General features: G+C 67.0%; 49 protein-coding genes, 1 tRNA gene and 1 pseudogene (1 of these 51 running past the window's edge). 20 read left to right on the top strand and 31 right to left on the bottom strand.

Annotation, left to right across the window (positions count from 1 at the left end; translation table 11 throughout):
• Window positions 1-118 precede the first annotated feature (118 nt).
• Window positions 119-967 carry a hypothetical protein gene (locus tag ACJH6H_RS18215; RefSeq protein ID WP_318986750.1) on the top strand — a complete coding sequence of 283 codons (849 nt, stop codon included), beginning with the start codon at window positions 119-121 and terminating at the stop codon, window positions 965-967.
• Between the two features lie 253 nt (window positions 968-1,220).
• Here the strand turns inward: ACJH6H_RS18215 and ACJH6H_RS18210 are convergent.
• From ACJH6H_RS18210 to ACJH6H_RS18200, 3 genes and pseudogenes are all read right to left on the bottom strand, one after another.
• Window positions 1,221-2,403, bottom strand: a pseudogene (locus tag ACJH6H_RS18210) (IS481 family transposase).
• A gap of 123 nt (window positions 2,404-2,526) precedes the next feature.
• Window positions 2,527-2,599 (bottom strand) — tRNA-Arg (locus tag ACJH6H_RS18205).
• An 85-nt stretch (window positions 2,600-2,684) separates the two neighbouring features.
• Window positions 2,685-3,386 (bottom strand): DUF4396 domain-containing protein, encoded by a 702-nt coding sequence (locus ACJH6H_RS18200; protein ID WP_318987133.1) that lies wholly within the window; start codon window positions 3,384-3,386, stop codon window positions 2,685-2,687.
• 192 nt (window positions 3,387-3,578) lie between these two features.
• On the opposite strand from ACJH6H_RS18200, the gene ACJH6H_RS18195 reads away from it, so the two are divergent.
• Window positions 3,579-4,010, top strand: coding sequence for a nitroreductase family deazaflavin-dependent oxidoreductase (locus ACJH6H_RS18195; RefSeq protein WP_318987134.1), 432 nt, complete (start codon window positions 3,579-3,581; stop codon window positions 4,008-4,010).
• A 174-nt stretch (window positions 4,011-4,184) separates the two neighbouring features.
• Window positions 4,185-4,958: a hypothetical protein gene (locus ACJH6H_RS18190; RefSeq protein WP_406775494.1), complete on the top strand. Its 774-nt coding sequence runs from the start codon at window positions 4,185-4,187 to the stop codon at window positions 4,956-4,958.
• Between the two features lie 28 nt (window positions 4,959-4,986).
• Here the strand turns inward: ACJH6H_RS18190 and ACJH6H_RS18185 are convergent, their stop codons facing one another.
• Complete coding sequence (locus ACJH6H_RS18185; RefSeq protein WP_406775493.1) at window positions 4,987-5,283, bottom strand: hypothetical protein; 297 nt, start codon at window positions 5,281-5,283, stop codon at window positions 4,987-4,989.
• A complete protein-coding gene (locus ACJH6H_RS18180) occupies window positions 5,283-5,666 on the bottom strand; it encodes a heme-binding protein (protein ID WP_212813083.1) in 384 nt (127 codons plus the stop codon). The genes ACJH6H_RS18185 and ACJH6H_RS18180 overlap by 1 nt, the downstream gene beginning before the upstream one ends.
• A gap of 334 nt (window positions 5,667-6,000) precedes the next feature.
• Here ACJH6H_RS18180 and ACJH6H_RS18175 point away from each other — a divergent pair, with 334 nt between their 5' ends.
• Genes ACJH6H_RS18175 through ACJH6H_RS18165 form a run of 3 tightly spaced genes read left to right on the top strand, consistent with a single transcriptional unit; the run spans window position 6,001 to window position 8,234 of the window.
• Window positions 6,001-6,786: a DUF4239 domain-containing protein gene (locus ACJH6H_RS18175; protein WP_020098964.1), complete on the top strand. Its 786-nt coding sequence runs from the start codon at window positions 6,001-6,003 to the stop codon at window positions 6,784-6,786.
• A gap of 48 nt (window positions 6,787-6,834) precedes the next feature.
• Window positions 6,835-7,236 (top strand): metalloregulator ArsR/SmtB family transcription factor, encoded by a 402-nt coding sequence (locus ACJH6H_RS18170; protein ID WP_020098965.1) that lies wholly within the window; start codon window positions 6,835-6,837, stop codon window positions 7,234-7,236.
• A complete protein-coding gene (locus tag ACJH6H_RS18165; protein ID WP_406775492.1) occupies window positions 7,233-8,234 on the top strand; it encodes a cation diffusion facilitator family transporter in 1,002 nt (333 codons plus the stop codon). The genes ACJH6H_RS18170 and ACJH6H_RS18165 overlap by 4 nt, the downstream gene beginning before the upstream one ends.
• Here the strand turns inward: ACJH6H_RS18165 and ACJH6H_RS18160 are convergent.
• Window positions 8,231-8,665, bottom strand: a complete 435-nt coding sequence (locus tag ACJH6H_RS18160) for an ester cyclase (protein ID WP_406775491.1) — start codon at window positions 8,663-8,665, stop codon at window positions 8,231-8,233. The two genes, ACJH6H_RS18165 and ACJH6H_RS18160, sit on opposite strands and share 4 nt — an antisense overlap.
• 48 nt (window positions 8,666-8,713) lie before the next feature.
• Window positions 8,714-9,076, bottom strand: a complete 363-nt coding sequence (locus tag ACJH6H_RS18155; protein WP_029104663.1) for a metalloregulator ArsR/SmtB family transcription factor — start codon at window positions 9,074-9,076, stop codon at window positions 8,714-8,716.
• An 83-nt stretch (window positions 9,077-9,159) separates the two neighbouring features.
• Here ACJH6H_RS18155 and ACJH6H_RS18150 point away from each other — a divergent pair, with 83 nt between their 5' ends.
• Window positions 9,160-11,091, top strand: a complete 1,932-nt coding sequence (locus ACJH6H_RS18150; RefSeq protein ID WP_406775490.1) for a heavy metal translocating P-type ATPase — start codon at window positions 9,160-9,162, stop codon at window positions 11,089-11,091.
• Here the strand turns inward: ACJH6H_RS18150 and rd are convergent.
• Together rd and ACJH6H_RS18140 are read right to left on the bottom strand one after the other, a co-directional pair.
• The gene (rd, locus tag ACJH6H_RS18145; RefSeq protein ID WP_406775489.1) at window positions 11,079-11,261 is read right to left on the bottom strand and encodes a rubredoxin; all 183 of its coding nucleotides are present in this window, start codon (window positions 11,259-11,261) and stop codon (window positions 11,079-11,081) included. The two genes, ACJH6H_RS18150 and rd, sit on opposite strands and share 13 nt — an antisense overlap.
• A 28-nt stretch (window positions 11,262-11,289) precedes the next feature.
• On the bottom strand, window positions 11,290-12,372 hold the full coding sequence (locus ACJH6H_RS18140; RefSeq protein WP_406775488.1) for a fatty acid desaturase: 1,083 nt from the start codon (window positions 12,370-12,372) through the stop codon (window positions 11,290-11,292).
• 83 nt (window positions 12,373-12,455) lie between these two features.
• On the opposite strand from ACJH6H_RS18140, the gene ACJH6H_RS18135 reads away from it, so the two are divergent.
• Window positions 12,456-13,172, top strand: a complete 717-nt coding sequence (locus tag ACJH6H_RS18135) for a TetR family transcriptional regulator (RefSeq protein WP_212813057.1) — start codon at window positions 12,456-12,458, stop codon at window positions 13,170-13,172.
• A 43-nt stretch (window positions 13,173-13,215) separates the two neighbouring features.
• On the top strand, window positions 13,216-14,427 hold the full coding sequence (locus ACJH6H_RS18130; protein ID WP_212813055.1) for an acyl-CoA dehydrogenase family protein: 1,212 nt from the start codon (window positions 13,216-13,218) through the stop codon (window positions 14,425-14,427).
• 49 nt (window positions 14,428-14,476) lie between these two features.
• On the opposite strand, the gene ACJH6H_RS18125 is transcribed toward ACJH6H_RS18130, so the two are convergent.
• The 4 genes from ACJH6H_RS18125 to ACJH6H_RS18110 all read right to left on the bottom strand — a co-directional run bounded on the left by ACJH6H_RS18125 (window position 14,477) and on the right by ACJH6H_RS18110 (window position 16,513).
• Window positions 14,477-15,097 carry a hypothetical protein gene (locus tag ACJH6H_RS18125; RefSeq protein ID WP_212813053.1) on the bottom strand — a complete coding sequence of 207 codons (621 nt, stop codon included), beginning with the start codon at window positions 15,095-15,097 and terminating at the stop codon, window positions 14,477-14,479.
• Window positions 15,098-15,205: 108 nt separating this feature from the next.
• The gene (locus ACJH6H_RS18120; protein WP_212813051.1) at window positions 15,206-15,388 is read right to left on the bottom strand and encodes a hypothetical protein; all 183 of its coding nucleotides are present in this window, start codon (window positions 15,386-15,388) and stop codon (window positions 15,206-15,208) included.
• Between the two features lie 253 nt (window positions 15,389-15,641).
• A complete protein-coding gene (locus tag ACJH6H_RS18115; RefSeq protein WP_212813049.1) occupies window positions 15,642-15,845 on the bottom strand; it encodes a hypothetical protein in 204 nt (67 codons plus the stop codon).
• A 380-nt stretch (window positions 15,846-16,225) separates the two neighbouring features.
• Window positions 16,226-16,513 carry a hypothetical protein gene (locus ACJH6H_RS18110; protein ID WP_406775487.1) on the bottom strand — a complete coding sequence of 96 codons (288 nt, stop codon included), beginning with the start codon at window positions 16,511-16,513 and terminating at the stop codon, window positions 16,226-16,228.
• A 259-nt stretch (window positions 16,514-16,772) separates the two neighbouring features.
• On the opposite strand from ACJH6H_RS18110, the gene ACJH6H_RS18105 reads away from it, so the two are divergent.
• Window positions 16,773-17,111 (top strand): MerR family transcriptional regulator, encoded by a 339-nt coding sequence (locus ACJH6H_RS18105; RefSeq protein WP_406775486.1) that lies wholly within the window; start codon window positions 16,773-16,775, stop codon window positions 17,109-17,111.
• An 11-nt stretch (window positions 17,112-17,122) separates the two neighbouring features.
• Here ACJH6H_RS18105 and ACJH6H_RS18100 read toward each other — a convergent pair whose 3' ends face one another.
• The 5 genes from ACJH6H_RS18100 to ACJH6H_RS18080 form a co-directional block, all read right to left on the bottom strand.
• Entirely contained in the window at window positions 17,123-18,706 is a 1,584-nt protein-coding gene (locus ACJH6H_RS18100) for an FAD-dependent oxidoreductase (RefSeq protein ID WP_406775485.1), read from the bottom strand.
• A gap of 2 nt (window positions 18,707-18,708) precedes the next feature.
• Window positions 18,709-19,092 carry a heme-binding protein gene (locus tag ACJH6H_RS18095; protein ID WP_212813041.1) on the bottom strand — a complete coding sequence of 128 codons (384 nt, stop codon included), beginning with the start codon at window positions 19,090-19,092 and terminating at the stop codon, window positions 18,709-18,711.
• 348 nt (window positions 19,093-19,440) lie between these two features.
• Complete coding sequence (locus ACJH6H_RS18090; RefSeq protein WP_346416116.1) at window positions 19,441-21,585, bottom strand: MDR family MFS transporter; 2,145 nt, start codon at window positions 21,583-21,585, stop codon at window positions 19,441-19,443.
• Between the two features lie 22 nt (window positions 21,586-21,607).
• Window positions 21,608-22,165 (bottom strand): type 1 glutamine amidotransferase domain-containing protein, encoded by a 558-nt coding sequence (locus ACJH6H_RS18085; protein ID WP_406775484.1) that lies wholly within the window; start codon window positions 22,163-22,165, stop codon window positions 21,608-21,610.
• Window positions 22,166-22,187: 22 nt separating this feature from the next.
• Window positions 22,188-22,838, bottom strand: coding sequence for a TetR/AcrR family transcriptional regulator (locus ACJH6H_RS18080; RefSeq protein ID WP_267324732.1), 651 nt, complete (start codon window positions 22,836-22,838; stop codon window positions 22,188-22,190).
• Window positions 22,839-22,981: 143 nt separating this feature from the next.
• Between ACJH6H_RS18080 and ACJH6H_RS18075 the strand changes: the two genes are divergently transcribed.
• Entirely contained in the window at window positions 22,982-24,709 is a 1,728-nt protein-coding gene (locus ACJH6H_RS18075) for an alpha/beta hydrolase (protein ID WP_406775483.1), read from the top strand.
• On the opposite strand, the gene ACJH6H_RS18070 is transcribed toward ACJH6H_RS18075, so the two are convergent.
• Complete coding sequence (locus tag ACJH6H_RS18070; RefSeq protein ID WP_406775482.1) at window positions 24,651-25,472, bottom strand: LLM class F420-dependent oxidoreductase; 822 nt, start codon at window positions 25,470-25,472, stop codon at window positions 24,651-24,653. The two genes, ACJH6H_RS18075 and ACJH6H_RS18070, sit on opposite strands and share 59 nt — an antisense overlap.
• Window positions 25,473-25,536: 64 nt before the next feature.
• On the opposite strand from ACJH6H_RS18070, the gene ACJH6H_RS18065 reads away from it, so the two are divergent.
• Genes ACJH6H_RS18065 through ACJH6H_RS18055 form a run of 3 tightly spaced genes read left to right on the top strand, consistent with a single transcriptional unit; the run spans window position 25,537 to window position 29,120 of the window.
• Window positions 25,537-27,051, top strand: coding sequence for an MFS transporter (locus ACJH6H_RS18065; protein ID WP_406775497.1), 1,515 nt, complete (start codon window positions 25,537-25,539; stop codon window positions 27,049-27,051).
• A 46-nt stretch (window positions 27,052-27,097) separates the two neighbouring features.
• Entirely contained in the window at window positions 27,098-27,907 is an 810-nt protein-coding gene (locus ACJH6H_RS18060) for a GNAT family N-acyltransferase (RefSeq protein WP_318987157.1), read from the top strand.
• A gap of 10 nt (window positions 27,908-27,917) precedes the next feature.
• Complete coding sequence (locus ACJH6H_RS18055) at window positions 27,918-29,120, top strand: lysine N(6)-hydroxylase/L-ornithine N(5)-oxygenase family protein (protein WP_406775496.1); 1,203 nt, start codon at window positions 27,918-27,920, stop codon at window positions 29,118-29,120.
• Here the strand turns inward: ACJH6H_RS18055 and ACJH6H_RS18050 are convergent.
• Together ACJH6H_RS18050 and ACJH6H_RS18045 are read right to left on the bottom strand one after the other, a co-directional pair.
• A complete protein-coding gene (locus ACJH6H_RS18050; RefSeq protein WP_318987158.1) occupies window positions 29,110-30,345 on the bottom strand; it encodes an Nramp family divalent metal transporter in 1,236 nt (411 codons plus the stop codon). The genes ACJH6H_RS18055 and ACJH6H_RS18050 overlap by 11 nt on opposite strands.
• Window positions 30,346-30,418: 73 nt before the next feature.
• A complete protein-coding gene (locus tag ACJH6H_RS18045) occupies window positions 30,419-32,959 on the bottom strand; it encodes an AAA family ATPase (RefSeq protein ID WP_406775481.1) in 2,541 nt (846 codons plus the stop codon).
• Window positions 32,960-33,033: 74 nt separating this feature from the next.
• Between ACJH6H_RS18045 and ACJH6H_RS18040 the strand changes: the two genes are divergently transcribed.
• Complete coding sequence (locus tag ACJH6H_RS18040; protein ID WP_406775480.1) at window positions 33,034-33,921, top strand: LysR family transcriptional regulator; 888 nt, start codon at window positions 33,034-33,036, stop codon at window positions 33,919-33,921.
• 68 nt (window positions 33,922-33,989) lie between these two features.
• Here ACJH6H_RS18040 and ACJH6H_RS18035 read toward each other — a convergent pair whose 3' ends face one another.
• The 4 genes from ACJH6H_RS18035 to ACJH6H_RS18020 all read right to left on the bottom strand — a co-directional run bounded on the left by ACJH6H_RS18035 (window position 33,990) and on the right by ACJH6H_RS18020 (window position 38,755).
• Window positions 33,990-35,657 (bottom strand): hypothetical protein, encoded by a 1,668-nt coding sequence (locus ACJH6H_RS18035; RefSeq protein WP_406775479.1) that lies wholly within the window; start codon window positions 35,655-35,657, stop codon window positions 33,990-33,992.
• A gap of 125 nt (window positions 35,658-35,782) precedes the next feature.
• Window positions 35,783-36,859, bottom strand: coding sequence for a diacylglycerol kinase (locus ACJH6H_RS18030; protein WP_406775478.1), 1,077 nt, complete (start codon window positions 36,857-36,859; stop codon window positions 35,783-35,785).
• An 11-nt stretch (window positions 36,860-36,870) separates the two neighbouring features.
• Window positions 36,871-37,662 carry an SDR family oxidoreductase gene (locus ACJH6H_RS18025; RefSeq protein WP_318987178.1) on the bottom strand — a complete coding sequence of 264 codons (792 nt, stop codon included), beginning with the start codon at window positions 37,660-37,662 and terminating at the stop codon, window positions 36,871-36,873.
• 244 nt (window positions 37,663-37,906) lie between these two features.
• Window positions 37,907-38,755, bottom strand: coding sequence for a Ku protein (locus ACJH6H_RS18020; RefSeq protein ID WP_318987163.1), 849 nt, complete (start codon window positions 38,753-38,755; stop codon window positions 37,907-37,909).
• A gap of 46 nt (window positions 38,756-38,801) precedes the next feature.
• Between ACJH6H_RS18020 and ligD the strand changes: the two genes are divergently transcribed.
• Complete coding sequence (gene ligD, locus ACJH6H_RS18015) at window positions 38,802-41,042, top strand: non-homologous end-joining DNA ligase (RefSeq protein WP_346416122.1); 2,241 nt, start codon at window positions 38,802-38,804, stop codon at window positions 41,040-41,042.
• A gap of 45 nt (window positions 41,043-41,087) precedes the next feature.
• Here ligD and rnhA read toward each other — a convergent pair whose 3' ends face one another.
• Genes rnhA through ACJH6H_RS18000 form a run of 3 tightly spaced genes read right to left on the bottom strand, consistent with a single transcriptional unit; the run spans window position 41,088 to window position 42,768 of the window.
• Complete coding sequence (rnhA, locus tag ACJH6H_RS18010) at window positions 41,088-41,564, bottom strand: ribonuclease HI (protein ID WP_212813016.1); 477 nt, start codon at window positions 41,562-41,564, stop codon at window positions 41,088-41,090.
• Window positions 41,561-42,193, bottom strand: coding sequence for a glyoxalase (locus ACJH6H_RS18005; protein ID WP_346416123.1), 633 nt, complete (start codon window positions 42,191-42,193; stop codon window positions 41,561-41,563). Before ACJH6H_RS18005 ends, rnhA begins: the two co-directional genes overlap by 4 nt.
• Window positions 42,190-42,768, bottom strand: coding sequence for a TetR/AcrR family transcriptional regulator (locus ACJH6H_RS18000; RefSeq protein ID WP_020099003.1), 579 nt, complete (start codon window positions 42,766-42,768; stop codon window positions 42,190-42,192). The genes ACJH6H_RS18005 and ACJH6H_RS18000 overlap by 4 nt, the downstream gene beginning before the upstream one ends.
• 93 nt (window positions 42,769-42,861) lie before the next feature.
• Between ACJH6H_RS18000 and ACJH6H_RS17995 the strand changes: the two genes are divergently transcribed.
• Together ACJH6H_RS17995 and ACJH6H_RS17990 are read left to right on the top strand one after the other, a co-directional pair.
• Window positions 42,862-44,022 carry an acyl-CoA dehydrogenase family protein gene (locus ACJH6H_RS17995; RefSeq protein WP_346416124.1) on the top strand — a complete coding sequence of 387 codons (1,161 nt, stop codon included), beginning with the start codon at window positions 42,862-42,864 and terminating at the stop codon, window positions 44,020-44,022.
• Window positions 44,023-44,122: 100 nt separating this feature from the next.
• Window positions 44,123-44,482 (top strand): DUF5709 domain-containing protein, encoded by a 360-nt coding sequence (locus ACJH6H_RS17990; RefSeq protein WP_318987167.1) that lies wholly within the window; start codon window positions 44,123-44,125, stop codon window positions 44,480-44,482.
• 6 nt (window positions 44,483-44,488) lie between these two features.
• Here the strand turns inward: ACJH6H_RS17990 and ACJH6H_RS17985 are convergent, their stop codons facing one another.
• Both ACJH6H_RS17985 and ACJH6H_RS17980 read right to left on the bottom strand, forming a co-directional pair.
• Window positions 44,489-45,364 (bottom strand): LLM class flavin-dependent oxidoreductase, encoded by an 876-nt coding sequence (locus tag ACJH6H_RS17985; RefSeq protein ID WP_060999358.1) that lies wholly within the window; start codon window positions 45,362-45,364, stop codon window positions 44,489-44,491.
• A 59-nt stretch (window positions 45,365-45,423) separates the two neighbouring features.
• On the bottom strand, window positions 45,424-46,620 hold the full coding sequence (locus tag ACJH6H_RS17980; protein WP_406775477.1) for a diiron oxygenase: 1,197 nt from the start codon (window positions 46,618-46,620) through the stop codon (window positions 45,424-45,426).
• Between the two features lie 115 nt (window positions 46,621-46,735).
• Between ACJH6H_RS17980 and cobF the strand changes: the two genes are divergently transcribed.
• A complete protein-coding gene (cobF, locus tag ACJH6H_RS17975) occupies window positions 46,736-47,482 on the top strand; it encodes a precorrin-6A synthase (deacetylating) (RefSeq protein WP_406775476.1) in 747 nt (248 codons plus the stop codon).
• Window positions 47,479-47,874 carry a phage holin family protein gene (locus ACJH6H_RS17970; RefSeq protein WP_318987171.1) on the top strand — a complete coding sequence of 132 codons (396 nt, stop codon included), beginning with the start codon at window positions 47,479-47,481 and terminating at the stop codon, window positions 47,872-47,874. The genes cobF and ACJH6H_RS17970 overlap by 4 nt, the downstream gene beginning before the upstream one ends.
• A 51-nt stretch (window positions 47,875-47,925) precedes the next feature.
• Here the strand turns inward: ACJH6H_RS17970 and ACJH6H_RS17965 are convergent, their stop codons facing one another.
• Window positions 47,926-48,217, bottom strand: partial view of an FUSC family protein gene (locus ACJH6H_RS17965; protein ID WP_406775475.1) — the end only. It continues 1,493 nt past the right edge of the window; the window shows 292 of its 1,785 coding nt (coding positions 1,494-1,785); its start codon lies off the right edge, out of view; the stop codon is at window positions 47,926-47,928.

Below are 48,217 nucleotides of genomic sequence, written 5' to 3'. Positions count from 1 at the left end.
TCACCCACTACATCGCCCGATCCCTACTCGAAACCGGCGGATTCAGACCCCAACTACACCGTCAATCATGAAGAGCCTGATTAAGAATGCGGGCGGCTAGATGAGAATATGACCGTTTGTGACAGGCTTTCAATGGTTCCAGGCTGTCGGGATTGTGGTTGCGCTCGTCTCCTTTCTGGCCAGCTTTCCGACCACGATTCAAGCTTGGAATGAAGCGCGCATGCACGTAGAGCGAATCGACCAGAACGGTAAGGTGGTTGCCCAAACAGATGAAGAGGGTGTACAACGAGTTCTGTTAGATGACAACAACTTACACGCGCTCAGGCTGGCGGCTCTCCGCGTATTTCCCACGCCAAAATGGACCCGTCGGGTCGGCACTTTAGCAACGCTGCTGTACCTCGTAGCCGTCGCTGAGTTGGTGGTGCTGCCAATTGTCGGACTCGGATGGAAATCGGTAGCCTATGCACTCGCCACATACTTCACCGCGCTAGTTCTCGCATCTACCGTGACAAGCAGAATATGGCGCTACCATGCGAATCGGAACGCGTTTGCGCTCCTTGGTGCGCCCGCCAACTTTCGAGAAGCCACACGATCGCGAGCTCCGTACCGCAATTCGGTCTTTCACATCTACTACGTCTACTACCGGCGATCTATGACGATTATCCGACGCGCAGCTTCTAACTCGAATGACGAGGATGCGGAATCCCCGTTGCCTGAGGGGCGAACGGCGGCGATACGAGCGATGCGACCAGAGCTGACGGAGATGTGGGACGGCATCATCACTGCGCAGGAACGCTACTACCGCAAGAAGCATTGGCGGGGGTGGAAGGTCCGTCAACGGGCGAGACGCGTCAGAAAAATCCGCAATCGCCGAGAACGGGATGTGCGTCGCCGACAGCGCACCGAACTGATCGGCCAAATAAGGGGCGAGCGGCAGGATCGACGCAATAGTGGGCGTAATAGCTAGGGCGCTTTGCCACGCAGCGCGCTTCGGTATTCCCGGTGGGAACCGCGAGCAGCCAACGGCAGAGTGGCCTACGGTGTACCGCCGAGGATAACCACACAGCGCCAGTGCATTAGGGGACCGCGCCGCGCGGCGACCGATGAGGGTGGCGACGCACGTCCCATTAGTCGGGGCGGGAGCGCGTTCGCAGGCTGTCGGACTTCGGTTGATGGGTGACCGATCTGTTTCGGTTGATCCTTGACACTCGTGTTGGTGGTCAGGCCTGTTCGCGGGTGCGGCAGGCCTTCTTGTTTCGTACCGCCCCGGTGCTGTTGCGGGCTGCGGTTTTGACCAATTGCTCGCCGACCCAGAACCTCAGCAGGTCCCCGTCGACATGAACGTCGCAGCGTTGCCCGGCCCAGTGCCTGCCGATACTGACCTGCTGCCACGACACGCACACCACCCCGTTGGTGGTGACCCGCCGCGAGACCCAATCTGAGCCCTGGCGCTGGTGCTCGCGCGCAGCTGTGGAGGTCGACGGTGCCGCCGCCGGCGCTGATGCGGTGAACCGCTGAGCTGGGGTGTCCATCTTCAGGGACTGGTGCGGCCGGGCGGTGTTGTACTCGATCACCCACTCATCGAGCGCCTGCTGCGCCGCCTTCAAATTGGGGAAAGGTGCTGCGGTAGAAAGGAACTCCGCGCGCAGACTCCGGTGAAACCGCTCGATCTTGCCTGTAGTGGTCGGCGAGCGCGGCTGGGTCAACAAGTGCTCGATGCCGTGCTCGCGGCAGATCGCATCAAAGAGCACCTCCACCGGTGGATGGTTGAACCGGCCGGTGAACACCTTGCCGTTGTCGGTCAGGATCTGTTCTGGTGAGCCGTAGGTCGCCAACGCACCGCGCAGTCCATCGCACACCGCGCGGGTGCGCTCGCGAGTCATCAGCCGGGCGCACACGCACATCCGGGAGTGGTCGTCGATCCCGGTCAAGGCCTTGGCGCTGGTCCCGTCAGCCAGCGGGAACCCACCGACGACATCCATCTGCCACAACTCCATCGGCGCGCCCCGCTCCCAGCGTTTCCACTTGCGGGCCCGCCGGTCGCGCAACCGCGGATCGATCAACCCCGACCGCACCAACGCCCGGTACACCGCCGACTCCGAGGGCACCGGTGACACATTGCGTTTGGTCAGCTCGAACACCAACCGCCGCGGCCCCCAATACGGACGTGAGCGCCGCAACTCCAGCACCGCCGCTTCGACCTCGGCTGACATCTGATGCGGACACGACACCGGCCGGTGTGACCGATCAACCAACCCGTCCAAACCCTCGGCCTCATACCGGGCCAACCAGGCATGCACCGTCTGACGCGACACCCCCGCCTTCTCGGCCGCCTGCGTCACCGACAACCCATCACTGATCACTGCCAGCACCGTCTGATGCTTGCTGCTCAGCCACGCTCAACTCCCGCGTTCAGGGAGTGTCAAGGATCAACCGAAGCAGGTGTAAAGCATCAGCCGAAACACTGTCAGGCATCACCCGACAGAGAAATGTCAGCCATCAGCCGACGTAATACACCGGAAAAAGTGCCCCCGGCAGGATTCGAACCTGCGACACCGGCTTTAGGAGAGCCGTGCTCTATCCCCTGAGCTACGGGGGCGGCACCTACCGAGATAGGGACCCATAGGGACGACTCATGCTAAACGCCGCGCGCCGTATCGGTGGCATCGGGATTCTGATGTCGGTCACGGTGCCGCGTGCGCGGCCGGCGATGTTTGACTGTGCGGCGCGGTGTCGGGGGAGCCGAGCTGGTCTGCGACGGCGACGACCAAGCCGCCGAGCATGAACGCGGTGATCGCCGCGGTCAGCGTCGGCGTACTCAGCGTGGGGATGAAGCGCCGAATTCCGGTGACGTCGGAGCCGGCGCTTCCGTGGTACTTGTGCGTCAGTGCGTGGCCTTTGCCTTTTTGCAGCAGGTATCGGTTTACCGGGTAGGCGGCGAAGAAGGCGACGGTCAGCGCGATCATCATCCCGATCCAGAAGACCGGGTTGACCAGGCCGGCGTTCATCGCGCCCGGGATCACCGCCATGACCAGGTTGTCGACGATCTCCATCGTCGCGATCGACAGCGTGTCTGCAGCCAGGACCACGCTCAGCGCCGTGCCGATCGCCAGCCCGGCTTTCAACAGCGGCAGTGTCGACAGGGTGTAGCCGAAGGCGAATGCCAGCGCGATGGCCAGTCCGATGGTCGCCAGGTTCGTCAACCCCAGAGCCGTGCCGATGATCAGGCCGACGATCTCCCCGATGGCGCAGCCGGTGAGGCAATGCAGGGTCGCGCTGACTGCCATGGCGTTGATGTCGCCGCCGTGGTGCGCATGATCCAGGTGGGAGCCGTGGTCGTGTCCGCCGTGGTGGTCGGCGGGATGGTGGTGGGAATCGCTGGCCATCGTTGTCGTTCCTCATCGTCGAAATCGAGCGGTATGGGAGTCGACTCCATGATACCCCCTGGGGGTACATGTCGCTGGGCGGCGGGGTGATGGCCGCGGCCACGATCCGTTGACGCAACCGACCGGCCGCGTGAGGCGGCCCACATATCAATCTAATTGACATAGGCGGTCGTGCGGCAGCAGGATGGGCACATGAGCACTTCCGGGGATGAGACCGATTTCCACAACGACGTCATCAGGCAGATTCGCGAAAACGGCGTGGTCGACGGCTGGTTCGCCCAGTTCGACATGCTGATCCTGCATACCGTCGGCGCCAAGTCCGGCCAACCGCGGCAGAACCCGATGGCCTACCAGAAGTCGGACGGCGACGAGATCTACGTCTTCGCCTCCAACAACGGCAAGGACACGAGCTCGGCCTGGTACCACAATGCGCTGGCCCATCCCGAGCAGGTCGCGGTCGAGATCGGGCCCGACAAGTACAGGGTTCGGGTGCGCGAGCTGCAGGGCGCCGAACGCGACGGCGTCTACGCGACGCAGGCCGGCCGTTTCGAGAATTTCGCCGAATATCAGCGCAAAACCACGCGGAAGATTCCGGTTCTCGGACTCACGCGCATCGAGCAGTAACGCAACGCGCCCTCGGTGCGCGGTTACTGGGCTTGAAGTGCAGTAATTCGGCAATATTTACGTGATTGCTGAATTGCTCTCTTGACTCGCGAATTGCATGGTCATTGCAGGGCAAATGTCAAATCGCAGCAATCGTGGTAACGACGTTCTCTGGTTGTCTACACTTCCGTCCAAATGTGTGAATTTGACATGAACGCGTGCGATCCCGTCGATGTGGCGCACCAGTTGGACGCGACCGGCGTCGCTCGGGTAGCAAACGCGGTGCAATGGGATTGGGTGCTTGAATCCCGGGCGGAAATCGACCGCTGGTTGGCCGAGTACGGCGAGAAAGACCATTTCGTCCTATCGCCGCAGGACGGGCACCTGGAATCGATTCACGCGTTCATGGCCAGCGATTCGGTTCGCGCATTTCTCGACAATGTCGTCCGCCAGCGGTTCCCGGACCGCGCCCATGAAATGGACGGTACGGCGGTGCGCATCGTTGCCGGGCCACACGCCGACGGCGATGCCTGGTGGTTCCACTACGACGCCAGCGTCGTGACGATGGTGGTCCCGTTGTTCATCCCCGAAGCAGAGCCGGGCCGGTCCGGAGAGTTGGTGGGCTACTTCAACAAGCGGCCGTTCCGCCGTTCGGTCATGGTCAACATCTTCGAGAAGATCGTCCATCAGAGCGCGACGTTCCGGCAGCGGATCCTGGACAGTCTCGGCCGCAGCCACGGCCCGACCGTCGTCGACATGAATGTCGGTGACGTGTACCTGTTTTGGGGCTATCGGAGTCTGCATGCCAACATGCCGATCGCTTCCGGCCAGCGGCGCGTGACACTGCTCATTCACTACGGCCAGCCGCACGCGCCCAGCGGCGCGCTGGCCGCGGCCAAGCGCCTGCACTGGGCCTTGCGTGGCCGTACCGACGCCGCGGACCAGCCGGCAGCCGCAGGGGCGTACTGACCGGCATGGTCCGGGGCGGATGCCGCGCTCAGCGGCAGGTGTTGGCGCTGACCCAGCGGCCGTTCCAGCCGACGCAACCCTGAACCGGTGGGGGCGGCGGTGGCGGCGGCATGTCCTCGGGCAGTGGCGCGTAGTCGGCCGGCGGCGGCGCGTACGGCGCAACAGCGCCGAAGTCGGTGCAGCCGCTGACCGTGATGCGCCGTCCGGCACCGAAGCAGACGTCGGCATTGGCGGTGCCCGCGGGGACGATCGCGATCAATCCGGGTACGGCAGCCGCGGCCAATGCGGCGGCGATCAGCCGGCGGCGGGAGCGTGGCGCGGACATCATTCGCCCAGCAGCGGCCGGTCGGGCTGCGCCAGGCCGCAGCGCTCACGGAAATCGGTCATGGGCTGACGGATCGCGCGAAGTTCGTTGTGCGCCTGCGGGTTTGCGTCGAAGAAGGTGCGCACCTCGTTGGCGACCTCATCGCGCGGCTTGCCCTGCAGGCTGCCGTAGAAGTCGTTGACGTCCGGGTGCGTGAACAGGTAGGCGGAGGCGGCAGCAGCGACACCCGAAGCCACCCCGGCCAGATCCGCGGGAGTGCAGTTGGGGGCCGTCGGAGCGGCGATCGCCTGACCCGACATCGGCAGGGCGACGGCCATGACGGCCATGGCGGCTCCTGCGGCAGCTACGACCGCCCGCTGGGCGACCGATTTGGTGAAGACCATTGCCGTATTCCTTTCCACAGTCCCGGCTTCCGGGTCGATCGACCACCGGACACAGCCGGACTGTAGCAGGCGGATTGACCCCGCCGACATTTTCTGCGAGGGCGCAAATCCCGGGCTCGTTCTTGCTCTTCTTCTCCGGCTTGTCGTGGACGATCCCTGTCTGACGGCTGTCACCTCGACGGCTGACTGGTCGCGGTGTCGGAGTCCGTCGGCGCTACCGCCGCAGGTTGCCGAAGCGCCGGACAACTGGGTCGTGTTGTGCGGTTTCGTGCTCTAGGCAGTTTGCGGAGATTGCTTGGCAAGCCCTCGGCGAGCTTGGCATGCTTGGTCCACTATGGGTGATCTCGGGGTGTTCGGCGCGTGGCTCATGCTGGCGTTGGTCGTCGGCGGGGCGGTCTGCGTGGCGGTCGGCTGTGTGTTCGTGACGCGACGCATCATCGCCCGGGATGCGCGCCCGGAACAGAACTCGTTCCTGTCCCCGTTCCTCACCGTCGTCGGCCTGGTCTACGGGGCGCTCCTGGGGTTCACGGTCGTCGTCGGGTGGCAGCAGTTCCTCAGTGCGGAGACGAATGTCGCCAACGAAGCATCGACGCTGACGACGCTGTATCGCCAGACCGTCGCCATGCCGCAACCCGAGCAGGCGCAGGTTCGCGAGCAGCTGCGCAAGTACGCCGCCGCGGTGCAGGGCCCCGCCTGGGGCATGGACGAATTCGCCGACATCAGCAACAACGGCCGCGCCGCGCTCAGCGAGCTGTATCGCGTTGTGGGAACGCATGGTTCGGGGCCGAGCGCGAGTCCGATCGATTCGCAGTTCCTGAGCGAGCTGACGGTGCTGGCCTCCGACCGCAGCGAGCGCATCCTCAATTCCCACCAGCGCATCCCGGCACTGTTGTGGTGCGCCCTGATCTTCGGTGGGGCGGTGTTGATCCTGCTGACGTGCTTCATGCGGCTGGAGAACGCCCGTGCGCACGCGGTACTCGTCGGCGCCGTCGCCATCCTGTTGTCACTGCTGCTGTACGTCATCTACACCCTCGACCATCCGTTCGGCCCCATAGGCGTTACCCCGCAGCCGTTTTCGCATGCGGTCAAGGTGTTCGACCTGGTCGACCGCGGCAGCTGAGCGTCGCTCCGCGGGCCGATCGGCGGCCCGATGGTCTATTATCTGCGTATGAATGCAGATAACCAGGTGCCGGCGCCGCTCGCCGACGACCAGGTGCGTCTGGTGGCCGAAGTGTTCCGGATGCTCGCCGACCCGACCCGCGTCCAACTGCTGTGGGCGTTGAGCGCATGCGAGCTGTCGGTCAATGAACTGGCCGAGCGCGTCGGCAAGCCCGCGCCGTCGGTGTCACAGCATTTGGCGAAGCTGCGGATGGCGCGATTGGTCCAGACGCGACGGGCCGGTACGACGATCTTCTACAGCCTCGAGAACGAGCACGTGCGGCAGTTGGTGGTCGACGCCGTGCACAACGCCGAACACGCGGGTCCCGGGGTGCCGGCACATCATCGTCAGGACCCCGGTGTGCGGAGGCTCGACGCCGACACAGCTGTGCGCAAGGGCGGCCGACGATGAGCGCGCACCACCACCATCACCACGGCCACGACCATGCGCACGACCACGACCACGGCCACTCCCACGGCGGCTGGGGCGCTGTCCGCGGGCTGTTCGCTCCCCACTCCCATGACGCGGCGGACAGCCTGGACAGCGCGCTCGAGTCGAGCGCCGCCGGCATCCGGGCGGTCAAGATCAGTCTGCTGGTGCTGGCCCTCACCACAGTCGTGCAGATCGCCATCGTGGCGGTGTCCGGGTCGGTGGCCCTGGCTGCCGACACGATTCACAACTTCTCCGATGCCCTGACCGCGGTGCCGTTGTGGATCGCATTTGCGTTGGGTGCCAAGGCCGCAACCCGCCGCTATACCTATGGCTTCGGCCGAGTCGAGGACCTGGCGGGATTGTTCGTGGTCGGCATGATCACGCTGTCGGCGGTCATTGCCGGCTATGAGGCGATACGGCGGTTGATCCATCCGCAGGTCATCGACCACGTGGGGTGGGTTGCGCTGGCCGGACTGGTCGGATTTCTCGGCAATGAGACGGTGGCGGTCTACCGCATCCGGGTGGGGCGGCAGATCGGGTCGGCAGCATTGGTCGCGGACGGCATCCACGCGCGCACCGACGGCTTCACGTCACTTGCCGTGGTGCTCGGCGCCGGTGGAGTGGCCCTCGGATACCCGCTCGCGGACCCGATCGTCGGGTTGATCATCACGGTGGCGATCCTTGCCGTGCTGCGCACCGCGGTGCGAGACGTGTTCCGCCGCTTGCTCGATGGCGTCGACCCGGCGCTCGTCGACACCGCCGAGCAGTCGCTGGCGGCCGAACCGGGGGTGCGGTCGGTGCACAGCGTGCGCATGCGGTGGATGGGTCACCGCCTGCATGCCGACGTCGAACTCGACCTCGATCCCGAGCTGAGCCTGGCGCAGGCCCACCAGATCGCCCACGACGCCGAGCATCATCTGGTGCACGCCGTGCCCAAGCTGACGACGGCGCTGATCCACGCATACCCCGCGCGTTAGACCCTGCCGACGGCGCCCAGCTGCTGCAGCTGGGACAGGGTATCGACGACGCCCCAGACTTCGGCGATCTTGCCCTCGGCGAACCGGATGATGAAGATCTCTTCGTACACAACGGTTTTGCCGGTCGGCGCCAGTCCGCGGTACTCGCCGAGGTGCGTCCCGGTCACTGTCTGACGTGAGGCGAGCTTGTCGTGGTCGACCACCATGTCTTCGACCACGACGTGGATGTCAGGGAAGGCGCGCAGGAGCAGGGTCCAGATGCGTTTCATGGTGTCCGGCCCGGAACCGGCCGCGAGCGGGGAGTGGACCACGGCGTCGGGGAGGAGGACGTCGTCGATCGTGCTCACGATGTCGTCGATGTCTCCGCTGTTGCAACTGCAGTGGAATCGCTCGAAGGTCGCGACATTGGTGCTCGTGGGTGTCGTGGACATGGACCCTCCTTGCGATGTGGCGCAACGGTTCGCGAGCCCACCCGGCCCTCAGCCCGCGTTGCCTGTGCGGTCTGCCAGCCCCAGTCTCAGGTGCTCGCTGTGATAGACGGCTTCGTCGAGCAGTTGCGCGACGTGGTTGTCGTACAGGGTGTAGACGATGCTGCGGCCGCTCCGGGTTCCGGTCACCAGCCCGAGATTGCGCAGCAGCCGGAGTTGGTGGGAGACGAGGGATTGTTCGAGTCCGATGGCGTCGGCGAGGTCGGTGACGGAGCGAGCGCCCTGGCGTAGCTCGGTGAGGATCATCAACCGGCTCGGCGTCGCGAGCGCCTGCAGCGTCGTGGCGACCTGGGCTGCAGCGTCAGCGTCGAGCCGCCCGGTTGGGCGATCACGTCCCTCGACACCATGTCCCACCGTTGTAGTGTACTAGGGCACACACATGAAGACGTATTCATTTGTTCTGATAACGTTGGCTGCATGTGTTCGCGAGGTGCGTCATGGCGACGGTGACTCAGGCTGCTCGGCCGGCGAGCGTCGGTGCGGCGGTGGCGCCGTCACGCCGCGGGTGGTTCGACCTGTCCGAGATGCGCTGGGCGGCAGCAGCTTTGGTGTTGTTCCTGGCCGGTTTGGTGCTGCAGTTGGCCGGTGGGCCGACGTGGACGTGGTGGGCTCTGTACCTGGCCTGCTACGTCACCGGCGGTTGGGAACCGGCACTGGCGGGGTTGCAGGCGCTGCGCGAGAAGACCCTCGACGTGGATCTGCTGATGGTCGTCGCCGCGATCGGTGCGGCGTCGATCGGCCAGGTCACCGACGGCGCCCTGTTGATCGTCATCTTCGCGACCTCCGGTGCACTGGAGGCGCTGGCCACCGCACGGACCGCGGACTCGGTGCGCGGCCTCCTGGATCTGGCGCCCGACACCGCGACCCGGTTGTCCGACGACGGCGAGCACGTCGTGCCGGCCACTGAGCTGGCGGTCGGCGACGTGGTGCTCGTGCGCCCGGGGGAGCGCATCTCCGCGGACGCCACGGTGCTCGACGGCGCCAGCGAGGTCGATCAGGCGACCATCACCGGTGAACCGCTGCCCGTCGACAAGGCCGTCGGCGACGAGGTCTTCGCCGGCACGCTGAACGGCACCGGGGCACTGCGGATTCGGGTCGACCGACGGGCCGCCGACTCGGTCGTGGCGCGCATCGCGGCGCTCGTGGAAGAGGCGTCCCAGACCAAGGCCCGCACGCAGCTGTTCATCGAGAAAGTCGAGCAGCGCTACTCGATCGGGATGGTTGTCGTCACCCTCGCGGTGTTCGTGATCCCGCTGCTCGCGGGCGACTCCGTGCGGGAGGCGCTACTGCGGGCGATGACGTTCATGATCGTCGCGTCCCCGTGCGCGGTGGTGCTGGCCACGATGCCGCCATTGTTGGCGGCGATCGCCAATGCCGGGCGCCACGGCGTGCTCGTCAAGTCGGCGGTGGTCATGGAACAGCTCGGCGCCGCCACCCGCGTGGCGTTCGACAAGACCGGAACGTTGACCAGGGGGACGCCGGAACTTGCGGAGATTCGGCTACTGACAGCTGATTTCACACAAAACCAGGTGCTGACGCTGGCCGCGGCCGCCGAACATCCCAGCGAGCACCCGCTGGGCGCGGCGATCGTCCGTGCGGCGAAGGCGCGTCGACTGGTCCTGCCGCGCGTTGCCGATTTCGCCGCCGAACCGGGCCGCGGCGTGCGGGCCACTGTGAACGGACACCCGATCACCGTGTCCTCACCGTCGATGGAAAGTGACGAGGCGGTGGCTCAGATGGAGCAGCGCGGTTGCACCGCGGTCGTCGTGGCGGTCGACGGTCGTGCGGTCGCAGTGTTCGGCATGACCGACGAACTTCGCCCCGACGCCCACGGCGCGGTCGCCGCCGTCGCCGCCCTGACGGGCCAGGCCCCGGTCCTGCTCACCGGTGACAATGCCGCGGCGGCAAGGCAACTGGCCGGTCAGGTGGGCATCGCCGAGGTGCGCGCCGGCCTGCTGCCGCACGACAAGGTGGCGGCCGTCCGGGACTTGCAGGCCGACGGCCACCGGCTCGTCATGGTCGGCGACGGCATCAACGACGCGCCCGCGCTGGCGGCGGCGCACCTGGGCGTTGCGATGGGCGGCGCTGGATCGGATCTCACCCTGCAGACCGCGGATGCCGTCGTCATCGGCGATGACCTGCGCACCATCCCTGCGGTGATGGCACTGTCGCGGCGCGCCCGCCGCGTGGTGATGGCCAACCTGGCGATTGCGGCGACTTTCATTGCCGTGCTGGTGGTCTGGGACCTCGTCGGCACCTTGCCCCTCCCGCTGGGGGTGGCGGGTCACGAAGGCTCGACGATCATCGTCGGGCTCAACGGACTACGGCTGCTCCGGCGCGGTGCCTGGCGCGCGGCTCAGTCCTCGTAGGGGACGAACTCGTCCTTGCTGACGCCGCACACGGGGCACACCCAGTTGTCGGGAATGTCCTCGAACGCGGTGCCGGGGGCGATCCCGCTGTCGGGGTCGCCGTCGGCGGGGTCGTAGATCATGCCGCAGCGCACGCAGATCCACAGCTGGGCGGTTTGGCTCTCGGTCATGGTGTGTCCGTTCGGAGAAGTGGTGTGGTCAGGGCTCGACGTGCGCCGGGGCGAGGCTGAAGCGGTTGGCCCGCCCGAAGGTGCCGAAGTCGTTGAAGCGGACACCGTTGTCGCGCAGCACTTTCTGGCAATCATGCTTGATCGCCTCGCGGAGGTAGAACGGGTCACGCACCAGGAAGTGGTGGATGGCATGGGTCTCGCCGAAGTTGAAGCACAGGGCGTGGAAGGGCTTGAGCCACTTGGCCGTCCACACCTGGGTCTGCTGCATCACGTTGTGCTCCTCGACATCGCCGTAGTAGTGCATGTTGGAACTGACGAAGTGCAGGCAGAACGTGCGCACCGCGTTCGGTGCCAGCAGCGTGACGGCAACGAAGTCAAGCACCGTCACCCAGCTGCCGGAAATGCTGCTGCCGGTGACGAGTTCGTAGACGTGCACGCCGATGAACAGGTGCCACAGCGTGTAGTGGATGGTGCCGAGCGGGAAGTACAGCGCGAGCGTCTTGGCGGCGAGCTGACGCGCTTCTTCGGGGGAGCGGGCCTCGTGCTTGATGTAGGCGGTGACGATGGCGCGCTGTCGGAGTGGCTTGGTGTAGATGCCGAGCATCGAGTCGAGCAGGCTGAGCAGCCGGTGGCTGCCCCAGCGTTCGCCGTTGGTGATGCCGCGCTCCTCGAGGTCGGAATCGGTGCCCGAGACCTCGTGGTGGTGCAGGTGCAGCGTCCGCCGGATCCAGGGGTTGATGGTGCTGGGCCGGAAGAACCACACCCCGAACATCATCGCGTTGTGCACCGGGCGGTTCTGCCGGAAGTACATCGAGTGGATGAGGTCGTGTTCCAGTTCGTGCAGCAATGACAGCCAGAACGCGGTGATCAGGATGGTTGCGTACCAGGGCAGGATGCCGGCCGCGTACAGCGCGGCGTCGACGAGAACGCCGGCGATGGACGCCAGGAATATCGCCATCCCGACGCCGTCCTGGTGTGCGGCGAGGAACGGATGGCGTTCCCGCCAGCCGTTGCCGATGCGGATGAGCTCGCCCCGGATCGCGGCGATCCGGTCGCGGTCCTCCTCGGCCAGGTTGCGCTCGCCGGGTAGGCGGGTTGCGATACGTGCCATGATTTCTCCATTCAAGTTAGAGAACGAATGTTCCGTAAGGTATGTTTGTCGATATGGCGAGGTCAATAGCTATAGTTGGTTTCGTGACAGGCAACACAGAGAACAAACGCTCTCTATCTGTCGAGGCGGACTCCGGCAATGGTCGGGATCGGCATGGGCGCCGGACGCAGCAGGAGCGCCGCGAGCACACCCGCCGCGCGTTGATGACGGCGGCGCTGGAACTGACCGGCAGCGGATCGAGCTTCGACGCGCTGAGCCTGCGGCAGCTCGCCAGTAAGGCGGGTGTCGCGCCGTCGGCGTTCTACCGCTACTTCCAGTCGCTCGACGACCTCGGTCTCGCCGTGATTCACGAGACCTTTCGGACGCTGCGCGAGATCATGGGCGAGATGGCCACTCTCGACATCGATTCGTCCGGCGGCGCCATCCACGTCGGGGTGCAGGCGCTTCGTGGCGTGGTCTCGCGGGACCATGCACACCTGGCGTTCCTGGCGCGCCAACGTGCGGCCGGTCATTCGGTGCTCCGGCGCGAGATTCGGTCGGAAATCCGTTTGTACGCCAGCCAATTGGCCACTTACATGGCCCGGTTCGAACCCATCCGGTCGTGGAGCGTCGGGGATGTCGAGATGCTGTCGAGCATGTTGATGGCCACCATCCTCGCCGGCATCGATTCGATGCTCGAGGTCATCGCGCGCGGGCTCGACGAAGAGACGACGGCGCGTGACCTGGATGCGGCGGCCACCATGCTCGAGCGCCAGATCCGGTATCTGAACGTCGGTGCCACCGCGTGGCGGAGCAACTGATCACTCGCGGCACCGAAACACTTTGACCACCAACAGGAGTGACATGACATTCTCACTACAACTCAGCGACGACGTCATCGAGGTGCGCGACTGGGTGCACCAGTTCGCCGCCGAAGTCGTCCGCCCTGCCGCCGCGGAATGGGATGAGCGGGAGCAGACGCCGTGGCCGATCATCCAGGAAGCGGCGAAGATCGGGCTGTACTCACCCGAACTGTTCGGCACGCAGGCCGCCGAACCGAGCGGCCTCGGCATGCTCACCGTGTTCGAGGAGCTGTTCTGGGGTGACGCCGGCATCGCGCTGTCCATCATGGGTACCGGTCTGGCCGCGGCGGCCTTGGCGGGCAACGGAACTCCCGAACAGATCGGGCAGTGGCTGCCGCAGATGTTCGGCTCGGCCGCGGACCCGAAGGTCGCGGCGTTCTGCTCATCCGAGCCCGACGCGGGCTCCGACGTCGGGTCCATCCGGACCCGGGCCCGCTACGACGAGGCCACCCGGGAATGGGTGCTCAATGGCACCAAGACGTGGGCCACCAACGGCGGCATCGCCAACGTGCACGTCGTGGTCGCGTCCGTCTACCCGGAGCTCGGGTCGCGCGGCCAGGCCAGCTTCGTGATCGGGCCGGACACCAAGGGGCTGTCGCAGGGGCAGAAGTTCAAGAAGCACGGCATCCGGGCGTCGCACACCGCCGAGGTGGTGCTCGACAACGTGCGGCTGCCTGAGGACGCGATCCTCGGCGGCCGGGAGAAGTTCGAGGCCCGGGTGGCGCGGGTGAAGTCGGGCGTGTCCGCGGGTGGCCAGGCCGCGATGAAGACGTTCGAGCGAACCCGCCCGACGGTCGGGGCGATGGCGGTCGGGGTGGCCCGGGCGGCGTACGAGTACGCCCTCGAATATGCCTGCCAGCGTGAGCAATTCGGTAAGAAGATCGGCGAATTCCAGGCCATTGCCTTCAAACTGGCGGACATGAAGGCCCGCATCGACGCCGCCCGGCTGCTGGTGTGGCGGGCCGGCTGGATGGCGCGCAACAATGTGCCGTTCGAGAACGCCGAGGGTTCGATGGCCAAGCTGGTGGCCAGCGAGACCGCCGTGTACGTGACCGACGAGGCGATTCAGATTCTCGGCGGCAACGGGTACACCCGCGACTATCCGGTCGAGCGGATGCACCGAGATGCCAAGATTTTCACGATCTTCGAGGGCACCAGTGAGATTCAGCGGTTGGTCATCTCACGGGCGGTGACGGGCCTGACGATCCGCTGAATCAAGACTCATCGATGCGGCCGGTACGCCGAGACCACCATCAGGGCAATCAGACGAGTTCCGGCACTCTCAGGTGAGCGATCGCCAGCTCGAACTCACAGATGTCGACCAGACTGCCGCCCAACTGGGCGAGCTTTTCGGTGCGCAGCGCACTGGCCTGTTCGCGGTTGTTGTCCAGCGCCGCGGCGCTGTCGAACGTCACGGACGAAACGGCGCGTCCGGACGGCTTGTCGAGCAGGAGGCTGGCACTGCAGAACCCCTCGAGTTTCTCCAACGGCGGCAGGACCAGCGTCCGGTAGAAGTCGGTGAGGAGGTCCGCCTGATGAGGCTCGACGGAGAACCAGGCAACGCGAAGGCAGGCACTCTCCGGTGAGCGGTGGTGGCGGTGCAGCGCCGCCACCTCCCACTCACTGATCTCCTTCCGGGTCCCGTTCAGCAGCTCCGCCGCACGTTCACCGAGGGGTCGGGCGGCGTGCGCCGTCAGGTGCATCACTGCCTCCGACTCCCAGGAGCTGGTGGCGATGCACCGGCCCAGGCGCCGGTCCACCAGCAGCGACATCCCCGCGGCCCCCAGCTCCTCCAAGGCCGGGAGCACGGTGTCGCGCATGTACGCAATACCGGCGTCGATCGACGCCGGCTCGGCCTGAAACGTGGTTGAGCGTGCGTACACCAGGCGCTCCTCGGTTGCGGCAGCGCCCCGTGGCGCTGCTGGTTCTCCCCACAGCGTCCCTTGTCGACCCCGGTGGTGTATGGACTTTGCCGGAATCCACAGGTTGCGTTAAGGAGCGACAACTGCGGCGCCGAACCAATGGCAAAGCAGCAGTGTGACTTCCACGTCTATGTGGTCTTCTTCGATCGGTCTGCCGAGCCGCGCGATGGCGAGCTGGCTGCGGTACTTCACCGAGTTGACGTGCAGGTGCAGCTCGCGGGCGCTGGAATTGAACCTCGGGTTGGTGCGCACGTACGCGCCGGGAGGGTCGGGGCACCGCTCATCGCTGTCGGGGTGAGGTGGGCGTGGCCATGGGCCTGGCAAACTCGCGCGAGGCCGCGTTCTCGGCGCGGTGGTTGGCCGAGGCGGTGTGCCCGGTGCTGCCGTGGGGTGGGCGGGGCGATGCGATTGGCGGAGTCCTGCGACGCCTGCCGGCTCCCGCGTCCCAGCGGCGCGCTATCTGGGAATGCGGGCGCGACCCGCGACTGACTGAATCGTCAATTTGTTACTGGCCGGTGGCGTAGGCCAGGGTGCGCGCACGTGCGGGCGCGGCGACGTGCGGCAATGCCACCGAGTGGACAGCGGCCGCGGCCGCGGTGCGGCGGGCGTTGAACCAGCGGATGCCGGCGGCGCCGACGACCAGCAGCAGCGGCCACAGGCCGATGGCGAAGAGGACGATGGCGTCGAAGATGAAAGCGGGCTCGAACATGGCTGTGCTCCTGGGTTGGTGAAATATGTTTGTTCCGTTGATATTTGGTGTTTTCTCAACGGGGAAGCTGATACCAGAACGGTACGGCGCGGGCATGCGGCGACCCAGGTACCGCCGAGACAATCTTTTGGCGATCTGGCCCGAATCGTTGTCCCTGAGGAACAAAGGGGCAGCAATTTTCCGCGGGTGACCCCATTCCGGCTCGCTGCGCCATCAAGGTCCTGGGCGCCGACTCGGACGATATGACCTCGAGAACTTCGAGCGTGAGCAGCGGGCCATGGGCCCGGGTATCAGGTCATCTCAACATCGTGCCGGTGCTGCACAGCGGCTGACGTTCACAGGGCGCTGAAACTGCGCACCACCACGCGGGTTGAGCGCTGTCACTGCAGACCAGCAACGGAGTCCTGGTGGTCAGGTGGTCCGGCCTTCCGGTCTATGCCGAGAACTGTCTGAACGACAGCATCGATACTGGGGATCTCCTCGAACCCGTCGGTCGCGGGATGTGTGGTGTCGCTCAGCGCCGTCGCGATGACGTCCCAGGTGTGGCCGGCGGCATGTGCCGCTTGGACAGCATCGCGCAGTTCACTCTGGGCCGCACGCAGCGCCTGATGAGCCGCGCTGATGCGCTCGATGTACGCGAGGTGCATTTCCTGCTTCTCTGCTGACATCTCTTCTGCTCCAAGCGTCCCTGAGGTGATCACCGATTCGGGCGCCGAAGCTGAGTTTGTGTGCCAAATCCAGCCCAGATCTGGCACACAAGCTCATGCTCGTCAGCTCAACCGGGAAGGCCGGGCCCTCCGGCAGTCACCTCACTGTCCTTTCCTTTACCACTTGTGCGATTCAGGGTAGCTTATCTATGGCAACTGACATAGATTTCTATATAGCACTGGTACATGATTCAATGCAAGTGGTGGAACAGGGAATCTCATGAACGATGCAGATCGCCGGCCGGTGCCGCCGAGCGCAGGACCCGCGGCCGCGGGCCCGGCATCCGATCATGCGGTGTACGGGATCACGGTCGCGGCGGAACTGTCCGGTGCGCCAACGCAATCACTGCGGCTGTGGGAGCGTCACGGGCTCCTCACTCCGGCGCGCACCGACGGCGGCACCCGCCGCTACAGCGCCGACGACGTGGCCCGGATCGGACGGATCGTCGACCTGGTCGCCTCGGGCGTCAACATCGCGGGAATCAGCAGGATCCTCGAATTGGAGGACGCCAACAGCGCGCTGCGCAGCGCCGCCGATCGGCGCAACCGCTCCAAGTGACGGGCGGCTGATCAGCTCGGTTGTCGTGCCCGGGTTTTCGCCGCGAGACCTCGGGTGGCGGGCCCCTCCAGGAGCCGCCCGTCCGGTGCGAACCGCGAGCCGTGCAGCGGACACTCCCAGGCCCGGTCGGCGTCGTTCCACCGCACCACGCCGCCCAGGTGCGGACAGATCGCCGACACGGTGTGTTGTTTCCCGTCGACCAGGCTGTCGGCGCGTAGCTGCCACGGGAGCCCGCTGACCACCCCGCCGCCTTCGCAGAGGCCATCCGGCGACGTGACGATCGGCGTGATCCAGCCTTTGGCCAGATTGAGTCCGACCTCGAGATTCGCGCGCAGGGCGGCGGTCATCCCGCGCAGCTCGTGCGGACTCCAACTGTCGAACGCGCGAGCCCACTCGATGTGGCCGCCGAGCATCTGCGCGGCCAGGACCAGCGCCGCCGCGACGCCGTTGGTCAGCCCCCACTTGTCGAAACCCGTTGCCACCCGGATCTTTTCGTAGCCCGGGAGTAGTGGTCCGACGTACGTCAACTCGTCGATGGGCGAATAGTCCTGGGCCGACCAGAAGTGCGTCGGGTGGGCACCCGGGTAGTGCAGTTCCGCCCACTTGGCGAGCTCGGCCACGTCGTGGGCGGGCGCGTGGGCGCGGCCCACCGGATGGCCGGCGCCACCGACGATGAGCTTCTCACCGCTCGCGGATGGCGCGTAACGCACCGACCGGGTGGGCGAATCGACCGAGATGAACATGCCGCCCGTCGCCTCGCGCGTGATGTCGAATGCCAAGCAATAGGAGCGTTTCGCCGTCAGCCGCGCGAAGAAGCCGCCGCGGTCCAGGATCGGCGTTCCGGTCGCCAGGATGCACCGGTGCGCCGTGACCGACATGTCGGAACCGTCGGCGGTGTCGACCGTCGGATGTGTGGCCTGCAATGCCACGCGCACCAAGCCGTCGTCGGCCACCGACAGCGCGCGGACACCCTGTAGCAGCGTGCCGCCGTGGCTCTCGAGTTCCACCGCCAGACTGTTCAGCAGGGGCATCGGGTCGAGCTGCGCCTGTTCGGGTAGCCGCACGCCGCCATGGAAGGGGAACGGCACATCGGCGGAGTCGACCCACTGCGCTTGCGTCAATCCCGCTTCCTGGCAGGCGCTGAACGTGTCGCGCGCGGTGGCGACGCCGGAGAACGTCTGGGCGTAGGCGTGGTCGGCTTCGGCCTGCCACGGGATCGCGTGGTTCTCGCAATGCCGCACCAGCCAGTCACGCCCCTCGGCGTTGCCGCGGACATAGTCGCGCAGCACATCCGCGTTGTGCTTGGCGGCGATGCGCGCCAGCTTGCTGCCCTGCAAGACGCTCAATTTGCCGGTGGTGTTGCCGGTCGTGCCGGCACCCACATGCCGTGCCTCGACAACCGTGACGTTCTTACCCGCCCGGGCCAGGAGCACGGCAGTGGTCAGCCCGGTGATGCCGGCGCCGATCACGACCACGTCGGCGGGAGACGCCATGTCGGTCGACTCCGGCGCCGGCGACGAGGACGGCGACATCTCACGGTCGGCCAACCACAACGAGGTCAGGTGGCAACCTTCGGGAGGTCCGGTCACCGCCATGCTTAGCCGGCCATGAATTCGGCGTAGGCGGAGGCCATTTCGGGTGACAGCACCGTCACGTTGCACCGCTGCTGAGTGTCACCGATCGGCGCCAGAATTCCGCGCAGGTCCTGGTACTGCTGGGGGTGGGCCGTGAAGTAGGCCCGGAGATTGGCCGACGCCACCGGCCGCGGCTGCGAATACGACGCCACCACAACCTGATTGGCATCCGGATGCGCTGTCAGGTAGTTGCTCGCCGCGCCGGTGGCCGAACTGACGGTGTTCGCAACAGATTCCGGGCTGCAGTCGGTTTCTGCGACGGCCGTCGCGGGGGTGACCAGGCTCAGACACACCGGTACGGCGGCCAGTACCGGGATCAGGCCCGCGAGTCGAGTTGAAAGCGTCATGACATGTCCTCCTCGGTGTTTCGTTGCCGACTGGAACGCAGATCGGCCGTTACGGCTGGACGGCATCCGCCAGGCGTCGGTCGTCATATACCCGCGGTGGCGAATCTGAACCCATCGGCTTTTGCTGTCTCTCATCCACAGTGCGTGTTTCAAAGCGGCCGAGCGGGTATTCAGCCACCGTCAGTTGGATCCGATCGCGACGCCCCGCCGGAGTGGCTCAGACATCGCCGTCGCTCTCTCCGGTCCACAGATCCGGGCGCCCGGTCGCTCCGTACTGGCACCGCCGGGACGGTTCAGCCGCAAACAGGACCGTCCCGGCCACCATGTGTGGGGACGACGCCGGTCCGGTCAGCCGCGCGGCAGCGTCGCGTGGGGGCGGAACGGCCGGGTCGGGGGTTCGTCGGGCCGCGCCGCGCGCATGCGGGTCGTGGGTTGCTCGGCGATAAACTGTTGGGGCGGACCGAGTTTCGTCGGCCGCCGCTCCGGCCGGGCCGACTCCCGTTCGGTCAGCAGACCACGGGCGATGCGCTCGAGCGCGCTCTGGACATGGATGCGCTCGGGCACGCCCTGGAATTCGTCTGACTGCGTGAGGGTTTCGGTGATCCAACTCGTGATCACGTTGCGGGCCGCACCCACCTCGGCGGAACCGGCCGGCGTCAGCGAGTATTCGGTTCCGGAGTGCGTCGCGAATCCGGTGGCCACCAGGCGATCGAAGGTCGGTTCGAGGACCTGACGTGGCACCCGTCGATCGTCTGCGATGTCGAGCAGATCCGCGGCCCCGGTCACTGAGGCATAGCGGTAGATCAGCATCAGTGCCCACAGTTGCGCCGTCCCCAGGCGGCTGTTCGTGGTGCGGGCCACGGCTTCGAGATCGATGCCGTTGCTGCGCTGCAACAACCGGCCGACGGCGACTTCGATGAGTTTCTCCGGCGACTCGGTGGTCGGCATGCCGAAGCCCTCGCCCATGTCGGTGCTGCCACTGGCGGCAGCGTCACGCAGCGGCACCTGTTTGAGGAACAGCGCCAGGACGAAGCCGACGATCGCGACGGGCGCCGCCAACAGGAACACCTGGCTCAGGGAATCGGCGTAGGCGTTGATGATCGGGGCGGCGGTGTCGTGCGGAAGGCTGTGCAGCACTTTCGGGGACGTCGCCGCGTCGGGTGGCGCGCCGCTCGATCGCATGGCCGACGGGACCCTGTCGCCGAGGAAGTTCGCAAACATCGAGCCGAAAATCGCGGCACCAAAGGAACTTCCGATGGTGCGGAAGAACGTCACACCGGAGGTGGCGACACCCAGGTCGGCGAAGTCGACGGTGTTCTGCACCACGAGAATCAGCACCTGCATGCTGAGCCCGATACCGGTGCCGAGGATCAGCAGGAACAGTGACTGGGTCAGCGTCGAGGTGTCGGCGTCCATCCGTGACAGCAGCACGAACCCCAGCGCCATGATGGCCGTACCGGCGATCGGGAAGATCCGGTATTGCCCTGTGCGGCCCACGATCGCGCCGCTGCCCAGCGAGGTGACGAGCAGACCGGCCACCATGGGCAAGGTCCGCAGCCCGGACGCGGTTGCCGAAACACCGTCGATGAACTGCATGTAGGTCGGCAGGAACGTCAGCGCACCCAGCATCGCAAACCCGACGACGAACGACAGCACACAGCACACCGTGAAGACCGGGTTCGCGAACAGACGGATCGGCAGAATCGGTTCGGGCGCACGGCGTTCCACCATGACGAAGCCTGCGATGGCCACGGCCGAGGCGACGAACAATCCGATGATCGTCGCCGAGCCCCAGGCATACGTGGTGCCGCCCCAGCTGGTCGCCAGCGTCAGGCCGGCAGCGCCGAGGCCGACCAGCACGATGCCCGCGTAGTCGACGACGGGTCGCCCGGCGCGCGCCAGTTCGGGTATGGCAACTGCCGCGATCCCGATGACCACCACCGCCACCGGCACGTTGATCCAGAACGCCCACCGCCACCCCAGATGGTCGGTGAACAGCCCGCCGAGCAACGGGCCGACGACGGTCGTGACACCGAACACCGCGCCCAAAGCGCCTTGGTACTTGCCTCTTTCGCGCAGCGGGATGACCTCACCGATCACCGCGACGGCCGTCACGGTGATGGCGCCACCACCCAGGCCCTGCAGTGCCCGCGACGCGACGAGCATCCCCATCGATCCCGAGAGCCCACACAGGACCGAGCCGGCCAGGAACAGCAGGATCGCGACCTGGAACACCTTCTTGCGGCCGAAGATGTCACCGAGCTTGCCGACCACCGCGGTCACGATCGTCGAGGCGAGCAGGTAACTGGTGACGACCCAGGACTGATGGCCGGCGCCGCCGAGGTCGGCGACGACGGTCGGCAGGGCTGTCGCCACGATGGTCTGGTCGAGCGCGGCCAGCAGCATCCCGAGGACGACGGCCAGGAAGACGAAGTTGCGCTGGCGGATACCGGGAGCTGCGTCCGGCACCTCAGCGGGGTTCTGTGTGGTCATGGCTGTCATGAGCCGGCTGACCTCAGGTCTGGGCCGGACTGCTCGCCAATGCCTCGGTGATGGCCTCGCAGAACGCCGGTAGATCGGAGGGCGAACGGCTGGTGATGAGATTGCCGTCGATACACACTGCTTCATCGACGACGGTGGCCCCGGCGTTACGCAGATCGGTGCGCACACTCGGGTAGCTGGTCACCTTGCGGTCGCGCACGACATCGGCCTCGACGAGGGTCCACGGGCCGTGACAGATGGCGGCGACGGGCTTGCCGGAGCGCACGAAGTCACCGACGAACGCCACCGCGGTCTCGTCGACCCGCAACTTGTCGGGGTTCACCGTGCCGCCCGGCAGGATCAGCGCGTCGAATGCGTCGACGCGCACCTCACCGACGGTGCGGTCCACCGCGATGCTGCCCGCCGGTTCGAGGTCGTGATTGCGGGCCTGGATTTCGCCGGCCTTGATCGACAACACCTCGACGGCGCCGCCGGCCTCCTCCACCGCGGCGCGCGGTTCCTCGAGCTCGACTCTCTCGACCCCGTCGGCGGCCAGGATGGCGATCCGGCGGCCTTGCAGTTCCTTGAGCACCTGGGTGGGCTACCCGTGTCGGCTACTCCGGAAACACGCGCGTCGCCGGTGGGGGACTGTCGACAATTGCCGGCAACACGAAGGTCCGGAGGTAGTTCCGCGCCACCGTCGGATCGCTGCTGCCGGGCACCACGTCCAGCAGCAGGCTCAGTGCCGTCGAGATGAGGAACTGCGCAAGGTCATGCGGATGCAGGCCGGGCCGGAACTGGCCCGTCGTGCTGTTGGCGAGCATGCCTTCGACCATCGACTGGACCGTCCTGGTCAGCGAGCCGTCGTTGGCGATGAGCGTGGCGACGGCGCCGTCGGGCGTCTGGTCGGCGATGGTTTGCAGCAGTGGATCGTGCACCAGCTGCGTCGCGACGATGACGAGGCTGTCGATCAGCAGATCGACCGGCGTGGCGTCGGCGGCCACCTGCTGCAGCATCGTCAGCATGTGCCGTTGGGTGGTGCGTTGCACCAACGCTGCGATCAGTTCTTTCCGGGTGGCGAACTGGCGGTAGATCGCGCTGCGCGAGTAGCCGGCTTCGGCGGCGATGACCTCCATGGTGAAGGTCCCGCTGCCACCGTCGATGAAGAACTGCTCCGCGGCGTCGAGCAGTACCTGCCGGGCCTGCTCGGTGTTGTTGCCGCCACCGACCGGACGCCCGCGGGGCCTGCGCTGCGGTGCTGACACTCGACTGTCCTGTCGGGGATTGGGAGCGATGGGGATCACCAGTATGCCGCAGGCAAGTGGGGCGCCCCGAGCGCTAATGGAACATCTGAACCAATTTGTTCATTTTCCTCCCACGCGCCGCGCTGCGGGCTAGCGTGCGGTTGATGACGGGGTGGTCGAGAGCGGTTTGGGTGATGCTGGCCGCGGGGTGTCTGGCGCTGTGGCTGCCGATGGCGCCGGTGTGGGCCGACGATGCATCCGGTGCCGCGCACAGCGTGGGGGACGCGTCGCACCCCACCGCTTCGCAGCCGACGACGTCACCGGCAGGGACGGCGTCACAGGCTGGGGCGGCGCCGGCCGGGAAGTCGAAGCCCGCGACTGATCCGCATGCGCGCAAGTCCGCCGACCATTCCTCGCGGACCAAGAAGGCCAAAGACGCCACCAAACCCGACAAGGGCGCGCCCGACAAGGCCTCGGTGACGCGACCCACCGCGCCGGAGAAAGCGGTCCGGGCGCAGGCGGCTCGACCCAAGCCGACACTGCCGGCGGTGAAGCTTCCGAACGCGTTGCCGGCCAAGCGGTCTCAGGTTCCAGCCGTCTCCGCTGCGCAACCGGTTTCAGCGACGGCATCGCAGCCGAGTGCCGTGGTCAAGACGGCGGCAGCCGCAGCCACGACCACCAGCGCCACGACCACGAGCGCCGTGACCACCGGTGCCACGACCACCGACACCCCGACCGCGGCGGTGAAAACCGCACGGCCCAGCCTGATCAACGTCATCGGGTCGTTCGTGTTCAACGTGATCGGCAGCGCCATGCTCGCGTTCGCCGGCCCGCCGGTGCTGCCGCGGGGCAGCACAGTCACGGTCAAGGTGTCCAGCCTGGCCATGCCGGGCACCGGGCAGAAGGTCCAGGCGAACTGGTATTTCCCGGAGCACGCGGATTCGGCGACCCGGGTGATCTATTTCCAGCACGGCTTCATGGCCGTCGCCCCGATGTACAGCTACACGCTGGCCGCACTGGCGCAGGGCACCAACAGCATCGTGGTGGCTCCGACGTTGTCCTCCAACGCGTTTGATTCCAAGGCGCGGTGGCTCGGCGGTTCGGCAGACCAGCAGGCGGTGGCCGACCTGTTCGCCGGTGATCGCGCGTCACTGACCGAAAGTGCCGGCGCCGCAGCCGGACACGAGGTGACGCTACCCACGAAGTTCATCCTGGTCGGCCATTCGCTCGGCGGCGCGCTGGTGAGTTCGGCCGCCGGCCGCATGGTGGACAACGGTGCGGTCGCGAATCTGGAGGGGGTGGTGTTGATGGATTCGGTCGATCTGAACGGTGTGGTGCCCGCCGCGCTGCAGAAGCTGAGCGGCGCCAATTACCGCCCGATTTACGACATTTCGTCCGAGCCGTATGTATGGAACATCGACGGTGTGGTCGGGCGGGAGCTCGAAGCGGCTCGGCCCGGGCAGTTCAACGGGGTCATGCTGGTCGGGGGCCGGCACATCGATGCGCTGCAGGGCGCGAACCCCGTGCTGCAATTCGCCGAGTACGTCGTGGCCGGCTTCTCGCGGTCACCGAACATCGAGGCCGAGAAGACGCTCGCCATCGGCTGGATCAACGACATGTTCGCCGGTACCCAGACCGGAATCTATGGCGCGCCAGGGCAGACCATCACGATCGACACCAAAGCCGGACCGGCCACCGCGGTGGCGTTGCCGTTCGCGTCCACTCGGCCCGTGCAGGCCACGCCGTGGGACGGCCTCGCGCAGCTGATCCTCAACACCGTGCTGCAGTTCGCCGTCTACGAGCCCATGGCGCAGCCGAGCCCTGCGCGCGCCGTCAGCGCAGTTCGGCGATCACTTTCGCGAAGGCCTCCGAATGCTGTTGCTGGACAATGAAGTAACTCACCCCGTAGCGATCCCGTAGGTCGCGAATCCGGTCGGCCATGTCGGTGGTGCTGCCGCTGAGCACACCAGGTGTCGTCATCAGTTCGGCGTCGCTGAGTTCCGGCTGGAAGTGCCGGGTCATGGACAGGTTCGGTATCCCGGACCCGTCGGTCGGCACCGCGGTGATGGCGAGGTTCAGCTCCAGCTCATCGAACCGGTCGCCGGCGGCGTTGCGCACGAACGAGATTCGCTCAGCGAGCGGGTCGTGGTCGGGGGACGGCGGGCCGCCGCCGGTCAGCCCGATGATCTGGGCCTGCTGGGCGGCGACCGTCAGCAGCTTGTCGCCGGCACCGGCGATCATCACCGGCACCTCGGGCAGGTGGGTGCGCAGATACGAGGTGACGTGCGCGGTGTACTCCACCCGTTTCCCGGCACTGGGGAACGGCAGTTCGGCGGCATCGAACTCTTCCTTGACGTACCCGGCACCGAGGCCCGTCTCGAAACGTCCCTCGGTCAGGTCGCGCATGGCCGCGATGTCGCGGGCCAGCAGCGCGGGCTTGTAGAAGCACGCGTTGAACACGAAGGTGCCCAGGTGCAGCGTGCTGGTCGCCCCGGCGGCCGTCGCCAGTACCGGAAACGGGGCCGGAGCGCCGAGATGGTCGGGCACCAGGAGGACGTCGTAGCCGAGGTCCTCACCGCGGCGCGCCGCCTCCTGGACCGCTGACCGGCTGTCGGTGTGCCGCAGGCCGACCCCGAAACGGAAATCTCTCGTCATGGGTTCGACCTTACGGACGCGCGGGGCGTGCACGCCGGTGCAAACTGCAGGTGTGCGCCCCAGACTGACACTGACCGCGGTCTGCGTGGTGGTGTTCATGCTGCTGCTCGACATGACGATCGTCGCCGCGGCGCTGGCCGACATGCAGGCTGCCCTGCACGCGCCGCTGTCCGGATTGCAGTGGGTGGTCGACGCGTACGCCCTGCCGATGGCCGGATTGCTGCTCACTGCGGCGACGGTGGGGGACCGGCTGGGACGGCGGCGGTTGTACCTCGGTGGCCTCGTGGTGTTCATGTTCGCGTCGGCCGGGTGCGCGCTCGCCCGCAACATCGATGCGCTCAACGGGCTGCGGGCGGTGCAGGGCGCGGCCGGCGCGGTGCTGCTCGGGGTGTCGTTGCCGATGCTCGCGGCCGCGTTCCCCGATGCGCGGCAGCGGGCGGGCGCCATCGCGGCGTACGGCGCGGCGATGGGGGCGGGCGGTGCCGTCGGGCCGCTGCTGGGCGGTGCGCTCGTCACCGCGTACGGGTGGCCGTCGATCTTTCTGATCAACCTGCCGGTCGGCGTGGTCGCGCTGTACATCGTCATCTTCGCTGTCCCCGAAAGCGTCGTCCCGCGGTCCCGTCCGGTCGACATCTGGGGCACGGTGGTGCTGACAGCGGCGCTGTTCGCGGGCGTGTACGTGCTGATCGAGGGCAACCACTTCGGCTGGGGCAGCCCGATCATGTTGGGACTGAGTGCTTTCTGTGTCGTCGCGCTGGCCGCCTTCGGGCTACGCGAGTCCCGCCTGGCCGAGCCGATGCTCGACGTGCGGCTGCTCGCCGGACCCGGTTTCGCGGGTGTCTCCCTGGCCGCGTTCGCCGCGACCGGGACGCTGATCGCGTCGACGAACTACCTGGCGTTGTACTTCATGAACACGTTGGGGTTCAGTCCCTTTGGGGCCGGGTTGCGCTCGCTGCCGCTGACGCTGGCCATCGTCCTGGGTGCCCCGATGGCGATGGTCGCGGCGCGGCGGATACCGGTGGCCGCCACCATCCCGGCCGGCGTCGCATTGATTGCCGCGGGTATGTGGATGATGACCGCAGTAAACGCGAACACGACGTGGACGCACTTCGTCTCGGGGTCGGTCGTGGCCGGGCTGGGACTCGGCGGGCTGTCCGCGTTGACGTCGGACGCGGCGCTGCGCTTCGTGCCGGTCGCCGACGCCGGGATGGCGACGGGGACGGTCAGCACGGCGCGGCAGGTCGGGATTCTGGCCGGCGTGGCCGGGCTCGGAGCCTTGTTCAGCCGACACGCGGGCGACCTCGCCACGTCGCGGCTTTCCGCAGTACCGGGACTCGGCGCCGAAGCGCGCCGGCAGCTCAGTGACGGGTTGGCGGCCGGCGCCGGGTTGCGGGCGCTCGAGGCCGTGCCCGACAGGCTGCGTCCCGCGCTCGCGACGCTCGCACGGGAAGCCGGTGCCGCCGGCCTGGAGTCCGCGTTGACCGCTGCCGCGCTCGCCGCCACCACGGCCACGCTGTTCGTGGCGCTGCTCATCCGGACGGGCACCCGGCAAACAATCCGTGCAGAGTCTGTGGATTAGCCGAAGTTGCTACGGCCGCGCCGCAATGCGGATAGTTTCGAATCTTATGTTCGGCGCTGCTGTTCTCATCCCAGCGACCGATTCCGGCCGCTACAGCATCGTCATCTCCGACGACCCCGATGAGATCGAAGCGGCGCAGCGCCTGCGGTACCAGACGTTCGCCGAAGAGCTGGGGGCCGCACTGCCACAAGCGATCCGCGGACCGCGCACCGGCGAGATGATCGACATCGACCGCTTCGACGCCTACAGCGATCACCTGCTGGCCCGGGACGAACAGACCGGGGCGATCGTCGGCTGCTATCGGTTACTGCCCCCGGACGGCGCGCGGGCGGCCGGCGGCATCTTCACCGACACCAACTTCGAGCTCGGTGCGGGCATCGACGCGTTGCGGCCGTCGCTGGTCGAGTTGGGCCGGGCCAGCGTGCATCCCGACCATCGCAGTGGCGCGGTAATGGCGATGCTGTGGGCCGGCATCTTGCGCTACCAGGAACTCACCGGCTACCAGTGGGCGATCGGCAGCCTCTCGGTGCGCATGGCGGACGGCGGTTCGCGTGGTGCGCTGGTGCGCGGCGTTCTCGACCGGGCGTACCGGCAGCATCCGGCGCCGCCGGAGTTTCGCGTGACTCCACGAAATCCGGTGCAGGTCAACGGAATACCTCTCGCCGAGCTGCCTGATCCCGGTCGGGTGCGGATTCCGCCGATGGTGGCCGGCAGCCTGCGGATCGGCGGCGTGATCTGCGGGGAACCGTCGTACGACCCGGAATTCGACATGGCCGACTTCGTGGTGCTCATCAATCGGGACATGGTGCACCAGCTCTACCTGGCCCGGCTCACCCGCAACCATGTCCAGACCTGAGAACCCCGACATGCTGGGCGTCGGGTTCGGACCGTCGAATCTGGCGCTGGCCGTGGCCCTCGCCGAGCGTGGCGTGCGCGGCCGATTCGTCGACGCCCAGCAGCGGTTCGGCTGGCACCGCGACATGCTGCTGCCCGGCACCCGGATGCAGATTCCGTTCCTCAAAGACCTGGCGACGCTGCGCAATCCGCAGAGCGCGTTCACGTTCGTCAACTACCTGAGTGATCGGGGCAGGCTCGTCGACTTCATCGGCCGCCATGACGTCTTTCCCAGCCGGCACGAATTCCACGACTACCTGCAGTGGGCCGCGGATCAGTTCGCCGCCGACGTGCGCTACGGCCGCCGCGTGGTCGGCGTGACGGCAGGGGACGCGGGATTCGCGGTGCATCTGGAACCCGACGAGGTCATCTCGGCGCGCACCCTGGTGCTGGGCACGGGCCTGCACCCGGTGCTGCCCCCGGGCACGCGCTCGAGCCTGCGCCAGTGGCACAGCCACCAATTGCTCAGTGGGGTGGCTGCTCTCGGTCCGGTGGAGCGTGGCCGGTTCGCCGTGGTGGGCGCGGGGCAGAGCGCCGCCGAGGTGGTTTCCTACCTGCACCGCACCTACCCGCGCGCCGAGGTGCACGCGGTGTTCGGGCGGTACGGGTACAGCCTCGCCGACGACAGTGCCTTCGTGAACCGCATCTTCGATCCCGCCGCAGTCGACGAGTTCTACGGCGCGGACGGCGTGGAACGTCAGCGGCTGCTCGACTACCACCGGTCGGCCAACTACTCGGCCGTCGACGTCGACCTCATCGCGGAACTGTATGAACGCGAGTACAGCGAACGCGTGAGCGGGGACCGCCGGTTGTTCCTGCACCGGGCCTGCAGCGTCACCGGCGCCGACGAAGACGACGCGGAGGTCCGGCTGGGCCTGCGCAATCGCATCGACAACACGACCGAGACCGTGCGCTGCGATGCCGTGGTGTACGCGACCGGCTACGCGCCGATGGATGTGCCGGCGTTCCTGGGCGAGCTGGCGTCCTGCTACGAGTTCGATGAGCGGGGCCGTCCCTTGGCGACCCGGGACTACAAGCTGGTGGCCCGGCCGGGCGCGCCCGGGGACATCTACCTCAACGGCGCGACCGTCGAACACAGCCACGGGCTCGGCGCGACGCTGCTGTCGAACGTGGCAGTTCGCAGCGGCGAGATCGCGGCGGCGATCAGCCCGTGACGGTCAGGTAGATCAGCACCACATTGAGGGCCGAGATCAGCACGGCCACAGCCCATCCCAGTGTCGTGACGAGGCGGTGGTTGATGTTCTCGCCCATCACGGCGCGGTTGCTGGTCAGGCGGACCAACGGGATGAGCGCGAACGGGATGCCGAACGACAGCACCACCTGCGAGATGACCAGCGCGCGCGTCGGGTCGAAGCCGACGGCCAGCACGACCAACGCCGGAATGACCGTGACGGCCCGGCGCAGCAAGAGTGGATACGACCGATTGAGCAGGCCCTGCATGATCATGGCTCCGGCGTACGCACCGACCGATGAGGACGCCAGGCCCGAAGCCAACAGACCGACCGCGAAACACAGCGCGACCGCGGGGCCCAGGGCATTGCCGACGGCGGCGTGCGCACCCGCGATGGTGTCGGTGCCTGCCACCCCCTGCAGATGCGTCGCCGCGACCAGCAGCATCGACAGGTTCACCGCGCCCGCGACCACCATCGCCAGGCCGACGTCGAAGCGGGTGACGCGCAGCATGTGGCGCAGCGGAGCGCCGGTCTCGGGCTTGCCGTGCCGGTCGCGAGCCAGGCCGGAGTGCAGGTAGACCACGTGCGGCATGACCGTCGCACCCAGGATCGCGGTGGCCAGCAGGAGGCTCTCGGGTCCGGCGAAGTGCGGCACGACGCCGCCGAGCACGGCGCCGGGCGCCGGTGGGTCGACGATCAGGCTGGTGAGGAAGCCGATGGTGATGATCATCAGCAGCCCCGCGATGATCCGTTCGAACGCGCGCTGGCTGCCCCGGTTCTGCACCGACAGCAGGCACATCGAGACCACGCCGGTGATCACGCCGCCCGCCAGCATGGGCAGGCCGAACAACAGTTGCAGCGCGATGGCGCCGCCCACCACTTCGGCGAGATCGGTTGCCACGGCCACCATTTCGGCCTGCACCCAGAATGCGAGCCGGGTGGGCGTGCGGCAGTTCTCGGCGACCAGCTCCGGCAGGGACCGGCCGGTCGTCAGGCCCAGCTTGGCGGACAGGTACTGCACCAGGCCGGCCATGACGTTGGCCAGCAGGATGACCCACACCAGCAGGAACCCGAACTTCGCGCCTGCGCTGATGTTGGCCGCGACGTTGCCCGGGTCCACGTAGGCGATGGCAGCGACGAACGCGGGACCCAACAGGGACCAGGTCGGGCGCGACGAGCGCGACGGTGCGCGGGTCTCGGTCAGCATGCACTCACTCTCTATCCGGGTTTGCGAATAGAAAAGTTAGGTTAGCCGAAATCTGGGGATTGTGGAAACCCGGTCAGCCGGCCGTCGGGCGCCCGTCGGGTGGCGGCGGGATGTCGCGGATCTGATGCCGGCTGGTCACGCCCAGCTTCGGAAATGAGCGGTAGAGGTACCCGGAGACGGTACGCGTCGAGAGTTGAAGCCGGGCCGCGATCTGCGGGTTCGTCAAACCGCGTCCGGCCAGATAGACAACCTGATGCTCCTGGGGACTCAACCGTCCGGTGGACGGCGTCGCAGGTGCCGTCGTCGGAACGCCGGAAGCGCGCAGCTCCCGGGCACAGATTTCCAGCCACGGTCTGGCGCCGAGCGTTTCGAACGTCGCCAGTGCAGCGGAGATGTGCCGGCGCGCTTCCTTACGTCGTCGACTGCGCCGGAGCCAGCCCGAGTAGCTGAGCCGCAACCGCGCGCGTTCGAACGGCCACTGCTCACCTGCGGCGTCGGCCAGCGTCCGGGCGAGGGTGTCGCCCGTGTCGCCGACGCCGAGGAGGGCCGAGGCGTGGTTCACCAACTGGTCGACGCGGGCGGAGTGCGGTGGTGAGAGATGGGTCAGTGCCGCGCTGAATCGGCGCCGCGCGTCGTCGACCATGCCCGTCCGCATGGCTGCTTCGGCGTAGTCGACGAGAGCGCGGAAGGAAACGTGCGGGTGCAGCGGTGCGCCGGAATCGCTGAACAACTCGGCCAGATGGCCGTAGGCCCCGAGGTCGTTGCCGTCGACGAGATTGATCTGCCCCAGGATGTGATGTGCCCGCGCCGAGTGCAGGCGGTTGTCGTGGAAATCCAGCACGTCGAGGGCAGCGGTCAGCTGATTTCGCGCGGACGTGGTGTCGCCGCGCCGCGCGGTGACCGTTGCTCTGATCAGGTCCCCGGTGGCGGCGACCAACGGCTGATCGCTGACGGCCCCGAGCGTGTGCAAGTGGCCCGTGATGCGAAGCGCCTCGTCCCAGCGCCCGGTGTCGACGCACGACCACGCCAGCATCGCCGTCGTGAGGGCGTGCCCCGTCGTTGAATCATGTTGCGTCATCAGGGATTGGGCGGCACGTAGTGTCCGGATGCCGAGCTCCGACTCGTCGGTGACTCCGGCGGCGAGCCCGATCAGGCTCAAATCCAGCACTCCGAATCCGTCGATCGGCCGGGTTCTGAAAGACGCCAACTCGGCGCGTGCGCGCGGGGCGTCGGTCACCGCCCGGACCCACAGCCGTGATGTCGATGAGCTCCTTGTGGCCGCCGGTATCGAGTCATCAAGTCGCTGAAGCGTTTTCGCTGTGACTTGATAGACGGCCGGGTCGCCGGATAGGAATGCCGCGGCGGCCGCCACGCGTAGCGGTTCCCAGGCCAGCGCGGGTTCCAGTTGGAGCGCTTCGTCGGCTGCGGCCAGCAGCGTCGCGGCAGCGGCCTGGCCGTCGTTCCACATCGTCGCCATCCCGTGGGCGGTCAGTGCGCGAATCCGGTCATGCGGACTGTGCGTGGTGGCTGACGCCGCATGGGCGCGGTGCCAGGTCTGGCGCTGCGGCAACGCATGCAGTGCATCGGCCAGGAGTCGATGTGCGTCCTGCCGGGCGGCCAGTGGCGCCCCGTAGTAGGCCGCGGAGCGGATGAGCGGGTTGACGGGGCTGATGCGCGCCGCCTCGATCCGCATGATGCCCGCGGTCTCCGCCGGCGCCAGGGCAGCCGGGTCGGCCAGCGCGCCCGGGGGCAGCACGCGCAGATCTGCGGCAGACGCCGCGGCGACGACGACGAGCGCCGCACGCGTGGCCGCGGGCAGATGCGCCAGATGCTGCGCGTAGATGGCTTGCACGTTGATCGGCAGGGGCAGGGGGTCCGGGGCCTGGCCCGCCATGGCCGCCGGGCCGGCGGTCGCACTGGAAAAGTGGATGATCGCGGCGGCATTACCCGCGGATTGCTTCACGATCTGCTCGCGAAGGACTCCGCTCGGCGGTGTGGGTTGCGCCTCCAACAGCCTGAGCGACTGATCGAGATTCATTGGTTTGAGCGGGATTTCGACGGCGGATCGGCCTGCCAGACCCGTTGCCGCGACGGTGTCGGGCAAGGTCAGCGCCACGGTGACCGGGCGGCCGGCACTGCGTCGGGCGGCGAACAAGAGGACGCTGCGGGATTGGTCATCGAGCCAATGCGCGTCGTCGACAGTGACCAGGACCGGCTGTTGCCGCGGCACCGCGTCCAAGAGTTCGAGCAGCGCCGTGGCCAGTCGCGCGGTGTGGATCTGATCGCCGAACAGCGGTGTGCTGAAAAGGGTCTCGATGATGTCGGCACGCCCGTAGGGGTTGGCCTCGGCGCCGTTCAACGCCCGCAGTAGCCGGTGCAGGCCGCCCAGCGGAGTGCCGGTCTCTCCGGGTAATCCGGCGATCCCGAGGACGCGATGACGCGACGCGGCTGCTTGTTGCTGGGCGATCGTGAGCAGGGACGTCTTGCCTGAGCCCAAGGCCCCGGAGATGACGATCACCTGCCCGTGCGGTGGTGTGGCGATGGCGTTCCGCAGGACCGCGAGTTCCGCGTCGCGGCCGATCAGCCGCGTCGACGCGGTATTCACACGCACCATGAGACATCCGATCGGTCAGCACGTCTAACGACAGATATTGATAACTTCCATCTACGCCGTAGATAATCTGGCGCGTGGAGTTACGGCAGGTGGAGCACTTCGTGGCGGTCGCCATCGAGCGCAGCTTCACCCGCGCGGCACGCCGCGTCCACGTCGTGCAGTCCGCCGTCTCGACATCGATCGCGAAGCTGGAACGTGAGCTCGGTGTGCAGTTGTTCGATCGCTCCCGTCAGCAGATCGAACTCACGGTCGCCGGCGAACGATTTCTCGCCGAGGCGCACGAACTGTTGCGCGTCGCGGGCTCAGCCGCCGAATCGGTCGCGTCCAGTCGCGGCCGGCTGATGGGCAGCGTCGAATTCGGGTCATTGATCTCCTACGGGCCGATGAATGTCGCCCAGGTGCTCGGAGAGTTCCATCGAGAGCACCCCTTTGTACGACTTCGATTGCAACTCAATCAATCTGGCGCCTCGGCATACCTCTCGGCACTCGTCGACGGCTCGTTGGACCTGGCGCTGGTCTCGGTGCCCAACCGATTCCCGCCACAGCTCGAGATGCGGCTGATGTTCGAGGAACCGATGGTGTTCGTGTGCCGCGACGATCACCCGATGGCAGCCCAGAACGTGGCCGGTCTGCTCGAACTGGCGGGGGAGGACCTGATCGGGTTCCCACCCGACTGGGGCTTCCGGTCCTTGCTGGACAACGCTTTTCTGGCCGCAGGCGTCCAATCGCGTCCCGTCCATGTGATTCCTGCCGGCTTCTCCGTCATCGGTGAACTGGTTCGCCAGGGGCTCGGGACCACCTTCATGCCCGCGTCGGAATGCGCACAGTTCGACGATCTGCGCGCCATCGAATTGCGGCAATCTGTCAGGTGGCAGGTCTATCTGGCCTCGCAGCCCAGGGACCGCTTGACGCCGGCCACCGCCGCCCTGGCCGACATGCTGATCCAGGCGGCGCCAGGCTAGCTCGTCGGGAGTGTCGGCTTGTGGTCGACGATCGTCGAGATCCTCGACCACAAGCCAACATTCGACTGCTACTTGGCGTGCGTGCCCTTGCTCTCCTTGCTGTGCCCGGCATCGTGGGATGCCTTGGCGGGCTTCTTGGTTCCGGTCTTGGCCGGCTTGGTTTCGGTCTTCGTTTCGCCCTTGGTGCTGCCCTTGGTGCCGGCCTTGGTGTCGCCGCCGTCGGCGCCGGATGAGGAGTCCCCACCTGAGGCGTGGTCAGCGCCCTTGCCTGGTCCCGTGGTGGACGTCTTGCCGCTGCCGGTACCGGTGCCTCCGGTGCCGCTGCTGCCGGACGTGCCGCCGCTGGTGTCCGCGGGCTTGGTCGCGCCGCTGGGGTCGGTCGCGGTGTCCTTGCCGCCATCCGTGCCGGTACCCGTCGACGAATCCGGTTTTGTCACAGCCGGTTTCGTGGCGGTGTCCGCCGAGCTCGTCGGATCCGTCTTCGGGGTATCCGTCTTCGTGGTGTCGGTCTTCGTCGTGGGCCGGTCAGCCGGCTGTGTGGTATCCGTTGCCGCCTTGGCGGGCAGCGCCTTCATGGTGCTCGCTGCCGGCAGGGTGATCGTCGTCGCATCGGTGGCCGGGACGGCGTTGGCGGCCACCGCCGTCTTGGCCGTCGTGACCGGCGGCGGCTTGAGCGCACCCGCAACCAGCTTCTGCAGCAGCTGCAGCGCGGCCACCGGACCGGGCAGATTCACGGTGAAGCCCAGTGGTCCGTCACCGATGTTGATGCCGAACGAGGTCAGCAGCCCGCCCGCGTACAGCGGCACGCCGGGGAGCCCGGTATCGATCACGGTCGACAGGTCCGGGCCGTAGCCGCCGTTGAGAACACCGTTGAGGACGGTGGCGGGAATCGAGATCAGCGAGGTGGCGACCTTGCCTAGATCGCCCGTGCGCGTGGCGTCGATGACGTCCTGCACGGCGGCGCCCAGCGCGGCAGGCGCCTGGATCAGCGGGCCGAGGAGGCCGCCGACGATGACGAGGGCGTTCGACGGTTGCAGCCCGCCGAAGCCCTGGTTCAGGGTGTTGAGGACGTTGACCGCGTTCTGCAGTGGGTTGGCGGCGATGACGCCCAGCGGGCCGAGTTTGTCGATCGCGCTGACGAGGCCCTGCAGCGGGTAGGCGATGGAGTTGAGCGCCGGCGCCAGCAGATTGGTCAGCGGGATCAGCGCGTTCAACCCGACCAGGAGCAGCTGATTCGTCGCATCCTCGACGTTGCCCTTCGTCAGATCGTTGACGGCGGCCGCCAACAGCGGTGGCACGGCCGTCGTCAGATTGGTCCCGATCTGGCCGAGGGTGCTGCCCAGCGCGTTCAACAGCGGCGGCGCCGGTGCGAACGGCACGGCCGGCTGCGGAGTCGGGTCGACCTTGACCGAACCCGGCGACGACACCAGCTTCAGCAGGTCCTGCAGCGCGGCGAGTTGGTTGTTGAGGGCCGCGGTCAGGATCGGCGTCGGCCCGTTGGTCTGTGCCGTGCTCACGATGGTCTGCAGGCTGGCGACGGTGTTGTTGAACGCCTGCGCGTACGCCTCGAAGGGGTTGATGGTGGCGGTCAGACGTACCGCGGTGCGCTCGATCTGAGCTTCCATGTGGTGAATCTGGGTACTGACGGTCGGCGCCATGACCGGGGCGACGGCGATAGCCGCGGCCCCGGCCAGGGACACGCCGACGGAAGCGAACGGTCGAGCGGCGGTGTGCATGGCGGGCCCTTTCAAAGGCTCAGAATCGGACATTCGGCGAACTGACTTTCGCGTAAGTTCGCCCTGATTCTGGCTTCGAGAGGTGGGTCGCCCGCTAGCGACGAATGACTCTATTTTCGACGGCGTCAGACGCGCCGGTACAGCCCTTTCCCGGTGATGAGCGGCAGGTCCAGCGTCGTGCGGATGCCCGGCTCGGCGGCCACGACCGCCGGGATCGCGTTCACGACGCGGGCAGCGGTGGCAACGAGTCCGGCGTGATTGTGGTCGCCCTTGCCGCTGCTCAGGCACAGGTCCAGGGCGTACGACGGCTCGCCGGTCACCTCGACGCGGTACGAGCCGCCCTCCTGCGCGGGCTGGGGCCAGTCGGGGCAGAGATCGTCACGGAGGCGGGTGATGTGCTCGAGCACGACGGCCGGGTGGCCGTCCTTCATGCCGCGCACCTCGAACCGCATGGCTGCCGTCGTGCCCGCCGGGATGTGGCCCGACGCGATGTCGAAGTCCTCGGGCGCGGGCACCCGGGTGTGCGTCTCGGTCACCTCGTCGAGTTCGATGCCGAGACCCGCGGCCAACTGCCGCACGACCGAACCCCACGCCAGGCTCAGCACGCCGGGCTGCAGCAGCATCGGTAACTCATCGATGGGCTTGCCGAAGCCCATCACGTCGAACATCACCGTCGCGCTGTCGTAGGTGGCGTAGTCGACGATCTCCATGCACCGGACCTGCTCGACGCTCTGACAGGTGCCCATGAGGGCAAGGGGGAGAAGGTCATTGGCGAAGCCCGGGTCGATGCCGTTCACAAACAGCGACGAACCGCCTTGTTGTGCGGCGTCTTCGAGCGGCGCGATCAGTTCGGCGGGCAGCACCTGCCACGGATACTGCAGGAACACCGCCGCACTGGCGACGACGTTGATCCCGGCGGCCAGGATGCGGCGGTAGTCCTCCAGCGCCTCGGGCAGCCGGTTGTCTGCCATCGCCGTGTAGACGACGCAGTCGGGCTTGCTCGCCAAGATGGCGTCGAGGTCGTCGGTGGCCGTGACGCCGGTCAAAATATCAAGTCCGGCAAGCTCTCCGGCGTCTTTGCCGGCCTTGGCGGCAGAGGACACCCAGACGCCGGTCAGTTCGTAGGCGGGGTCATTGATGAGCTGAGTCAGGGCATGGCGGCCGACGTTGCCAGTGCCGACTGCGGCGACTTTGATGGGCATGCAGACGTTCCTCACAGGTCCGGGATGGGGAGATCAAGGTTGGGAAACGTGAGGCCGCCGTCGACCTCCAGCACCTTGCCGGTGACATAGGCACCGGCCGGGGAGGCCAGGTACAGCGCGGCGGCCGCGATGTCCTCCGGGTCGCCGAGGCGGCGCATCGGGGTGGCCTTCTCCATGGGGTCGCGCAACGCCTCGTTGGAGGCGACGATGTCCAGCGCGGAGGTCAGGATCGAACCGGGCGCGATGCCGTTGACCCGGATCTTCGGGCACAGGTCCATGGCGGCGAGCTTGGTGTAGTGCGCGAGTGCCGCCTTGGCCGTGCCGTACGCGGCGAATCCGCGGCCCGCCAGCCGGCCGACGGCCGAGGTGATGTTGATGACGCTGCCACCGCCGGCGTGCTCCAGCATCAGCGGGACCGCCGCCTGTGTCAGTGCGTGCGCGGTGGCGACGTTGAAGGTGAAGGCGTCTTTGAGATCCTGCGGCGAGGTGTACATCAGCGGCCCGGGCATGGTGCCGCCGACGTTGTTGACGACGACATCTAGTCGGCCGAACGCCTCGACCGCCGCGGCGGCGAGCTTGGCGGTCTCGTCCGGGTGGGCGAGGTCGGCGGCGATGACGTGCGCCTTGCGGCCGGCGGCCTCGACCTGCGCGGCGACCTCGTGCAACTGAGACTCGGTCCGCGCGGCAATCAGCACGTCAGCACCGGCTTCGGCGAATGCGACGGCAATGGCCGCGCCGAGGCCGCGGCCCGCGCCGGTCACCACCGCTACCTGGTCGTCGAGCCGGAATCTGTCCAGAATCACGTGTGCCTCACTCGCGTCGTCGTGGTCGTTGTTAGGCACGCTAGCAAGTTTGGGACGCCGCGGGAACGAATTTCTAGAACACGTTTCAATTGCTGCGAATGCGTTGACCGCTCCGGCTGATACGTACACGTGGGGTGCTATGGCGAGCGTGCGGGTTTGGACCGGATCGGCGGGCGAAACCAGACAAAAGCGACACGTTCGTCGTAGGACGCGCGGGCGGCCCCGGTGAGAGACCGCCGACCGCTCAGGACCGCGACTTCGCGCTGGACTTGGCGCCGGACTTCGAGCCGGCCTTGGCGGTGGACTTCCGCGACTTCACGCTGGCCTCCAGCTTGGCCAGCAGATCGGAGACGTCCTCGGTCGCGTCCAGCTCGGTCGCCGCTTCCTCGGTGGTGAACGCCTCGCCGCCCGCGATCTTGGCTTCGATGAGCTCTTCCATCTGCTCGCGGTAGGTGTCGTGGAACTGCTCGGGCTGGAAGTCCTCGGTCATCGAGTCCACCACCTGGCCGGCCATCGTCAGCTCGGCCTTCTTGATCTCGACTTCCTTGTCCAGCACCGGGAAATCCGGATCGCGAATCTCGTCGGGCCACAGCAGCGTGTGCACGATCATCACGTTGCGCTTGCCGAAATCCTTGACGCGCAACGCCGCCAGCCGCGTCTTGTTACGCAGCGAGAAATGCACGATGGCCACGCGGTCGGTCTGCGCCAACGTCTGGGCCAGCAGCACGTACGACTTCGAGGACTTCGAGTCCGGCTCGAGGAAATAACTGCGGTCGTACATGAGCGGATCGATCTGCTCGGCCGGGACGAACTCGACGACCTCGATCTCGCGGCTGCGCTCTTCCGGCAGCGTGGCGATGTCTTCGTCGGTGATGATGACGGTCTGGCCGTCCTCCGATTCGAAAGACTTGGCGATATCCCGAAACTCGACGACCTCGCCGCAGACCTCGCACACCCGCTTGTATCGGATGCGGCCGTTGTCCTTGGCGTGCACCTGATGAAACTTGATGTCGTGATCCTCAGTGGCGCTGTACACCTTCACCGGCACATTGACCAGACCGAAGGCGACTGACCCCTTCCAGATGGACCGCATACCCCAGTATGGCCCATGATCGCGCCGTGGCTTGGATACTTGAGGTGTGGAGCAATTCGGACGGGTGCGGCTGACCAATCCCGACAAGGTGCTCTATCCGGCGACCGGCACCACCAAGGCCGACGTTTTCGACTACTACCTCGCTGTCGCCGGCGCGATGTTGCCGCACATCGCGGGCCGTCCCGTCACCCGTAAACGGTGGCCCAATGGTGTTGCGCAGCAGCCGTTCTTCGAGAAGCAGCTGGCGTCGTCGGCGCCGGAGTGGCTGGAGCGCGGCGCCATCACGCATCGCAGCGGAACCACCGTCTATCCGATCATCGACACGCCCGAGGGGCTGGCCTGGATCGCCCAACAGGCGTCGTTGGAAGTGCATGTGCCGCAATGGCGCTTTGTCGGTGGGGGCGGCGGGCCGGGCGAGGCCCCGGCGCCCGGGCCCGCGACACGCATCGTGTTCGACCTGGATCCGGGCGAGGGTGTCACGATGGCGCAGTTGTGCGAGGTGGCGCGTGCCGTCCGCGAACTCGTCGCCGGCATGGATCTGGAGGCCCATCCGGTGACCAGCGGCAGTAAGGGTTTACACCTGTATGTGCCGCTGGCCTCGCCCGTCAGCTCCCGCGGTGCGTCGGCTGTCGCCAAACGTGTTGCCCAGCAACTCGAATCGTCGATGGGTGGGCTGGTCACCGCGACCATGACCCGCAGTCTGCGGGCCGGCAAGGTGTTTCTGGACTGGAGCCAGAACTCCGCGGCCAAGACGACGGTGGCCCCGTACTCGTTGCGCGGCCGCGACGAGCCGACGGTGGCGGCGCCGCGTACCTGGGAGGAACTCGACGATCCCGAGTTGCGCCAGCTGCGGTTCGACGAGGTGCTGGCCCGCCTGGCCGACGACGGCGATCTGCTCGCGGACATGGACGGCGACGCGCCGGTGGCCGACCGGCTCACCACCTACCGCAGCATGCGGGACCCCGGTCGCACGCCGGAGCCGGTGCCCGCGGCCCCGCCCGCATCGGGTCTCAACAACCGCTTCGTCATCCAAGAACACCACGCCCGCCGGCTGCACTACGACTTCCGGCTCGAACGCGACGGCGTGCTGGTCAGTTGGGCTGTCCCGAAGAACCTTCCGGACACCTCGACCGTCAACCACCTGGCGGTGCACACCGAAGACCACCCGCTGGAGTACGCCACCTTCGAAGGCGACATCCCCAAGGGCGAATACGGCGGCGGGCACGTCACGATCTGGGATTCGGGCACCTACGACACCGAAAAGTTCCGGGACCCAGGCGAAAACGGCGAGGTCATCGTCAACCTCCACGGCAGCCGGGTCTCCGGGCGCTACGTGCTGATCCAGACCGAAGGTAAGAACTGGCTGGTGCGCCGGATGAAAGAGCAACGGCTGCAACCCATGCTGGCCACGCACGGCTCGGTGGGCCGGCTGTCTCCGGACCACTGGGCCTTCGAAGGAAAGTGGGACGGCTACCGGCTCCTGGTCGACGCCGACCACGGCCGAATTCGGCTGACCGCTCGCAGCGGCCGTGACGTCACGGGAGAATTCCCGCAACTGCAGTCGTTGGCAGCCGATCTCGCCGACCACCACGTGATCCTCGACGGCGAGGTGGTGGCGTTGCAGGACGGTGTGCCGAGCTTCCAGGCCATGCAGAACCGCGGATCCGGCAGCCACATCGAATTCTGGTGTTTCGACATCCTGTCCCTCGACGGACGCGACCTGACCCGCGCGAAGTACCGGGATCGGCGAAAGTTGTTGGAGACCTTGGCCTCTGACGGTGCGCTGACGGTACCGCCACTGCTGCCGGCGGAAGACCCCCTGAAGTTCGCCGATGAGCGCGGCTATGAAGGGGTGGTCGCGAAGAAATGGGATTCGGGGTACCGGCCGGGGCGGTCGGAGGCCTGGGTGAAGGACAAGTTCTGGCGCACACAGGAAGTGGTGATCGGCGGCTGGCGGGCCGGGGAGGGCGGCCGCACCAGCGGTATCGGGGCGCTGCTGGTCGGGGTTCCCGAAGGCGACGGCCTGCAGTTCGCCGGCCGCGTCGGTACCGGGTTCACCGACAAGATGCTGGCTGATCTGAAGGCGATACTCAAGCCGCTCGAGACGCGCGAATCACCTTTTACCGCACCGCTTTCCACCCTGGATGCCAAAGGCGTGACCTACGTGCGGCCCGAACTGGTGGGCGAGGTGCGCTACAGCGAGCGCACCACGGACAACCGCTTGCGCCAGCCCAGCTGGCGTGGCCTCCGCCCCGACAAGACGCCCGCAGAGGTCACCTGGGAGTGATTTGTGCACGATTTTCCGCGGCAGGCGCGGATTTTCGTGCACAAATCACGGCAGGCAGAGTGCGGCGGCGACGGCCTCTTCCAGCCCGCGCGTCGCCAGCTGATCGGCCAACTCGTTGTCGGTGATGCCGGAGTGCCCCTTGACCCAGAACCACTCGACCTGGTGCCGGGCGCAGGCCGCCTGCAGCCGCTGCCACAGGTCGACGTTCTTCACGGGCTGCTTCGACGCCGTCATCCAGCCGTTGCGCTCCCAGCCGTACACCCACTTGGTGATGCCGTTGCGGACGTAGGTGCTGTCGGTGTGCAGGTGCACCACGACAGGCCGCGTCAACGCCTCGAGCGCCATGATCGGCGCCATCAGCTCCATGCGGTTGTTGCTGGTTTCACCGGCCTCGCCGCCGAACATTTCGCGCACGTGATGGCGCATGCGCAGCACCGCACCCCAGCCGCCGGGGCCGGGGTTGGGGCGGCAGCCGCCGTCGGTGTGGATGACCACGACGTCGTCGGTAGCGGAGTCGCTCATCGGCTGAGAATAGGTGCCGAGATCATCGCCGTGCGGACCGACATCCCGAATTCGTGATGCCGCAGCGTGGTGATCCGGCGTCCGGGTTGCACCGCCGGTTTGACGGGCGCGGTGCGGTCAGCGAAGAAGGCGGCGGTGGCATCGATGTCGTCGACGACGTAGGTCAGGCCCCACAACGTGGACGGGCCGTCGCCCGTGGCGCCGGGCGACCCGACGACCTCGAGGATCACCTCGCCCAGCCGGAAGAAGATCTGCCGCATCGGCCGGCCGCCCAGTTCGCCGTCCCGTTCGCGGCGCGGATGGACGTCGACGGCCGCCAGCGCCGCGACGGTCCGTTTCAAGTCGGGTGACAGCAGCACGACGTGGTCGACCGATACCGCGCCGTTGGGGTGCTCGGCGGGCGTCGGCGGCGGCGCGTCCGATCGCGTGGTGGGGATGCCGTCGAGCGGCTGGTCGGACGGCACGCCGCGCAGTGCCCATCCGACGATGCCCGTGCCACGCTCGCGTCCGACCAACCGCATACGGACGCCGCCGACCCGGCATACGCCGTCCGGCTCGACGGTGAAGCCGGCCGCGGTCCACGCGTCGGCGGGGTCGGCGACCTCGAATTCATCGACGCTGACGGTCATTGCCCGGCCTCGTCGACCGTCACCCGGAGTCGTGGCGGTTTCGTATCCGGCGCCACCCGTGCCCACACCGCGTCGACCATGGGCGCCAACAGTAGTTCGCCCATCTGCCGGGCGAGCACGGCGACGACCTGGGTGTTCTCGCGGCGCGTGGTCGAGGCGCGACCGGTCTTGCGGGCCGCCCGGACCTCGCGTTGCGTGAGGTCGACGATGACGTCGACCAGGTGGCTGTCGGCGACGTTCGGTTGCAGCAGGGCCCGGCGCACGTAGTCGACCACCGCCGGATTGGCCCGCAGCATGTCGCGGACGGCGGCGTCGCGCACGGCGGTGGAGGCGTCTTCGGGCACCTCGGCAAGCGCACCCGCGAAGTAGTCGACCACCAGCTGGTCCACCGCGTTCCGCAGGCCGGCCTTGGTCTTGAAGTGGTGCTGCACCAGCCCGACCGCGACGCCTGCCTCCGCGGCGATGGCGCGCAACGAGATTCGGTCTTCGCCGTGTTTGGCGTACAGGTCCAGCGCGGTGTTGCGGATGCGCGCTTTGGCTGTCAGGTCGTCGACAGTTGCCCTCGGATCAACCATCAGACCTCCCATCGGCAACCGGATCAATGTACTGTACACATGAACAGGGGCCTATACAGTTGTATAGCGCGCAGAATTTAGCGAGGTGGACCAATGTCAGAGCTCTTCCCGAAGTACCGGGCCAGCTGGGAGACCGATCAGCACCGCGAGCTGCGTCAGCACGCGGCGGCGTTCCTGGCCAAGGAGGCCACGCCCAACCAGGAGCGGTGGGCCAAGAACCACCAGGTCGACCGCGAGTTCTGGAACAAGCTCGGCGACGCCGGCCTGCTCGGCCTGGACCTGCCCGAGGAGTACGGCGGCGCGGGCGGTGACTTCGGCTTCTCGGCCGTGGTGGCCGAAGAGTTTGCGCTGGCTCATGATTCGGCCTCGGGCTGGTCGGTGCACTCGCCGATCGTGGCGCACTACATCGACACCTACGGCAACGCGGAGCAGAAGGCCCGTTGGATGCCGAAGATCATCAGCGGCGAGACGGTGCTGGCCATCGCGATGACCGAGCCGGGCACTGGTTCGGACCTGCAGGCCGTCCGCACCACCGCCATCCGCGATGGCGACCACTACGTCATCAACGGCTCAAAGACCTTCATCTCCAACGGATCTCTGTGCGACATGGTGGTGATCGTCGCCAAGACCGATCCCACGCAGGGCGCGGCCGGGGTGTCGCTGATCGTCGCCGAGGTCAACGACCTGCCGGGCTTCGAGCGCGGCCGGGTGCTGGAGAAGGTCGGTCAGCACGGCCAGGACACCCGCGAGCTGTTCTTCAGCGACATGCGCGTGCCGGTCACCAACCTGCTCGGTGAGCAGGAAGGTCTGGGCTTCTACCAGCTGATGTCGCAGCTGGCCCGCGAACGGCTCGTCATCGGATCGATCTGCGCCGGCATGGCCGAGGCCGCGGTGCTGGAGGCCATCAAGTACACCAAGCAGCGCGAGGCCTTCGGCAAACCGCTGATCAACTTCCAGCACAACCGATTCCAGCTCGCCGAGCTCAAGGCCGAGGTGCTGTCCATCAAGACCACGGTGGACTACTGCGTGCAGTCGCTGATCGACGGCGACAACGATCCGGCGATCGCCTCCATGGGAAAGCTGATCGCCGCGGACCGGGCCGTGGCCGTCGTCGACCGCTGTGTGCAGTTCTTCGGCGGGTACGGCTACATGATGGAGTACCCGATCGGCCGGGCCTACGCCGCGGCGCGCGTGAACAAGATCTACGGCGGCACAAGCGAAATCATGAAGGAGATCATCAGCCGCACGCTGTGATCCAGCTGCTGGAGTGTGCACAGATGTCCCTGACGCCCTGACGTGTCGGGGACATCTGTGTCTCCTCGCCAAAGGCGCCGTTCGGTGGCATCCTGAGGCCATGAGCTCAGGCGATTACACCGACGAGGATGACGATCAGCTGACGCAGGAGGACATGCTGATCGACCGCGGCGTCGACGACCTGCTGGACGAGGGCTACGTGCCGCCCGACAAATGGCGTGAGCCCCGGGACCAAGAGACCCTCGACGAGCTGCTCGCCGAGGAAGAGCCGGACCCGGCGCTGCAGCTTGACGAGGGTGACGATCCCGACGAGCAGTGGGGCGAAGACGAGGTCGGTGACCAGCGGTCCGGCCGGCTCGTGGCCGGCGAGCAGGACGGTGAGCTGCTTGCCGGGGACGTCGGCATCGACGGGAGCGCGGCCTCCGCCGAGGAGGCCGCGGTCCACGTCATCGACGAGTAGTCGCGCTCAGACCTTGGCGATGACGTTCTCGGCGAACATCTCCAGGTGCTTGATCTTCTCATCGAGCGGCTGCGTGTCTTCGCCCATGATGTAGGGCACGCGGAAGCCGACGATGACGTCGGTGACGCCCTTGTCCTCGAGGCGCTTCACGCCGTCGACGGTGAAGCCGTCGATCGAGATGACGTGAATCTGGAACTCGTCGCACAGCCCGATGCGCTCTTCGGATTCGCGGTACTGCGCGAGCTTCTTCAGCAGCGGGTCGAGCTCGGCCGGGTCGCCGCCGCCGTGCATCCAGCCATCGTTGCGCGCGGCGCGCTTGAGAGCGGCGTCGGCGTGGCCACCGACGAGGATCGGCACCGGCTTGGTCGGCGCGGGCGTCATCTTGGTCTTGGGGATGTCGTAGAACTCGCCGTGGTACTCGAAGTAGTCGCCCGAGGTCAGGCCGCGGATGACGTCGATGCACTCATCCATGCGCTTGCCGCGGCGGGCGAACGGCACGCCCATGACCTCGTAGTCCTCCGGCCACGGGCTGGTGCCGACGCCCAGGCCCAGGCGGTTGTCGAACAGTGCGGCCAATGACCCGGCCTGCTTGGCGACCAGGGCCGGCGGCCGGATGGGCAGCTTCAGCACGAAGATGTTGAAGTGCAGCTTGGTCGTGACGGCCGACAGGGCGCCGATCAGCGAGAACGACTCGATGAACGACTTGCCGTCGAGGAATTCGCGGCTGCCGTCGGCGGTGTACGGGTAGGACGAGTCGGACTCGAAGGGGTACGCGATGCTGTCCGGAATGGTCATTGCGTGGTAGCCGGCTTCGTCAGCCGCCTTGGCCAGCGGGATGTAGTACTTCGGATCGGTCATCGCTTCGGCGTAGGTGAACCTCATGAAGCGATGCTAGAACGTGTTCTAGTTTTGTGGAATGGGTACCGCCCATTCAGTGGTTGTCAGGTCAGCGGGAACGGCGGCAAACCGGCGCCGCTGATGGCGTAGCCGCCCTGCTGGCTGCGCTCGGTGACGCGCGCCGTCGCGGTTCGTTCGCCGACCGCCACGGTGACGGCCGTGCGCGGCAGCTCGTCGAGCGTCTCGAAAACCGTTCCACGCCAGTGGTACTGGCCGTCGATCGGATCGAGGTGCCCGGCCAGCCGGACCCGGACGTCGCGGCCGTCGATGGTGGCGGGTCCGTCGTACAGGTCCTCGGGTTCGGCGATCTCGGCGCGCGTCGCCGGCGCAATCTTGCCGCCGGGCAGGAAGCCGCTCCGCCGCCACATCCGCCGTGCGATGGGGCCGAGGAGTCCAACTTCCTCCAGGAACGACGCGAGCGGCGCGAACCCGGCGATCTGTGTCTCGATCCGGTGCGGCGACGTCCGCGCCATCCGGCGCGCGGCGCGCGCGTCCAGTCCGACGCGGCGGTACTGCACCTTGTTGGTGAACAGGAACCGGAAGAACAGGCCGCCGATACCGTTGAGGTTGCCGATCCAGAAGCGCTTCGGCCACGACATCTCCGGTGCGCGCTTGCGCAGGCCGTCGCGGGCGAACTGGATGTGGCGGGCCTCTTCGGTTACGTGAATTCGCATGAGCCGCTGCACCATTGGTTGCAGCTCGGGATCGTCCATCATCTGGCGTTGCAGTGAATCGAAGATCTCCTCGCCGATCAGTGCGGCCACCCACAGCACCGAACCCTGGAAGGCGAACGGCAGCATGTTGATGATCGTGCGCTGGTACCACTTGGGCCGCACCGGGTCGGCGCCCACCTTCTCGATGGCCTTGCCGAACATCACCATGTGCCGGGTCTCGTCGCCGAGTTCGGTCAGCTCGTAGTGCGTGGCGCTCGCGGTCGGATCCTGATGCATCGCCTTGCGGAGCAGGGCCTGGTTGAGGATGTTCTCGAACCAGATGCCGGCCGACAGGGTGTTCACCAGTTCCTGGCGGGAGAGCTCGATCCGCTCGGCCCGGCTCATCGCTTCCCAGATCGGGGTGCCGTACAGCGAGACGACCTTCGGTGGCAGGAAGTACTTGTCCGGGTCGATCGGCGCGTCCCAGTCGATGTCGACGATCGGCGCGTAAGACTTGCGTACCGAGCCTTTGAGCAGGCGTTCGGCGAATTCCGCGCGCGTCGTCTGGCCTTTGACCGAAGCTGTCATCGTTGACATCCCTTCGAAAGTGTCCGTAATCCGAAGCTACGTCCGATACCAGAGGTAGTCAATACCTGCGGTACTGGATAAAACTGCGGCCGCCGCAGGCCGCTAGCCTTCGCGGATGCGCACAATCCACGTCATCGGTATCGGCGCCGGCGACCCGGAGTACGTCACCGCCCAAGCCATCGCGGCGCTCAACGACACGCAGGTGTTCTTCGCGATGGACAAAGGCGACACCAAGGACGATCTCGTCGCGCTGCGCCGGCTGATCTGCGAGCGCTTCATCGAAGACCCCGGCTACCGGTTCGTGGCACTGCCCGATCCCAAGCGGGCCAAAGATCGCGAGTACCACGAGGCCGTCGCCGAATGGCATGCCGCGCGGGCCCGGCTGTGGGCGCAGGCCATCGAGACCGAACTGGGGCCGGATGGCGTGGGCGCCTTTTTGGCGTGGGGCGACCCGTCGCTCTACGACAGCACGCTGCGCATCCTGGACCGCGTCGCCGAACACGTCGAGTTCGAGTTCGACGTCATCCCCGGCATCACCGCCATCCAGGCGCTCACCGCTCGACATCGCATCCCGCTCAACGACATTGGCGAGCCGGTGCTCATCACGACGGGGCGTCAGCTGCGTGAGCACGGGCTGGCGGGGGCCGCGGTGGTGATGCTCGACGGCGAGTGCTCGTTCCTGGAATGCCCACCGCAGACGCGGATTTGGTGGGGCGCCTACCTCGGCACCCCGGACGAGATGCTGATCGCCGGGACCGTCGGCGAGGTCGGGGAACGCATCGCGCGGGAGCGGGCCGACGCCCGGGCGCGGCACGGCTGGATCATGGACACCTACCTGCTGCGGGCAGAATCGACAGCATGAAATCGCTGCTGGTTCGTGCTGGGTTGACCGGCCTGGCGTTGTGGTTGGTCACGCGCATGGTGTCGGGGATCTACTTCGTCTTCCCCGTGGGCGCCGGCCAACTCGAGCGGGTCGGCATCATCCTGGTGGTGGCGTTCGTCTTCGGGTTGGTCAACGCCATCATCAAGCCGATCGTGCAGCTGTTCGCGATCCCGCTCTACATCCTCACGCTCGGCCTCATCCACATCGTCATCAACGCCTGGATGCTGTGGATCACCTCGTGGATCACCGAGAACACCACCCACTGGGGCCTGGGGATCGACCAGTTCTGGTTCACGGCGATCTGGGCGGCGATCCTGCTGTCAATCGTCGGCTGGGCGCTGGGTCTGGTGCAGCGCGCCATCGAGAGCTAGGGATTTGTGCACGTTTTTCCGCGCCGACCGCGGAAAAACGTGCACAAATCCCTACGTCAGGGACGCCCGGATCGCGTGTAACTCGTTGGCGCCGAACGCCGGTGGCTCGGTGATCTCGGCTGCCGGCCGTCCGGTGCGCACCGCGTCGGCCAGATCGCCGAGCGTCGCGGTCAGTCGCTGGGCGTCGGCGGGGGTGAACGGTGCTTCGGACTGCTCCGTGGCCCATGCAGTGGCGAGTGTGCGGTAGGCCAGTTGCTCGGTTGCGACGATGATCGGCCAAAGTCGTTCTGCCGCAACCCGACTGCGGCTCGATCCGCCGATGGCGGTGTCGTACACCGGAAGC

Origin of the sequence: Mycobacterium sp. SMC-21, assembly GCF_045310825.1 — a bacterium.
In the GTDB taxonomy this organism is placed as follows: domain Bacteria; phylum Actinomycetota; class Actinomycetes; order Mycobacteriales; family Mycobacteriaceae; genus Mycobacterium.
Note: the sequence above shows the minus strand (reverse complement) of the source record. Positions and strands in the feature narration are given on the sequence as shown.

Bases quoted from the DNA above. Each gene is read 5' to 3' on its own strand.
- ACJH6H_RS18110 (WP_406775487.1), bottom strand. From the start codon at position 16,513: ATGTCAGCAGAGAAGCAGGAAATGCACCTCGCGTACATCGAGCGCATC.
- ACJH6H_RS18150 (WP_406775490.1), top strand. From the start codon at position 9,160: ATGGCGACGGTGACTCAGGCTGCTCGGCCGGCGAGCGTCGGTGCGGCG.
- ACJH6H_RS18200 (WP_318987133.1), bottom strand. From the start codon at position 3,386: ATGGCCAGCGATTCCCACCACCATCCCGCCGACCACCACGGCGGACAC.
- ACJH6H_RS17970 (WP_318987171.1), top strand. From the start codon at position 47,479: ATGAAATCGCTGCTGGTTCGTGCTGGGTTGACCGGCCTGGCGTTGTGG.
- ACJH6H_RS18105 (WP_406775486.1), top strand. From the start codon at position 16,773: ATGAACGATGCAGATCGCCGGCCGGTGCCGCCGAGCGCAGGACCCGCG.
- ACJH6H_RS18020 (WP_318987163.1), bottom strand. From the start codon at position 38,755: ATGCGGTCCATCTGGAAGGGGTCAGTCGCCTTCGGTCTGGTCAATGTG.
- rnhA (WP_212813016.1), bottom strand. From the start codon at position 41,564: ATGAGCGACTCCGCTACCGACGACGTCGTGGTCATCCACACCGACGGC.
- ACJH6H_RS18070 (WP_406775482.1), bottom strand. From the start codon at position 25,472: ATGACGAGAGATTTCCGTTTCGGGGTCGGCCTGCGGCACACCGACAGC.
- ACJH6H_RS18045 (WP_406775481.1), bottom strand. From the start codon at position 32,959: ATGGTGCGTGTGAATACCGCGTCGACGCGGCTGATCGGCCGCGACGCG.
- ACJH6H_RS18140 (WP_406775488.1), bottom strand. From the start codon at position 12,372: ATGGCACGTATCGCAACCCGCCTACCCGGCGAGCGCAACCTGGCCGAG.
- ACJH6H_RS18185 (WP_406775493.1), bottom strand. From the start codon at position 5,283: ATGTCCGCGCCACGCTCCCGCCGCCGGCTGATCGCCGCCGCATTGGCC.
- ACJH6H_RS17985 (WP_060999358.1), bottom strand. From the start codon at position 45,364: ATGAGGTTCACCTACGCCGAAGCGATGACCGATCCGAAGTACTACATC.
- ACJH6H_RS18115 (WP_212813049.1), bottom strand. From the start codon at position 15,845: ATGTTCGAGCCCGCTTTCATCTTCGACGCCATCGTCCTCTTCGCCATC.
- ACJH6H_RS18050 (WP_318987158.1), bottom strand. From the start codon at position 30,345: ATGCTGACCGAGACCCGCGCACCGTCGCGCTCGTCGCGCCCGACCTGG.
- ACJH6H_RS18180 (WP_212813083.1), bottom strand. From the start codon at position 5,666: ATGGTCTTCACCAAATCGGTCGCCCAGCGGGCGGTCGTAGCTGCCGCA.
- ACJH6H_RS18035 (WP_406775479.1), bottom strand. From the start codon at position 35,657: ATGCACACCGCCGCTCGACCGTTCGCTTCCGTCGGCGTGTCCCTGGCC.
- ACJH6H_RS18170 (WP_020098965.1), top strand. From the start codon at position 6,835: ATGAATGCAGATAACCAGGTGCCGGCGCCGCTCGCCGACGACCAGGTG.
- ACJH6H_RS18195 (WP_318987134.1), top strand. From the start codon at position 3,579: ATGAGCACTTCCGGGGATGAGACCGATTTCCACAACGACGTCATCAGG.
- ACJH6H_RS17980 (WP_406775477.1), bottom strand. From the start codon at position 46,620: ATGACAGCTTCGGTCAAAGGCCAGACGACGCGCGCGGAATTCGCCGAA.
- ACJH6H_RS18160 (WP_406775491.1), bottom strand. From the start codon at position 8,665: ATGTCCACGACACCCACGAGCACCAATGTCGCGACCTTCGAGCGATTC.
- ACJH6H_RS18060 (WP_318987157.1), top strand. From the start codon at position 27,098: ATGTTCGGCGCTGCTGTTCTCATCCCAGCGACCGATTCCGGCCGCTAC.
- ACJH6H_RS18075 (WP_406775483.1), top strand. From the start codon at position 22,982: ATGACGGGGTGGTCGAGAGCGGTTTGGGTGATGCTGGCCGCGGGGTGT.
- ACJH6H_RS17990 (WP_318987167.1), top strand. From the start codon at position 44,123: ATGAGCTCAGGCGATTACACCGACGAGGATGACGATCAGCTGACGCAG.
- ACJH6H_RS18000 (WP_020099003.1), bottom strand. From the start codon at position 42,768: ATGGTTGATCCGAGGGCAACTGTCGACGACCTGACAGCCAAAGCGCGC.
- ACJH6H_RS18030 (WP_406775478.1), bottom strand. From the start codon at position 36,859: ATGCCCATCAAAGTCGCCGCAGTCGGCACTGGCAACGTCGGCCGCCAT.
- ACJH6H_RS18055 (WP_406775496.1), top strand. From the start codon at position 27,918: ATGCTGGGCGTCGGGTTCGGACCGTCGAATCTGGCGCTGGCCGTGGCC.
- ACJH6H_RS18090 (WP_346416116.1), bottom strand. From the start codon at position 21,585: ATGACCACACAGAACCCCGCTGAGGTGCCGGACGCAGCTCCCGGTATC.
- ACJH6H_RS18005 (WP_346416123.1), bottom strand. From the start codon at position 42,193: ATGACCGTCAGCGTCGATGAATTCGAGGTCGCCGACCCCGCCGACGCG.
- ACJH6H_RS18130 (WP_212813055.1), top strand. From the start codon at position 13,216: ATGACATTCTCACTACAACTCAGCGACGACGTCATCGAGGTGCGCGAC.
- ACJH6H_RS18100 (WP_406775485.1), bottom strand. From the start codon at position 18,706: ATGGCGGTGACCGGACCTCCCGAAGGTTGCCACCTGACCTCGTTGTGG.
- rd (WP_406775489.1), bottom strand. From the start codon at position 11,261: ATGACCGAGAGCCAAACCGCCCAGCTGTGGATCTGCGTGCGCTGCGGC.
- ACJH6H_RS18190 (WP_406775494.1), top strand. From the start codon at position 4,185: ATGTGTGAATTTGACATGAACGCGTGCGATCCCGTCGATGTGGCGCAC.
- ACJH6H_RS18165 (WP_406775492.1), top strand. From the start codon at position 7,233: ATGAGCGCGCACCACCACCATCACCACGGCCACGACCATGCGCACGAC.
- cobF (WP_406775476.1), top strand. From the start codon at position 46,736: ATGCGCACAATCCACGTCATCGGTATCGGCGCCGGCGACCCGGAGTAC.
- ACJH6H_RS17995 (WP_346416124.1), top strand. From the start codon at position 42,862: ATGTCAGAGCTCTTCCCGAAGTACCGGGCCAGCTGGGAGACCGATCAG.
- ACJH6H_RS18175 (WP_020098964.1), top strand. From the start codon at position 6,001: ATGGGTGATCTCGGGGTGTTCGGCGCGTGGCTCATGCTGGCGTTGGTC.
- ACJH6H_RS18095 (WP_212813041.1), bottom strand. From the start codon at position 19,092: ATGACGCTTTCAACTCGACTCGCGGGCCTGATCCCGGTACTGGCCGCC.